56 protein-coding genes (1 of these 56 running past the window's edge) are annotated in these 57671 nt (G+C 56.3%); 19 read left to right on the top strand and 37 right to left on the bottom strand.

Translation table 11 applies throughout. From position 1 onward, the window contains the following. Both HQL44_15470 and HQL44_15465 read right to left on the bottom strand, forming a co-directional pair. Positions 1–374, bottom strand: partial view of a penicillin-binding protein 1A gene (locus HQL44_15470; GenBank protein ID MBF0269984.1) — the start only. It extends 2077 nt beyond the left edge of the window; the window shows 374 of its 2451 coding nt (coding positions 1–374); its start codon is at positions 372–374; the stop codon falls past the left edge of the window. Further along, positions 371–1627, bottom strand: a complete 1257-nt coding sequence (locus tag HQL44_15465; protein ID MBF0269983.1) for an N-acetylmuramoyl-L-alanine amidase — start codon at positions 1625–1627, stop codon at positions 371–373. Before HQL44_15465 ends, HQL44_15470 begins: the two co-directional genes overlap by 4 nt. A 419-nt stretch (positions 1628–2046) precedes the next feature. Here HQL44_15465 and HQL44_15460 point away from each other — a divergent pair, with 419 nt between their 5' ends. Then, positions 2047–4281: a ribonuclease E/G gene (locus tag HQL44_15460; protein ID MBF0269982.1), complete on the top strand. Its 2235-nt coding sequence runs from the start codon at positions 2047–2049 to the stop codon at positions 4279–4281. 48 nt (positions 4282–4329) lie between these two features. Here HQL44_15460 and HQL44_15455 read toward each other — a convergent pair whose 3' ends face one another. The 3 genes from HQL44_15455 to HQL44_15445 all read right to left on the bottom strand — a co-directional run bounded on the left by HQL44_15455 (position 4330) and on the right by HQL44_15445 (position 6762). Then, positions 4330–4917, bottom strand: a complete 588-nt coding sequence (locus HQL44_15455; GenBank protein MBF0269981.1) for a DUF3501 family protein — start codon at positions 4915–4917, stop codon at positions 4330–4332. A 1-nt stretch (position 4918) separates the two neighbouring features. Then, complete coding sequence (locus HQL44_15450) at positions 4919–6271, bottom strand: glycerol-3-phosphate dehydrogenase (GenBank protein ID MBF0269980.1); 1353 nt, start codon at positions 6269–6271, stop codon at positions 4919–4921. Between the two features lie 71 nt (positions 6272–6342). Further along, complete coding sequence (locus tag HQL44_15445; protein ID MBF0269979.1) at positions 6343–6762, bottom strand: rubrerythrin; 420 nt, start codon at positions 6760–6762, stop codon at positions 6343–6345. A gap of 128 nt (positions 6763–6890) precedes the next feature. Here HQL44_15445 and HQL44_15440 point away from each other — a divergent pair, with 128 nt between their 5' ends. Then, positions 6891–7799 (top strand): hydrogen peroxide-inducible genes activator, encoded by a 909-nt coding sequence (locus HQL44_15440; protein MBF0269978.1) that lies wholly within the window; start codon positions 6891–6893, stop codon positions 7797–7799. Here the strand turns inward: HQL44_15440 and HQL44_15435 are convergent. After that, positions 7796–10414: a bacteriohemerythrin gene (locus tag HQL44_15435; GenBank protein MBF0269977.1), complete on the bottom strand. Its 2619-nt coding sequence runs from the start codon at positions 10412–10414 to the stop codon at positions 7796–7798. The genes HQL44_15440 and HQL44_15435 overlap by 4 nt on opposite strands. 298 nt (positions 10415–10712) lie before the next feature. Between HQL44_15435 and HQL44_15430 the strand changes: the two genes are divergently transcribed. Together HQL44_15430 and HQL44_15425 are read left to right on the top strand one after the other, a co-directional pair. After that, positions 10713–10994 carry a DUF1778 domain-containing protein gene (locus HQL44_15430; GenBank protein MBF0269976.1) on the top strand — a complete coding sequence of 94 codons (282 nt, stop codon included), beginning with the start codon at positions 10713–10715 and terminating at the stop codon, positions 10992–10994. A 17-nt stretch (positions 10995–11011) separates the two neighbouring features. After that, entirely contained in the window at positions 11012–11515 is a 504-nt protein-coding gene (locus HQL44_15425; protein ID MBF0269975.1) for a GNAT family N-acetyltransferase, read from the top strand. Positions 11516–11586: 71 nt separating this feature from the next. On the opposite strand, the gene HQL44_15420 is transcribed toward HQL44_15425, so the two are convergent. From HQL44_15420 to HQL44_15385, 8 genes are all read right to left on the bottom strand, one after another. After that, positions 11587–12426, bottom strand: a complete 840-nt coding sequence (locus tag HQL44_15420; GenBank protein ID MBF0269974.1) for a hypothetical protein — start codon at positions 12424–12426, stop codon at positions 11587–11589. A 439-nt stretch (positions 12427–12865) separates the two neighbouring features. After that, complete coding sequence (locus HQL44_15415) at positions 12866–14290, bottom strand: MmgE/PrpD family protein (protein MBF0269973.1); 1425 nt, start codon at positions 14288–14290, stop codon at positions 12866–12868. Then, positions 14280–15026: an amino acid ABC transporter ATP-binding protein gene (locus HQL44_15410; GenBank protein ID MBF0269972.1), complete on the bottom strand. Its 747-nt coding sequence runs from the start codon at positions 15024–15026 to the stop codon at positions 14280–14282. Before HQL44_15410 ends, HQL44_15415 begins: the two co-directional genes overlap by 11 nt. Before the next feature lie 10 nt (positions 15027–15036). Beyond that, a complete protein-coding gene (locus HQL44_15405) occupies positions 15037–15813 on the bottom strand; it encodes an amino acid ABC transporter permease (GenBank protein MBF0269971.1) in 777 nt (258 codons plus the stop codon). Further along, positions 15810–16556 (bottom strand): amino acid ABC transporter permease, encoded by a 747-nt coding sequence (locus HQL44_15400; GenBank protein MBF0269970.1) that lies wholly within the window; start codon positions 16554–16556, stop codon positions 15810–15812. Before HQL44_15400 ends, HQL44_15405 begins: the two co-directional genes overlap by 4 nt. 29 nt (positions 16557–16585) lie before the next feature. After that, on the bottom strand, positions 16586–17413 hold the full coding sequence (locus tag HQL44_15395; protein ID MBF0269969.1) for a transporter substrate-binding domain-containing protein: 828 nt from the start codon (positions 17411–17413) through the stop codon (positions 16586–16588). A gap of 36 nt (positions 17414–17449) precedes the next feature. Beyond that, positions 17450–18859 carry an aspartate ammonia-lyase gene (locus HQL44_15390; protein ID MBF0269968.1) on the bottom strand — a complete coding sequence of 470 codons (1410 nt, stop codon included), beginning with the start codon at positions 18857–18859 and terminating at the stop codon, positions 17450–17452. A 97-nt stretch (positions 18860–18956) separates the two neighbouring features. Continuing rightward, on the bottom strand, positions 18957–19910 hold the full coding sequence (locus HQL44_15385; GenBank protein ID MBF0269967.1) for a LysR family transcriptional regulator: 954 nt from the start codon (positions 19908–19910) through the stop codon (positions 18957–18959). Positions 19911–20126: 216 nt separating this feature from the next. On the opposite strand from HQL44_15385, the gene HQL44_15380 reads away from it, so the two are divergent. The 10 genes from HQL44_15380 (at position 20127) to HQL44_15335 (ending at position 31516) form a co-directional block, all read left to right on the top strand. Next, positions 20127–21761, top strand: a complete 1635-nt coding sequence (locus HQL44_15380; GenBank protein MBF0269966.1) for an acyl-CoA synthetase — start codon at positions 20127–20129, stop codon at positions 21759–21761. Positions 21762–21765: 4 nt separating this feature from the next. Beyond that, positions 21766–22533 (top strand): ABC transporter ATP-binding protein, encoded by a 768-nt coding sequence (locus HQL44_15375; protein ID MBF0269965.1) that lies wholly within the window; start codon positions 21766–21768, stop codon positions 22531–22533. Beyond that, positions 22526–23236 (top strand): ABC transporter ATP-binding protein, encoded by a 711-nt coding sequence (locus HQL44_15370; protein ID MBF0269964.1) that lies wholly within the window; start codon positions 22526–22528, stop codon positions 23234–23236. The genes HQL44_15375 and HQL44_15370 overlap by 8 nt, the downstream gene beginning before the upstream one ends. 32 nt (positions 23237–23268) lie before the next feature. Then, the gene (locus HQL44_15365) at positions 23269–24477 is read left to right on the top strand and encodes an ABC transporter substrate-binding protein (GenBank protein MBF0269963.1); all 1209 of its coding nucleotides are present in this window, start codon (positions 23269–23271) and stop codon (positions 24475–24477) included. A 74-nt stretch (positions 24478–24551) separates the two neighbouring features. Then, positions 24552–25439 (top strand): branched-chain amino acid ABC transporter permease, encoded by an 888-nt coding sequence (locus HQL44_15360; GenBank protein ID MBF0269962.1) that lies wholly within the window; start codon positions 24552–24554, stop codon positions 25437–25439. Between the two features lie 4 nt (positions 25440–25443). Then, positions 25444–26409, top strand: coding sequence for a branched-chain amino acid ABC transporter permease (locus HQL44_15355; GenBank protein ID MBF0269961.1), 966 nt, complete (start codon positions 25444–25446; stop codon positions 26407–26409). A gap of 15 nt (positions 26410–26424) precedes the next feature. Beyond that, complete coding sequence (locus tag HQL44_15350) at positions 26425–27222, top strand: universal stress protein (protein MBF0269960.1); 798 nt, start codon at positions 26425–26427, stop codon at positions 27220–27222. 70 nt (positions 27223–27292) lie between these two features. Further along, positions 27293–28963: a PAS-domain containing protein gene (locus tag HQL44_15345; protein ID MBF0269959.1), complete on the top strand. Its 1671-nt coding sequence runs from the start codon at positions 27293–27295 to the stop codon at positions 28961–28963. 11 nt (positions 28964–28974) lie between these two features. Further along, the gene (locus tag HQL44_15340) at positions 28975–29691 is read left to right on the top strand and encodes a response regulator transcription factor (GenBank protein MBF0269958.1); all 717 of its coding nucleotides are present in this window, start codon (positions 28975–28977) and stop codon (positions 29689–29691) included. 640 nt (positions 29692–30331) lie between these two features. Beyond that, positions 30332–31516, top strand: coding sequence for a MobA/MobL family protein (locus tag HQL44_15335; protein ID MBF0269957.1), 1185 nt, complete (start codon positions 30332–30334; stop codon positions 31514–31516). A gap of 13 nt (positions 31517–31529) precedes the next feature. Here the strand turns inward: HQL44_15335 and HQL44_15330 are convergent, their stop codons facing one another. The 18 genes from HQL44_15330 to HQL44_15245 form a co-directional block, all read right to left on the bottom strand. Beyond that, a complete protein-coding gene (locus tag HQL44_15330) occupies positions 31530–34541 on the bottom strand; it encodes a DEAD/DEAH box helicase family protein (GenBank protein MBF0269956.1) in 3012 nt (1003 codons plus the stop codon). Then, positions 34538–35611 carry a virulence RhuM family protein gene (locus HQL44_15325; GenBank protein ID MBF0269955.1) on the bottom strand — a complete coding sequence of 358 codons (1074 nt, stop codon included), beginning with the start codon at positions 35609–35611 and terminating at the stop codon, positions 34538–34540. The genes HQL44_15330 and HQL44_15325 overlap by 4 nt, the downstream gene beginning before the upstream one ends. Beyond that, positions 35601–36401 carry a hypothetical protein gene (locus HQL44_15320; protein ID MBF0269954.1) on the bottom strand — a complete coding sequence of 267 codons (801 nt, stop codon included), beginning with the start codon at positions 36399–36401 and terminating at the stop codon, positions 35601–35603. Before HQL44_15320 ends, HQL44_15325 begins: the two co-directional genes overlap by 11 nt. Continuing rightward, entirely contained in the window at positions 36402–37151 is a 750-nt protein-coding gene (locus HQL44_15315; protein ID MBF0269953.1) for a hypothetical protein, read from the bottom strand. 222 nt (positions 37152–37373) lie between these two features. Further along, positions 37374–37799 (bottom strand): hypothetical protein, encoded by a 426-nt coding sequence (locus HQL44_15310; GenBank protein ID MBF0269952.1) that lies wholly within the window; start codon positions 37797–37799, stop codon positions 37374–37376. A gap of 10 nt (positions 37800–37809) precedes the next feature. After that, positions 37810–37989 (bottom strand): hypothetical protein, encoded by a 180-nt coding sequence (locus HQL44_15305; protein ID MBF0269951.1) that lies wholly within the window; start codon positions 37987–37989, stop codon positions 37810–37812. Next, positions 37986–38606, bottom strand: coding sequence for a hypothetical protein (locus tag HQL44_15300; GenBank protein ID MBF0269950.1), 621 nt, complete (start codon positions 38604–38606; stop codon positions 37986–37988). The genes HQL44_15305 and HQL44_15300 overlap by 4 nt, the downstream gene beginning before the upstream one ends. Before the next feature lie 14 nt (positions 38607–38620). Next, a complete protein-coding gene (locus tag HQL44_15295) occupies positions 38621–40516 on the bottom strand; it encodes a site-specific DNA-methyltransferase (protein ID MBF0269949.1) in 1896 nt (631 codons plus the stop codon). A gap of 10 nt (positions 40517–40526) precedes the next feature. Beyond that, a complete protein-coding gene (locus HQL44_15290) occupies positions 40527–43406 on the bottom strand; it encodes a DEAD/DEAH box helicase family protein (GenBank protein ID MBF0269948.1) in 2880 nt (959 codons plus the stop codon). Positions 43407–43670: 264 nt separating this feature from the next. Next, on the bottom strand, positions 43671–44081 hold the full coding sequence (locus tag HQL44_15285; protein MBF0269947.1) for a hypothetical protein: 411 nt from the start codon (positions 44079–44081) through the stop codon (positions 43671–43673). A 190-nt stretch (positions 44082–44271) separates the two neighbouring features. After that, positions 44272–45750: a DUF2779 domain-containing protein gene (locus HQL44_15280; protein ID MBF0269946.1), complete on the bottom strand. Its 1479-nt coding sequence runs from the start codon at positions 45748–45750 to the stop codon at positions 44272–44274. Positions 45751–45796: 46 nt separating this feature from the next. Then, on the bottom strand, positions 45797–46402 hold the full coding sequence (locus HQL44_15275; protein MBF0269945.1) for a hypothetical protein: 606 nt from the start codon (positions 46400–46402) through the stop codon (positions 45797–45799). Positions 46403–46506: 104 nt separating this feature from the next. Continuing rightward, complete coding sequence (locus HQL44_15270) at positions 46507–46872, bottom strand: hypothetical protein (GenBank protein MBF0269944.1); 366 nt, start codon at positions 46870–46872, stop codon at positions 46507–46509. Positions 46873–46932: 60 nt separating this feature from the next. Continuing rightward, complete coding sequence (locus tag HQL44_15265) at positions 46933–47877, bottom strand: hypothetical protein (GenBank protein ID MBF0269943.1); 945 nt, start codon at positions 47875–47877, stop codon at positions 46933–46935. Position 47878: 1 nt separating this feature from the next. Further along, positions 47879–48175 (bottom strand): hypothetical protein, encoded by a 297-nt coding sequence (locus HQL44_15260; GenBank protein ID MBF0269942.1) that lies wholly within the window; start codon positions 48173–48175, stop codon positions 47879–47881. A gap of 509 nt (positions 48176–48684) precedes the next feature. Beyond that, a complete protein-coding gene (locus tag HQL44_15255) occupies positions 48685–49059 on the bottom strand; it encodes a hypothetical protein (GenBank protein MBF0269941.1) in 375 nt (124 codons plus the stop codon). 282 nt (positions 49060–49341) lie between these two features. After that, positions 49342–49584, bottom strand: coding sequence for a hypothetical protein (locus tag HQL44_15250; protein ID MBF0269940.1), 243 nt, complete (start codon positions 49582–49584; stop codon positions 49342–49344). A gap of 55 nt (positions 49585–49639) precedes the next feature. Continuing rightward, positions 49640–50590, bottom strand: a complete 951-nt coding sequence (locus tag HQL44_15245) for a WYL domain-containing protein (GenBank protein MBF0269939.1) — start codon at positions 50588–50590, stop codon at positions 49640–49642. Positions 50591–50698: 108 nt separating this feature from the next. On the opposite strand from HQL44_15245, the gene HQL44_15240 reads away from it, so the two are divergent. From HQL44_15240 to HQL44_15225, 4 genes are read left to right on the top strand one after another with little or no spacing between them, the layout of a single operon-like run. Continuing rightward, positions 50699–51193 (top strand): thermonuclease family protein, encoded by a 495-nt coding sequence (locus tag HQL44_15240; protein ID MBF0269938.1) that lies wholly within the window; start codon positions 50699–50701, stop codon positions 51191–51193. Positions 51194–51253: 60 nt separating this feature from the next. Next, entirely contained in the window at positions 51254–52723 is a 1470-nt protein-coding gene (locus tag HQL44_15235; GenBank protein ID MBF0269937.1) for a hypothetical protein, read from the top strand. A 57-nt stretch (positions 52724–52780) separates the two neighbouring features. After that, positions 52781–53176: a hypothetical protein gene (locus HQL44_15230; protein ID MBF0269936.1), complete on the top strand. Its 396-nt coding sequence runs from the start codon at positions 52781–52783 to the stop codon at positions 53174–53176. Continuing rightward, on the top strand, positions 53176–53481 hold the full coding sequence (locus HQL44_15225; protein ID MBF0269935.1) for a superinfection immunity protein: 306 nt from the start codon (positions 53176–53178) through the stop codon (positions 53479–53481). Before HQL44_15230 ends, HQL44_15225 begins: the two co-directional genes overlap by 1 nt. Before the next feature lie 119 nt (positions 53482–53600). Here the strand turns inward: HQL44_15225 and HQL44_15220 are convergent, their stop codons facing one another. From HQL44_15220 to HQL44_15200, 5 genes are all read right to left on the bottom strand, one after another. Next, a complete protein-coding gene (locus HQL44_15220; protein MBF0269934.1) occupies positions 53601–54515 on the bottom strand; it encodes a hypothetical protein in 915 nt (304 codons plus the stop codon). A gap of 136 nt (positions 54516–54651) precedes the next feature. After that, positions 54652–55194, bottom strand: coding sequence for a hypothetical protein (locus tag HQL44_15215; protein ID MBF0269933.1), 543 nt, complete (start codon positions 55192–55194; stop codon positions 54652–54654). 8 nt (positions 55195–55202) lie between these two features. Further along, positions 55203–55853, bottom strand: a complete 651-nt coding sequence (locus tag HQL44_15210) for a sel1 repeat family protein (protein ID MBF0269932.1) — start codon at positions 55851–55853, stop codon at positions 55203–55205. Positions 55854–55914: 61 nt separating this feature from the next. Next, entirely contained in the window at positions 55915–56184 is a 270-nt protein-coding gene (locus HQL44_15205) for a hypothetical protein (GenBank protein ID MBF0269931.1), read from the bottom strand. A 119-nt stretch (positions 56185–56303) separates the two neighbouring features. Beyond that, on the bottom strand, positions 56304–56951 hold the full coding sequence (locus tag HQL44_15200; GenBank protein ID MBF0269930.1) for a hypothetical protein: 648 nt from the start codon (positions 56949–56951) through the stop codon (positions 56304–56306). 174 nt (positions 56952–57125) lie between these two features. Between HQL44_15200 and HQL44_15195 the strand changes: the two genes are divergently transcribed. Continuing rightward, positions 57126–57470: a helix-turn-helix transcriptional regulator gene (locus HQL44_15195; protein ID MBF0269929.1), complete on the top strand. Its 345-nt coding sequence runs from the start codon at positions 57126–57128 to the stop codon at positions 57468–57470. The last annotated feature ends 201 nt before the right edge of the window (positions 57471–57671 follow it).

The following is a 57671-nucleotide window of genomic DNA, read 5'->3' as shown; positions in this document are numbered from 1 at the left end:
GCGCCCACGGGCCTGCGCGAGCCGCCCATATTTTTCAGATTCGTCACCACGGCGCGCAGGATGCCCAAGGGATCGACGCCCGTGTGGGTGTAAAAGGATTTATCCTCGGCGGACAGAAAAGCGTCGATCACCCGCTTGGGAATGGCGTTGATGGGCACGAAGGCCCGCTTCTCGATGGCGAATTCGGTCAGCAGCCGCCCATCACCCGCATGGATGCGCGTCGAGATCGGAGGTTGGTAATTGGCCAACTGCGAGAAGTCGGGCAGTCCCCGGCCATAATGGTAGAACAGGGCCAAGCCGCCCGCCGCCGCCGCCAGTCCGCCCAGCAGCGCCAACAAAAGAAGAATGCCGAAAAAGCGCAACAATCTGGTCACGGGCTGGCCGCCTTGCGCAGATTGTCAAAATATTCCGTGGCGGCATGCGCCAAGGCCTTGGCCAGCTTGCCGCGATAGGCTTCGGTCTTCAAAAGCTGTTCTTCCTTCGGATTGGACAGATAGCCAAGTTCGACCAGCACCGAAGGCACGTCGGGCGCCTTCAAGACCGCGAAACCCGCGAAGCGATGCGTGTTCGACAGCAGCTTGACCTCGCGCCCCAGCCCGCCCACCGCCTTGCCCGCGAAATTGGCCGACAGGTTCATGGTTTCGCGCTGGGCCAGATCGATCAGGATGTTGGCGACTTCCGGCGCTTCGTTCGACAGATCGATGCCAGCGATCAAGTCGGCCTTGTTTTCGCTTTCGGCCAATTGCTCGGCCTCGGCGTCAGACGCCTTTTCGGAAAGCGTGTAGACCGACAGGCCAGACAGTTGAAGATTGGGATGCGAGTCGGCATGCAGCGAAAGAAACAGGTCCCCACCCGCCGCCCTGGCCTTGGCCACGCGGTCGCGCAGCTTCAAGAAAACGTCGCGGTCGCGGGTCAGCACCACCTTGAAGCGGCCCGTGGCGTCAAGCTGCTCTTTCAATTCGCGCGCCATCGCCAGCACGATGTTCTTTTCATAGACGCCGGATGCGCCGACCGCGCCGGGATCGACGCCGCCATGACCGGGATCGATCACGATCACCGGCTTGGGCTTGACCGGAGCGGGCGCAGGCTCGGCCGCCGGAGGGGGCGCTTTGGCGGTGGCGGGTTGCTTGCCCGGACGCGCAGGCGCAGGCGGCTTGGCGGCGGCGGGCGGCTGGGCCGCCGGCTTGGCCAGGGCGGTTTTCTCGCGCTCGCCCGGCTTGGCGGGGACCAAGTCCATCACGAAACGCCAGGAATTGCCGCCCCCGGGGGCCAGATAGAATACTTTTGCAGGCTTGGCAGGGCGCGCCAGCTCGATGACCAAGGTGCTCACGCCCTCGGCTCGCACCATCTTGGCCAATCCAACGCCCCTGCTGGGCAGGGCCGACTTCATCCGCCATTCCAGTCCAGGGAAGTCGATGGCGATGCGGTCGGGACCCGTCAGTTGGCGGACCTGATAGGGCGCCTCCTCGCTCAGATCGAGAACGATCCTGGTCGTATCCCCATGTTCGCCCGCCCGGAATCCCAAGGCCGCCGGACCCGCCAGGGCGGCGCCGACCTTTAGCGTCAGAACCAACCCGGCCAGAAAGCCCGTCAGAAAGGACTGAAAACGGAAACGCTTACGACTCATGCCTGCCAAACCTACCTTGGGCGCAGATATACCCCCGCCCAACCCCTTCCCACAACCCCGATCCCCGCTCAAATAAAAGAAAGTTGCCGTTTGCGGGCAAGAACGATATGTTACCTCCCGTTACTGCCCGAAAGTGGGGCTGCCCCCGCTTTGGATACGTCCAAAGCCGCAGGCGTGCCGCCCCGGCCCAGGCCCGGATCTGCAACGTGAATTCCGGTCTTGCGCAAAACTTAAGGGTAGAGCGTGTGACATCATTGATTTTTCGAGGCCTCAATTGCCGCCCTTCCCAACAAACTTGCCATCCAGCGACATGACGCGGATCGGCGGAGCTTTGGGCGCGCGCCGGGGCCAAACCAGAACAACCGCCGTGCGCGCGGGCGTCAACGCCTGCCTGCCGGACTATTGGAGATTCCCTTTTAATGGCAAAACGCATGCTGATCGATGCCACGCATCCCGAGGAGACCCGGGTGGTGGTGGTGAATGGAACCAGACTTGAAGAGTTCGACGTCGAGACGTCAACCAAGAAGCAGATCAAGGGCAATATCTATCTCGCCAAGGTGGTTCGCGTAGAGCCGTCGCTGCAGGCGGCCTTTGTCGAATATGGCGGCAACCGCCATGGCTTCCTGGCCTTCGGGGAAATCCATCCCGACTATTACCAAATCCCGGTCGCCGACCGCGAGAAGCTGATAGCGCTTCAGCAGGCCGAGGCGCACGAGTCCAACCATGACGGCGAGAGCGAGGAATCGCTCGATACCTTGAGCGGCGAGGACGGCGTGGAAGAGGCCGAGCGCCGACGCCGCCAGCGCCTGACCCGCCAATACAAGATTCAAGAAGTGATCAAGCGCCGCCAGATCATGCTGATCCAGGTGGTCAAGGAAGAGCGCGGCGGCAAGGGTGCGGCGCTGACCACCTATCTGTCGCTGGCGGGCCGCTATTGCGTGCTGATGCCCAACTCGCCTAGGGGCGGCGGCGTTTCGCGCAAGATCACCAACATGGCCGACAGGAAGCGATTGAAGAAGATCGTGACCGACATGGAAATCCCGGAAGGCATGGCGGTCATCGTGCGCACGGCTGGGTCCGAGCGTTCGAAGGCCGAGCTGAAGCGCGATTACGAGTATTTGTTGCGCACCTGGGATTCGATCCGGGAGCTGACCCTGAAATCGACGGCGCCCGCGCTGATCTATGAAGAAGCCAACCTGATCAAGCGCTCGATCCGCGACTTGTACGCCAGGGACATCGACGAAGTTCTGGTCGATGGCGACGAAGGCTACCGCATGGCCAAGGATTTCATGCGCATGCTGACGCCCAGCCATGCCAAGAAGGTCCAGCCCTACAAAGACCCGGCGATGCCCTTGTTCCAGCGTTTCCAGGTGGAAAACCAGTTGGACGCCATGCACAGCGCCACCGCGCAGCTGCGCAGCGGCGGCTATATCGTCATCAATCCCACCGAAGCCCTGGTCTCGATCGACGTCAATTCTGGCCGCGCCACCCGCGAACGCCATATCGAAGAGACCGCCTACAAGACCAATCTGGAAGCCGCCGACGAGATCGCCCGCCAATTGCGCCTGCGCGATCTGGCCGGCCTGATCGTCATCGACTTCATCGACATGGAAGAGCGGCGCAACAACCAGAATGTCGAACGGCGTTTGAAAGATGCGCTGCGCGGCGATCGGGCGCGCATTCAGATCGGGCGCATCAGCCCCTTCGGTCTGCTGGAAATGTCGCGCCAGCGCCTGCGTCCCAGCCTGATGGAGACCAGCTTCCTGCCCTGTCCGCAATGTGGAGGCGCCGGTCATGTGCGTTCGACGGAATCGACCGCCGTGCATGTGCTGCGCGCCATCGAGGAGGAGGGCGCCAAGCGCCGTTCGGCCGAGATCACGGTATTTGTGCCGGTCTTGGTGGCGCTGTACATCCTGAACCAGAAGCGCCAGGCGCTGACAGATATCGAGGCCAGACACGGTTTTAGGGTGATGGTAACGGGCGATGAAAGCCTGATCTCGCCGCAATACCGCATCGAGCGCACCAAGGAAAAGCCCAAGGAAGAAGAGGGCGTCGCCCGTCCCGTTTCCTCGGAAACCCATGCTCCCATCGTGATCGAGGACGATCCCGAGATCGAGGAAGAGGACGAGCCCGACGTCGAAGAGGAAGCCGAAGAGACGCCCGAGCGTCAGGCTTCTGAGGGCGAGGGATCGGACAAGCGGGGACGCAAGCGGCGCAGGCGCAAGCCGCGCCATGGCGAGCGCACCGGCGAAAATCGCCCGGCTGCCGACGCCCAGGCCCAGGAAGGGGCCGACGGCGAGGAAGAGGGCGGCGAGGGCGAAGAGACCGAAGCCTCGTCTGACCCGGCAGGCGACGACGATGGCGCCCGCAAGAAGCGCAGGCGCGGCCGCAGAGGCGGTCGACGCAGGCGCGGCCGTGAAGGCGGCGAGAATGGCGAAGCGATGGCCGCCGAGCCGAATGCTCAGCCAACCGAAGGCGCTGCGTTCGAACCAGCCGCCCTGCCGGTTGTGCGCGACGAGCCGATCATGCCGGTGGTTCGCCAGACCCCGCCGCCGCCAGCGGTGATCGAGGAGGCTCTGCCGCCCGTGACGATCGAGCCTGAAGGCGACGCCAAACCCAAGCGCAAGGGTTGGTGGAACCAACTTTTGGGCTGATTGAAGGCTTCAAGAATTGAGGAAGGGCCGGGTTTTCCCGGCCCTTTTTCATTCAAGATCGCCCGCCAGCGCCGCCCGCACATGTTCGGGAATCACCGCCATATGGGCGTAGTTCGGGTGCTCGACCGCCAGAACCGCCTTGGCGCCCGGCGTCTTGAACAGGCGACGGGCTTCCGGCGACATGGAAAAATGCAGAAAATGGATGGACGACGTTTTGCCATCCGGCGTCGTGCGCTCCACCTCTTGTTCCCAACTGGCCGCGATGCGCTGCTCGGCGATTTGCAGCGAGATCGTCTCTTCGATGCCGCCCAGCCCCAACAGGGCCTGCGCCCGCCTGTCCGGATCCTCGTATTCCAGCATGAAGGTCGCCACCAGTTCGGCGCCATTGGGCACCAGAGGATTATAGGCTGCAAGCTCGTCCTTCAACTGTTCCGCCCCGCCCTTCTCGGTCCACAGCATTTCATGGACCTGATAGAGCATGGTGTCGAAATTCTCGAAATGGAAGGTAGCGTGCGGACCTACGGCTAGGCGGCGGCTCTTCTTCATGTCGACCATGCTCGCTCTGTGCTGCTTGCGCTGGCTTCCATAGGCCTCGAGCGGCAAGATGTCGGCGGCTGTGATCTGCTTTTTCGCCATCTTACTTTCCTCCCTGCATTCCATAAGCATGCGCCAGAATTTGAATCGGATGCGTGAAGTTCAAGATCGCCCCCGTTTCGCCGCCTTCTTGCTCGATCCCCTGAAGAATGTGCGATCTGGCCAGGGGACATTCCGAAACGACGATGCCGTTGCCCTTTTCCTTGGCCTGCTTGGCCACCGGCTTGCCGACCTTGAGCGCCACGTCGAAATTGCCTTTCATGATGCCCCAGGCACCGCCATGGCCCGAGCAACGCTCGATGACCGACACGTCGGTTTCGGGGATCAGCTTCAACATCTCTTCGGCCTTGCGGCCCATATTCTGCGCCCTGGCGTGACAGGCGATATGCACCGTAACGCCGCCAACAACCGGCTTCAGCCCGGGCGCCATGCCTTCCTTGCGGGCAATCGCCATCACATATTGCGGAATGTCGAAGGTGGAGGCCGCCAGTTTCTCGACCGCAGGGTCGCCAGGCACGATGAGGGGCCATTCGAATTTCAGCATCAGCGCGCATGACGGCACCAACGCCACGATATCCCAGCCCTGGTCGATATATTGGCCCATCTCTGCGGCGACGCGCTTGGCCTTTTCAGCCACGCGCTCGATCTGTCCGGTTTCCAGTTGCGGCATGCCGCAGCATTCAGGGTAGACGACCTTGGTCTCGACGCCGTTGACGGCCAGCACCTGCCTGGCCGCCAGACCGATCTCGGGCTGATTGTAATTGGCGAAACAGGTGGCGTAGATCACCGCCTTGCGGCCAAAGGCCGGGGCGTCGCGATTGACCTGAAGCGGCTCCTCGGCGGCTTGCCTGACCAGCGTTCTGTTGGTGAATTTCGGCAGATCCGCCTTTTTGTCGACGCCAAGCGCTGCTTGCATCGCAGGACGCGTCACATGGTTCTTGCATGACGAGGCCCAGTTCACCACGCCCGACAAGGCGCCGCTGTTCAGCTTGCCGTTGCGGTCGGTCTCGGTCAGCTGGCGATGCGCAAATCCGATCTCGCCCGCCTTGGCCTGAGCCACCCGATAGCGCAACATCAAATGCGGTATGTCGATGTCGAATTCGTGCGGCGGCACATAGGGGCATTTGGTCATGAAGCACATGTCGCACAGGGTGCAGGCATCGACGACTGGCTTGAAATCTTGGCTGTCCACACTGTCCAGCTCGCCGGTTTTCGCGGCATCTATCAGGTCGAACAGCTTGGGGAAGCTCTCGCACAGATTGAAGCAACGCCTGCAACCGTGGCAGATGTCGAACTGGCGGCGCAATTCAAGGTCCAGTTTCACGGGATCGGTGAAATCGGCGTCCCGCCAGGGAATCGGCTTTCGAAACGGCCGTTGCAAGCTGCCTTCGGACATGTGGCTTCCTCTTTCCGTATGCGTTGAAGGAGAGGCCGGGAAGACTTGCTTCCCGGCCTTTCAAGGTCCTCTCAGCCCAGTTCGGTCAGCGAACGCTGGAAACGTCCGGCATGCGATTTTTCCGCCTTGGCCAGCGTTTCGAACCAGTCGGCGATTTCGTCGAACCCTTCCTCGCGGGCCTGTTTGGCCATGCCCGGATACATGTCGGTATATTCGTGGGTTTCACCGGCAATCGCCGCCTTCAGATTGTCCGACGTCGGCCCGATGGGCAGGCCGGTGGCCGGATCGCCCACCGCTTCCATGAATTCGAGATGGCCGTGCGCATGCCCGGTCTCGCCCTCCGCCGTCGAACGGAACACCGCCGCCGCATCATTGTAGCCTTCGATGTCGGCTTTCTGCGCGAAATAGAGATATCGACGATTGGCCTGCGATTCGCCCGCAAAGGCCGCCTTGAGATTGGCTTCCGTCTTTGAGCCTTTGAGCTGTGCCATGGTTCTCTCCTCGATTTAAGGACGTTGCTTAGGCCATGCCGGTTGCGGCTGGTCTGACAGCATCAAGATACGCCCTTGACTAAAATCGTTCCAATTGGTTTATATGAATTTATTAATCGAGGTGTTCGATGATAAACCTGCCTACCCTGCGCCAATTGCGTTATCTGGTCGAACTGGTGGAATGTCGCCATTTCGGTCGCGCCGCCCAGGCCTGCAACGTCACGCAATCAACCCTGTCTTCGGGCATCCAGGAACTTGAAGAGGGACTGGGCGTGCGCCTGCTGGAACGAACCAAGCGGCGCGTGGTCACAACGCCGGTCGGACTCGAGATCGCCAAACGGGCCAGGCGCACCCTGGAAGAGGCCGAGGGGCTGGTCGAGGCGGCCAAGGCCGGAGCCAAACCGCTGTGCAGCGATCTGCGCTTGGGGATCATTCCCACCATCGGCCCCTATTTGTTGCCCCGCGTTCTTCCCCAAATTCGCGACCGCTTTCCCGATTTGAAGCTGTTCTTGCGCGAAGACCAGACGGCGCATCTGCTGGATCAACTGGCGTCCGGCGAGTTGGACGTGCTGATTTTGGCCTTTCCCATGGACACGCCGGGGGCTGAAACCATGATGATCGGGCGTGATCCCTTCTGGCTGGTCTGCCCAGCCAGCCACCCGCTGGCGGCCAAGAAATCCGTGTCGCCTGAAGACATCCCCGCCGACGAGCTGCTGCTGCTGGAAGACGGCCATTGCCTGCGCGAGCACGCCCTGGCCGCCTGCAAATTGCCGGGACGCATGCGCGCCAACCGCTTTCAGGGAACCAGCCTGCACACGCTGGTCGAGATGACCGCCAGCGGTTTGGGCCTGACCTTGGTTCCCGACATGGCCAAGGAATCGCACCTGATCGGATCGTCGCAATTGGCCATCCGCCCCTTAAGCGGCAAGGAGACGGCCAGGGAGATCGGTCTGGCTTGGCGGCGCACCTCGGGCAGACGCGCCGAATTCAAGCTGTTGGGAAAAACCCTGACCGATATTCTGGCGGGCAAGAGCTAGTAAATGCCCTTGGAATTCAGGAAGGCGCCATAGGCTTTGTCCTCGCCCAGGACATGATGGATGATCCAAGATTCAAACAGGTGTTTGAAATCCTTTTCGCTGGGCCGCGCGCCTGACTGAATTTCCTTGGTCAGGCGCGACACTTGCTGGCGTAGATCTTGATGGCGGATCTTGTGCTCGGCAATGCCCGGATAATCATACAGCGCCATCAGATCTTCTTCTGCCTGAAAGTGGTAATCGACGTAATCGGCCAGCGCCTCGGCGGCTTTGATGAGGGCGGCGCCCCGCCCGTCGGTGCGCAGATTCTCAAGCACTGCGTTGCCAATCGAGATCAGGCGTTTGTGATGCATGTCCATGTGGGCGATGCGCACCGAGAAAGTGTCGCGCCAATTGATGAAGCTGCCCTTGTGGCTTAACTGGTGCGCCGCCTGCTTGGCCCGCCTTTGCCAACCCTCGAACAGTTTCCAGCGCACGATCGGCACATCGGCCAGCAAATCGCCGGGGAACTGCACGACTTGCGTTTCCTCGACCGCCTTCAAGCGGAATTGCCCTGGGGCCTTGAAGATGGCCTCTTCCTCGCCAAAGTGCGAGCGCCGCTCCAGCATCTCGATGACCTCGCCGCCCGCCGAACGTTCGACGCGTCCCTTGCGGATCAGGTTCAAGACATCCATGTCCTCGCTGGGAATGATCTCGCCAGACTTGAAATGGTGGATCTTCGACTCTTCGATCATGCGGTTCATGACGACGGCGGGAATGCCCTCGCCGAACAGGCTTGTCGATTCCAGAAAGCTGCGCAGGTCGAACGTGCCCTGCATCTTGTCCAGCAGCTTGTTGTGGCGCACCACGCTGACGTAAAGACCCAAGGGAAAGCGCAGCGCCTGCACGAAGGAAACCGCGCGGTAAGTGTGCTGCGACGGCCGCTTGGTCAGGGCCGCCATGCCGCCGATCAGCGCACCCGCCGATAGCAAGGCGTACACATCGTCCTTGGTGCGGATTTTTTCGACCGTTCCAGAAAGCACCAGGATGATGTCGTCGGGCATGTCACCTTCCTTGAGGAAGATGGCGCCGGGATTGAAATCGGTTACAGGGTGGTTCAGCAGCGTTCTCAGATGATGGACGGGAACGCCTTCCAAATGCTTTTCCATCAGCGAATAGGCGAAGCGGCGCAACCCTTCCGACTGACCTTCGATCAGCACGTCCGACGTGCCGAAAGCGGCGCTGGAGCCGATCTCCTTTTCTTCGGGCGTCAGATCGCCCGAGCGGTGCGCCAGCAGAATGCGCCCCGACCGGTCGGCCTTGAAATCCTTGGCGGCGCCATGGATAAGACCGCCGCCGATGTCGATTTTCTTGACGTCTGCGGGCGTCAGATAGGCCTGCTTGACGGCTTCGAAATCCGCGGGACTTAGGCCGGGCGCCGTCTCGTCGTCGGCAACCATTCCCGCAAGCACGTCGAAGGAGACGATGTCGGCGAAATGCGCGTAGCTGCGATAGCTATCGCCCCACAGGGAGCGGAAAATGAAGATGTTGGTTTCCACCGGATGCGGCGAGAAGATCGGCTTGACCTCAAGCCCATCGATGTCGTTCCACTGGTCGAAGACCAGATCATGCACCTTGAAATAATCGTGCAGGATGCGGTCTTCTTCCGTGTCCAGCAGGGCGGCCAGTTTCTTGGCCACCGTGCTGCGCACCAGGGGCGTCGAGAAATAGCGGATGCGGTGCCCCGAGCGCATCAAGGTGGTCAGGCCCGCGAAGTGGTCGTCATGGGCGTGCGTGTGGAAGATGCCGTCAATCTGATCGATGCCGATGCCCAGGGCGGCCAGAATGTGCGACAGGTTGGGACCGGCATCGATCAAGTACAGCCGCCCTTGATAGGTGATGATGCTCGACATGCTGGGGCGGCTGACGTCCCAGCCGTCGCCTTCGCCGGAATGGATGACGGCGAAATATTCCGGCGAGTAGCGTCTAAACCCCAATGGATACGCCGACTCGTAGCTTTCCTCGGGCGAGAGATTCAAGTCGATGACGACCTTCTCGTCTGCGAAGGAAAATTCGAACAGGTTGGAACGCAGGCGCTTTAAGACAACGCCTTCGGCCAATTCGACCGGGTCGTCGTCCAGCATGCGCCATTCCAGGAATTCCTCGGTCGGGCGGATGCGCCCGAAGGCGAATTTCAGCTTAAGGCGCATCATCGCTTCGGCTTGCTGGGCGCCGAAGCCGGCCTGCATGATCTCTTCCTTCGAGATCAGACCGTAATTGCCGCGGTAAATGTAGCGCATCTGCGCCGACACCTGCTCGGGCAGACCGATCAGCATCGGGCGTTTGCCGGTATTGTTGGGATGATTGGGCAAAATCATGCCCTGCTTGTAAAGCATCTGCAGAACGGGAAACTCGGCCAAATTGGCGAATTCGCCATTCTGCAAGGGCAGGTCGGACAATAGGATCGTATTGGGGCCGGTCTCGCAATCGACGCCCTTGACCGCCTGGGGAACGATCAGGCCCCGCTTGATCAGATGTTTGACCGAATCTGCAGGACAGCCGCATAGAATCCTGAGATCGCGGTCTTGAACCTCGACCCAGTGAACGCCCTTGGAAACCTGAATATGCCGAATTTTCATGCCTAATGTCCTGATCCTGCCAGGGCCGCAAAGCCTCAGCGGAGATAAGGTTATTACCTTTTAATTAGCGGCACGTCATCCCAAATCCCACCATGACGCATGTCGATTTTGATCACATTTGTCAGTCTTGGCAGGGCGGAATCAGACCCCTTAGGGCACCACCCTATTCACTCGCCAGTGCGGCTAAACAATGCGCCGGTGGAAGACAGGAAGGGCGAGGCCGCCTGCTTGGTGACCAGTGTATTGACAATGTCGTTACATTTGCTAGGCTTGGCTCGATAAAGTTCAGGAGACTTTCATGTCAGCAACCGCCCGCGCCAAGGACGATGTCATTCAAATTCGCGCTTCGGCTGACGCCAAGGCGCTGTTCGTTCGCGCAGCCGCCATGCGGGGACAAAAGCTGTCCGAGTTCATGTTGGAAAGCGCTCGCCAACAGGCCGAAGAGACCCTTCTCGACCAGCGCACCTTCTTCCAGGATGCCGAGTCGCATGCGCGCTTTCTTAAACTGCTTGATGCACCGCCGCCACCTTCTGCCAAGGCCAAAGCACTCTTGAGCCGGAAGGCCCCTTGGGAAAAGTAGGCGCCGCAGCGCCTTTGTTGCTGGCGCCCGAACCCCTGGGGCCAAGGCATGACGTTGAGCACTTCTCGAATGGCGCACACCCTTCCCTAGATAACTGGCTGCGCGAACGCGCACGGGCAAGCAAGGGATTGTCTGCTCGCACCTACGTTGTCTGTCCGATGAACAATCCTGCCCACGTTGTTGGATATTTCTCGATTTCCACGGCGCTTGAGCAGCGCCAGCTTCTTCCCTCAGCGAAATTGCGCAAAGGCGGCCCCGATCAGGTGCAGCTGCTGTTGATCGGCAGGCTTGCCGCGGATGAGGCATGGCGCGGCAAAGGCCTGGGCACGGCGTTGCTGGCGGACGCTCTCAAACGGTGCCTTGCCGCCTCCCAAATCGCGGGCGTGCGCGCCGTCGTCGCCCACGCCATCGACGATGCCGCCGTCACTTTCTACTTGGATCGCGGGTTCATTTTGTCGCCGCTCGGCGAGCGCGTCATGCTTATGCCGATTGAGACTGTGCGGGCGTTGGTGGGTGGGTGAGGGGATGGGTGAGAGCGAGAATTCTAAAAAGACACTGCCCCCAATTTTTACGCCTCGTCCTGAGACCGGATCTAGATATCCGGCTCAGTGCTCGCTGAAGCAAATCTCGGAGGGGGAACCTGCGCGGTTGCGGCTAGGCGAGAAATGAGGCTCTCGGCCGTGTCGGCAAGACGTGGAGCAACACTCACTATCTCGGTGTAGTCATCAGATGGTTTGATCTGATCCACCGCTCTCCGAAATAAGGCTACTCTTGAGAAAAACTCTGACAGATCAACGGCGAGTTGGCTGTCAAATAGCCCAACGCGATGGGCATTGGCCTCCCAAGTGACAGACCTATCAGGCGCTAGAGTTTGCATTATGACAGCATTCGCCAACGGATCTCGGCGACCAGGACCAAAATGATTCTGCAAGCTATCGGTTTGCTTCCAGATGGTCGCTGTTTCAGCCAACAAGGCCCCTGCCAGTCCCTTGCGTTCTTCATCGCGCAGTCGGTCATCGCGGACTCGGTTGAGTTCTGCGTTGTAGAAGGCGCCCGCAAGTAGCGCCAATAAACCGAGGAACGAACCGAGCAAGCTGCCGAGATAACTCCAAACTCCGTCGTTCCATCCCCTGACGCCGATTATGACAAGAGGGAATCCGATAGCAAGCACCCCAATCAGGAGAGCTAAGACTCCCAAGAAGATAGGCGTCAATGTACGGTCAGTCATTAATTTGTGATGACTGAATTGCAAGCAACTGCCAAGGGAAAAATCACTGGTCACCATAGAAAACTTCGCCGGAATAGCCGTTTGGGCGCGCGATTCGTAGATTCTGGTGGCAGCGTATAAATTTTCCGCCTCACAATGCTTCTCTATGCCAAAACTCGTACCTTCATCTGGTTCAAGGTCAACAGCGTTCAGAGAATATCGCAAAGGAGAGAAAAGGGATTGGCGGCGAAATCGATCTCCGTCGGCCTACAAGGTCAACAGCTTTGACGCCATAACGGCCCGGAAAGCCTAAGTTTCAGGCGCTCATCCGAAGACAGAGAATTGATTTCGTGAAGAAATTGGCGCTGAGAGAGGGATTGGGTCGGGGCTTTGCCCCTCCCCGCCCCTCGCGCGAGTCAAGTCGCGCGCTCGGGGTCGAACAAGGGTCCGCTCACCGCTCCCTCAGGCCATTAAAAAAGCCCCCGAATGGGGGCTTTTTTAATGGCGGAGAGAGAGGGAATCTCCAATCCGCTCCAAATAACTCTTGAATCACAGTACGTTACGGCACATATCGAACGGCCTCTCTCCGACACTTTGTCCCAGTTTGGTGGCCTCGGCAAGGGTCTTGAATTAGAGGGTCACGCCATGCTGTCAAAGCAGCTTCTTATCGGCCAGACCGGTGTAGCTGACCGATAGCCTGCGAAGGGGGGCTTAGATGACGTTCGGCGCGCAAGTTCCACAAATTCGAGGCGATTGGCTGCCGCTCGATTTCAAGAATCTGCCACAGCAAAGTTTCACTATGGTCCCCCAACAACGGCTGGGTGCAGGATTTGAATTTGGCCACGAGCTTGTCTTGCGACATGGGCCTTGTCGGCATTCCGGTCGCGGCGCCCAGGAATTTCTTGAGCAGCGACCCGTTTGCAAAGGTCAAGGCAACTTCGGCCGCCTCCGGATAGTTTGAATTACCCCCCGAAAGAGACACATCTGCTGTCATCGTGACCTTCTGCATCGCAGCTTGCAGCCCGGTATCCATAAGCCAATGCTCGTTCAAGCACGAGACGTCGAACTGACCCTTGGCCAGCGCCGTGCCGACGGCGAAAGGTAGGCTGAACTGGGCTTCCTCAATGCAAGATGGACGGTTGTAGGTCAGGCAGGCGGCGACTAACGGCGTTACGGTGCAGGCCGCTGCAACGACACTGGCGCCGTCACAGGCGGCCTCGTTCAGCAATAACAGGGTTGCCTCGACGGCGGCCTGGTTTGCCGAGCAGGCCGGATAGGATTTGAAGGCGATTCCCGGACTGACTAGCGAGAAGTGTCTTCCAATCTTCAAAATCTCTTCCTGTTTCCAGTTCCCGCCATTCAGGGTGGCGGCAAACCCGCCATTGGGTGACTCGAACAAGCCGTACGAACTGACAAAGCCACCCTGAGCAAGAAGCGCCGCCTCGACCCCGGCCCTTGAAGCTCGGCCCAAGCCAACGGGTTTGGATGACGCACCGAAGACGGACCTGATGCCGCCCGACATGCCGGCTGCTAGGCGTAGCGCATGGGCAGATGTTGGCGCATCCAACCCAAGGACGCGGGCGACACCAGCCGCCGCGCCGATCGTGCCCAGCAATCCCGAATTCCACCAGCCGCGATAATATAGGTCCTCGGTCAGGGCCCTACCGATGGCATATTCCACTTCGACGCCCGCTATGAAAGCCGCCAGCAATTCAGCACCCGAGCTGTTCGTCATGTCCGCCACCGCCTGAACGGCGGGCCAGACCGCCGCCGAGGCATGGACGATGCCGTCAAAGCAGGTATCGTCGAAATCCAGCACATGAGCCGCCGTGGCATTGACCAGGGCTGCTCCAGGTGCTGACAACGGCAAGCCTCCCAGCACGGTTTGCGCCTTGCCTGAGGCAAAGACATTCCCGGCATGGCGGCCTGCCATGGACACGGTGGGATGGTTGCTGGCCGCCAGGGCGACGCCGATCACATCCATCAGACAGTGCCTGGCAGCCAGCCGAACCTCGCCCGGCAGATCGTCCAGCCTTAGGCTGGACGCCCAAGAACCCAAATGGTAGGCGGCATCACTCTTAAAGGACATGGCTTAGAAACTCGCGCGTTCTGGGGTCTCTCGCTTCTGAAAAGAAAGTCTCCGGCGGCCCATGCTCGACGATCACGCCATGATCGGTGAAATAGACATGGTCGGCAACCTCGCGGGCAAAGCCCATCTCGTGTGTTACCAGAAGGCAGGTCATGCCCTCCAGGGCCAGGTCGCGGATTGTGACCAGCACTTCCTTGACCGTCTCGGGATCCAAGGCCGCCGTCACCTCGTCGAACAGCATGATATCGGGTCGCATGGCCAGCGAGCGGGCAATGGCGACGCGTTGCTGCTGGCCGCCCGACAACTCGCCCGGATAATGGTTTTCCTTGCCCGCCAGGCGAACCTTGCGCATCAGCTCGCGCGCCAGCGCTTCAACGTCATCGCGTTTCTCGCCCAGCACATGAATGGGCGCCATCATCACATTTTGCAAAGCAGTCTTGTGCGGGAACAGATTATATTGCTGAAACACCATTCCGACCTTTCGGCGCAGGGCCAGTTGGTCGAGGTCAGGGTCGTGAACCTCTTGTCCTTCAACCTGCACCGACCCCTGGTCGATGACCGCAAGGGCGTTGATGCAACGAAGCAGCGTCGACTTGCCGGAACCGGACGGGCCGATGATGCACACCACCTCACCCGCGGCGACATTCATCGATACCCCTTTCAATACTTCCGTCTTGCCGAACGACTTATGAACGTCGGTGATTTTCACAATCGGTTGCTCGGGCGTCCAGGTCATGCGCAATCTCCTAGGCTTTGACGCCAAAACGCTTTTCCAGACGCTTGGTCCAGGCGGCGATGGGGGCGCAATACAGATAAAACCAAACCAGCAACATGCCGTACATTGGCACCAGAAGCTCGCTGCGGTTCTCGGCGGCCAGGGCGGCGCGGGTCATGGTCATGGCCTCCTCGACGCCGACAATGGAAATCAAGGGTGTTGCCATGGTCAGAACGGCATAGAGATTCATCCAAGGCGGCAGCATGCGTTTCAAACATTGCGGCAGGATAATCATCCATAGCGTTTGGCGGCGCGTGAAGGCCAGCGCCTGCGCCGACTCCCACTGGCCCGATGGAACCGACTGCACGGCGCCGCGCACGATTTCCGACACATTTCCCATGACCGGAAGGGCCAAACCCAAAATGGCCTTTGCCGTATCGGGCAAGGGAATCGAGCCGCCACTTATTCTGATCTCGAAGGGAATCAGCAGAACGGTGTAGAACAGCAGAACCAGCCAGGGCGCATTGCGAAAAAACTGCGTGACCGCCCAGGCCGACTTGGCGACGAAGCGATTCGGCGATATTTGGGCCAAGCCTAGGAAAGCGCCTAGCAAGGAGCCAAGTGCCATCGACAGCACACTGGCCAACAGGTTCAGCAAGAACCCTTTGAAAATCAGTGGTGTCCATTTGAGCAAGCTGGCAAGAATTCCCGGCTGGCCGGGTGCCGCCAGCGCCTCGTGTGGCAAGGACAAAGCAAACGATGCTAGCAGCAAGAATAGAAGCCAACGGCGGGAAGGTGACAGAATCATTGGCCGTATCCCGGCATGCGCAAGGCCCGTTCCAAACGATGCATGCCCCACACCATTGCTCCGACCAGTCCAACATAGCTGAACAACAGCAGGGTCATCATTTCGCGGGTATTCAACTGATCCGACCAGATTTGCGCTGAAACGTAAAGAAGCTCGGGCACACCTATGGCATAGGCCAGCGATGTGGTCTTGACCAGATTGACCATGTTGTTGTTCAGCGCCCGCAGGCTGAAGCGCAGAGCCAGGGGAAAGGCGACCAGCCGAAAGATCTGGCCCTTGCTGAAGCCCAGGGATTCGGCGGCCTCGATGGTGGCGCGGGGAACGGCCTCGATGCCCGCCCTGAAAATTTCGATGTTGAAGGCGCCCCCGAACAGCGATAGCGAAACCGCCGCCCAAAAGAAACTGCCAAACATTGGGCTGGCCATGCCGGAAGCATCGGCCAATTTCGGCAGCATTCCGCCAATGGCAAAATAGAAGAAATATAGCTGCACCAAAGGCGGCGTATTGCGGAAGAATTGAATGAAAGCGCCAACGGCAAGACGCGCCGGCCGGAAGCGCGACTGCTGCGCCCAGGCGCCGATAAAGCCGATGGCCAGGCTGGAAACCAGACAGGTCATGGAAAGCAGGATGGTCGTCAGAAAGCCCATCAGGAAACGGTGCCGGTCACCGGCGTCGTAAAACACCGACAGGTCGATTCCGTGCGCCTTGTCAAGCCAGCGGAACCATTCCCACACCGTTTCCATCGATCAGGGGCCCTTTAAAGGGGTTCAAGTCAACGATACATCTTATTCATGGTTTGCAGGAAGGGGCTGGGCTTGATGCCCCATTTGCGTTCGATGTCGATCAGTTTGCCCGATCGGTGCCAATCCGTCACCATCTTGCGCATGAAATCACCGTAGGGACCATTCAGTTCGGCCAGCGGCACAGCGATGCCCCAACCCTGCTCGTCTTCCGTCGGCAGCGTCATTTCATAGTCGGCCCATTTGGCGTCGCCGCTGGCCAAGGTCGAGCCGATGAAAGTGCTGTCTTGCACAAAGCCGATACAATTGCCGCCAAGCAATGCATTCATGGCTTCGGGATTCCCTGCGAAGGCGATGATCTCGGCGCCGTACAATTCCGCCACACGCTTATTGTAATAGGCGCCTTGGGTGCCGCACAGCTTCTTGCCGCGCACATCCTGCCAGCTTGAAATACCCGCACCCTTGCGCAGCAAGGCATTGGTGCCGCCCGCATAGTACAGGGGCTCGATGATGCCCACAGTTTCGCGCCGTTTGGGATTGTCGGACATGGTGGCGATGATGAGGTCGATCTTGCCCTGCTGCAGGAACTCGATGCGGTTGGCAGTCTGAACGGGGATCAACTCTAGCTTAACGCCCAGCCGCTGGGCAACGTCATGGGCCATGTCGATTTCCATGCCAGCCAGATTGCCAGCGGCATCGATGAAGCCCCAGGGCTTGTAATCTGACTTGACGCCAACCACCAATTTGCCGCGTTCCTTGATTCTGTCCAAGGTGTCGGCCAGGGTTGGAACCACCGCTCCAGCCACCAATCCCCACGCCAGCGACAATAGCGCCACACCCTTTATCAATTGTCTTTTCATGTTGTTTCTCCCTTGTTGTCGGGTCTTGCCCGTATTTTAGATTTCCATTCGTCCTTCGCTACAATTTCTCAACAGATCCAGCGTCTGCTGACGGTCGATATGTCCCTCGGCCTCTGCCAGTTCCAGGAAAGGCCGTCCGGCGACCGATGCCCGCCTCACCAAATCGCTGACGCGGGCATAGCCCAGGCGCGGCACCAAGGCCGTCGCCGGAGCGCTGGATGCCAGCAGATGCGCAAGGCTTCGCTCGGCATTGGCTTCGATCCCGTCGATGCAGCGACTTGCGAACAGACTGCTGGTCGCCTGAAGCAGCCGCAGTGATTCCAGTAATTTGACGCCAACCACAGGCTCGAAATGATTGATTTCCAACTGTCCCTGCTGAGTGGCCTGGGCGATGGCGGCATCGTTGCCGGCGATGACGAAGGCCACCTGGCAAACCATCATCGGCAGCACGGGATTGACCTTTCCCGGCATGATCGAAGAGCCAGCCTGCAAGGCGGGCAGGACGATTTCTCCAATGCCGCCATCGGGTCCAGAGGACAGAAGGATCAGGTCATTGGCAATTTTCCACAAAATGTTGGCTGCTGTTCGCAGCTCTGCCGACAGGCGCGCCGCTTCATCCAGATTCTGCATGGCGTCGAAGAAATCTCGCGGCGCCTTGACTTCCGCTCCCACCAGCTCCGACAAGTGTTTCAACACACAATGGCGATAGCCAGGCCGCGCCCCCAGACCGGTCCCGATGGCGGTGCCGCCTATAGGGACCTCCAGCAATTCCTCGCGCAAGTCCGTCAGATGGGCATGGCTGCGCCTGACCGCCGCCGCATAACCGCCAAAGGCCTGACCCAGCATCATCGGTTGCGCATCCTGAAGACAGGTGCGCCCCAGGCGCAGCACCTCAGCAAACTGGTGGCGCTTGTTATCCAGGCTGTCGGCCAGGGCCATGAGGGAATCCAGGGTCGGTCCGCTGGCGGCGTAGGCCGCCAACTTCAGTGCCGTTGGCAACACATCGTTGGTCGATTGCCCAAGATTTACGTGGTCGTTCGGATGGACCAGATCGTAATTGCCCGGCTTCTGGCCCAACAGCTCCAAGGCGCGATTGGCCAGGACCTCATTGACGTTCATGTTGAGCGAGGTGCCACCCGAGCCCTCGAAGAGGTCAACGATAAAGTTTTTTGAGTGTTTTCCCGCCAGTATCTCGTCGCAGGCGCCGACCAGCGCGTTCATTTCCCGCTGACCCAGGGCGCCAAGTTTGCCATTGGCCAGCGCCGCCGCCTTCTTGACTTGCACCAGTGCGGACAGCAGGGCGGGTTCGTCCGCCAGCAGGCGACCCGACACAGCGAAATTCGCTGCTCCCCGAAAGGCATGAATACCATAAAGCGCGTCGTCAGGCAGTTCGCAGGAGCCCAGCGCGTCCTTCTCGATGCGTGAATGTGAGAGAGTTTGATCCAAGGCCCAGCTCCAGAAGTAACCTGTGGCGATGGTCGGGCAAGCCTGATGGGGGGGCAATGTTATTATGAAACATAATGTATATAATAAGTGTCGCTTATTATTCTACCTTTCCTTCTCCGACCCGGATGTGCTTCGACAGCCATGGAGCAAGAGGTAGTAGTTCCTTCTTTGTTAGGTTTTTTAAAGTCTTGCAGGAAATGTCGGCAATCCTTTCGGCCAAGACCGTCAACTCGCCGCCGCGCAGGACAAGGTAAAGACTGCGCGCCACCGCCGGACCGGGCAGGGGCATGATAGATAGTTCCGGAATAATGCTGCGTCCCTGGAGAAGGCAAAGAGGTGTGGTGATTGCCCAGCCGATTCCGGCGCCAACCATGGCGAAGACAGCTTCCGTGGCGTCGAACTCCAGGGCAGGAGGCACCTCGATCTTCATGCGACGCAGATGGCGGTCAATCTGCGAGCCGAGACCCGAGCGGATGGAATAGCGAACCATGGGAACACTGGCCGCCAATTCAGCAAGTGGCAGACGGCTCCAACTCTTGGCCTGGCTCTTGGGCATGATCAAAACTAGGGGCTCAACGAATAGGCGATGCCGCTCAAGCCCGACCAGGTCTTCCATCGGATCGCTGCCAATCACCAGATCGAGCGAACGGTTCAAGAGATCGCGGCTGAGGTTGGGGGCGATGCCCGACCAGATGCGCAGTTGATCGGCATGGCCGCGCAACCCCTTGACCAGATGCGGCCCGACCGTGGTCGCGAAGGAATCAACGAGTCCGGCACGGATGATGGGAATGACCGAGAAATCCGCCTCCCTGACCAGGGCGACGGTCCGTTCGGCCTCGCCCATCAAGATTCGGGCCCGCTGCTGGAGAATCTCACCCGCCCGGGTTGGACGCAGGGGCCGCGATACCCGATCGAACAGATTGCTGCCCAGACCCGCTTCCAGGCGGGAAAGGATCTGCGATGCCGCGGACTGAGTCATGCCCAGGCTTTGGGCGGCGCGGGTGATCGAGCCGGACTCCATGATCGCCAGAAAAACCTCAAGGCTTTTCAAGTCAAGTGTCGGACCTCTTTGTCCTGTTCTGTCCGGCATTGTTTCTTATCCCCGCCCCGATTCTCCAAGCCACGATGCAACGTTAGCGGCAAGCTCAATGGAATGATACAATTCGTTACAATCCAAGAATAGTTCTGCAAAACTTTGCAGGCAGATTCTTGCCCAGAACAATGCCGCCGGCCTCATAAAGGCGGCCAGTTCCAGGGAGAGAGAACAATGTCCGCAAAGGCCGATAGCCCCTATTTGCAGGGTCTTGATCGCAACGACGCCAATTATGTGCCGCTGTCGCCTCTTAGCCTCATGCGCCGGGCGGCGCGCATTTATCCCGACTATCTTTCGGTCATACACGGCGATTTGCGCTTCACCTGGGCAGAAAGCTATATCCGCTGCCGGAGATTGGCTTCGGCGCTTTCCAAGCGCGGCATCGGTCTTAACGATTCGGTGTCGGTCATCAGTTCCAATATTCCTGCGATGTTCGAGGCGCATTTCGGTGTTCCCATGGCCGGGGCGGTGCTCAATACCATCAACACCCGCCTCGATGCCGTCGCCATCGGCTTCATTCTCGACCATGCCGAGGCCAAGTTTCTGCTTGTCTCGGCCGATTTTCTGGAATTGGCACGCCAGGCTCTGGCCTTGGCCACGGTCAGGCCGCCGCTGGTGGTGATCGATGAGGAAGGTGCCGACCCGGCATCGGAATACGAACGATTCCTGTCTGGCGGCGATCCTGATTTTGACTGGCAACTGCCTGCCGACGAGTGGCAGGCCATCGCCCTCAGCTACACATCGGGCACTACCGGCAATCCCAAGGGGGTGGTGACGCATCACCGCGGTGCCTATCTCAATGCGCTGTGCAATGGGCTCGACTGGCAGATGGGACTGCATCCCCGTTATCTGTGGACGCTTCCGATGTTCCACTGCAACGGCTGGTGTTTCCCCTGGACGATGGCGGCGACGGCGGGCGTCAATATCTGCCTGCGCAAGGTATCGGCCAAGGGCATCTATGACGCCATCGCCGAGCACGGGGCCAACCATCTATGCGCCGCCCCCACCGTGCTTACCTTCATCATCCATGCCAAACCTGACGAAATACGACCGGCCCCACAGCCGGTCAAGGTGATGACGGCGGGGGCTGCTCCACCTGCCGCCGTCATCGCCGCCATGACTGAGCGCGGCTTCCTGATTGAGCATGTCTACGGCCTAACCGAGGTTTATGGCCCTGCCGCCGTCTGCGCCTGGAAGAGCGAATGGGACGATCTGCCGCTACCCGAGAGAGCACGGCTCAAGGCCCGCCAAGGCGTACCCTACACGGTCGAAGAGGATCTTCAGGTTCTCGATCCCCAGACCATGCGGCCGGTGCCCTGGGACGGCGAGACCATGGGAGAGATCATGTTTCGCGGCAATTTGGTGATGAAGGGCTACTTCAAAAACCCCAAGGCCACGGAAGAATCCTTTGTCGGCGGCTGGTTCCATTCCGGCGATCTGGGGGTGATGCATGCCGACGGTTACATTCAGCTCAAGGACCGCTCAAAGGACATCATCATTTCGGGGGGCGAGAATATTTCTTCGGTCGAAGTCGAGGAGATCCTCTACCGACATCCCGACATCCTGGAAGCCGCCGTGGTGGCCAAGCCCGACGACACCTGGGGCGAGACGCCTTGCGCCTTCGTCACCCTTCGTGAAGGCGCAACGACCAGCGAGCAGGAAGTGATCGCTTTCTGCCGCGAACATCTGGCCAAGTTCAAATGCCCGCGCACAGTAATCTTCTCTGCGCTGCCCAAGACCTCGACCGGCAAGATCCAGAAATTCGAGCTTAGGAAGCGGGTCATGAATCTGCTGCCGGAACGCGTGTAACGTCATGGCGAACCAGGCGAACGGTGATTACATCATCGAAACCAGGGACCTGAGCAAGGAGTTCCGTGGTTTTGTCGCCGTTGCCGACGTCAATCTCAAAGTGCGCCGCCACACGATCCACGCCTTGATCGGTCCCAATGGGGCCGGAAAAACCACCTGCTTCAATCTTCTGACCAAGTTTCTGGCCCCATCGAGCGGCCAGATATTCTACAACAAGCGCGATATTACCCATGAAAAGTCAGCTGCCATTGCCCGCCGGGGCATGGTGCGCTCGTTCCAGATTTCCGCCGTGTTCGGCCATCTGTCCGTGCTGGAGAATGTCCGCGTCGCTCTACAGCGCGTGCAAGGAACGTCTTTCCATTTCTGGCGCTCGGGCCGTTCGCTGGAAACGCTGAATGATCGCGCCATGGATCTGATCGAGGCGGTCGGCATCGTTGAATACCGGGATACACCGGCGGGTGAACTCTCCTATGGCCGTAAGCGGGCGTTGGAAATCGCCACCACCCTGGCTCTCGAGCCCGAAATGCTGCTGCTCGACGAACCGATGGCCGGGATGGGGGTCGAGGACGTCGTGCGCACTTCCGATCTGATTAGGCGCGTCGCCACAAACCGCACCGTGCTGATGGTCGAACATAATCTTTCCGTTGTGGCGGATCTGTCCGACACCATCACCGTTCTGAAACTGGGACGTGTGCTGGCTGAAGGACCCTATCGGGAAATTTCCGCAAATCCAGAGGTCATCGACGCCTATATGGGGGCCGGCCATGGATAGCCATCCCGCCCTCCTGACGGTTTCGGATCTCCACGCCCACTATGGCGAATCGCACGTCCTCCACGGCATGAGCTTCGAGATTCCGGAGGGCGAGGTCGTGACCTTGCTGGGACGCAACGGGGTGGGCAAGACAACAACCCTGCGCTCAATCATGGGCATCGTGGCCAAGCGTTCAGGATCGATCCGCTACGAAGGACACGAACTGATTGATTGGCCTTCCAACCGCATCGCCCGCCTGGGCCTCGCCTTTTGTCCGGAGGAGCGTGGCATTTTCGCCTCCTTGACCGTCGCCGAGAATCTGTTGCTGCCACCGGTGGTCAGGGCGGGCGGCTTGTCGCTTGCCGAGGTGCAAGAGCTGTTCCCACGCCTGCAGGAAAGGGCTTCCAGCCAGGGCACGAAATTGTCGGGCGGCGAGCAGCAAATGCTGGCCATAGCCAGGATCCTGCGCACGGGGGCCAGGCTACTGCTGCTCGACGAACCCACCGAGGGATTGGCCCCGGTCATCGTCCAGCATATCGGCGCCATCATCCGCAACCTGAAGCAGAAGGGTTTCACCATTCTGCTGGTCGAACAGAACTTCCATTTCGCCGCCACCGTCGCCGATCGTCATTACGTGGTCGAACACGGTAGGGTCATCGACATGATGCGCAACGACGAACTGGCTGCTAGCAAGGACAAGCTCAAGGCCTACCTGGGGGTCTGATCGGCCAGGATAACGAAAGGGAGGACGTCACCATGATTATCAAAAGGCTTCTTATGAGCGTTGCCGCATTGGCCCTATCGACAGGCCTGGCACACGCCCAGTACAGCGATGGCAAGATCAAGATCGGCGTGCTGACCGATCTGTCGGGTACCTATTCCGATCTTGCAGGTCAAGGCAATGTCGTTGCCGCCCAGATGGCGGCTGAGGACGCCGGGGGGAAAATCAACGGCATGCCCATCGAGATCGTCTCTGCCGATCACCAGAATAAGGCCGATATCGCCTCGTCCATCGCCCGCAAATGGTATGAGAACGAAGGTGTCGATGCCATTGCCGATCTGGTTACCACCGCAGCGGCGCGTGCCGTGCGCGAAATCTCCAAGGAAAAGGGCAAAATCGACCTCATTTCAGGGGCGGCCTCGCTGCCGCTGACCAATGATTGGTGCTCGCCTACCGGCTTCCATTGGACCTATGACAACTTCGCGACAGGAGCCGGCACCGCCGCCAGCGTCACTAAGCAGGGTGGAAGCAGTTGGTTTTTTCTGACCGCCGATTACGCTTTCGGTCACGATTTGCAAGCGCAATCCGAGAGGGCCATCAAGGCCAACGGCGGCGAGATCAAGGGCAGCGTCCGCCACCCCTTCCCCAACGCCGATTTTTCTTCGTTCCTGTTGCAGGCACAGGCGTCGGGGGCAAAGATCATCGGCCTGGCCAATGCCGGCGCCGACACCATCAATGCCATCAAGCAGGCCAAGGAGTTTGGCATTACAAAAAACCAGAATCTGGTCGGCCTCTTGATCTTTATCTCCGACATTCACTCTCTGGGTCTGGAAACCGCCCAGGGAATGATGCTGACCACGGGCTTTTACTGGGACATCGATGACCAGACCCGCGCCTTCGCCAAGCGGTTCGCCGCCAAGATGAACGGTCGCATGCCCAGCATGGTTCAGGCCGGCGTCTATTCGGCGGTTAGCCATTATCTCAAGAGCATTCAGGCCGCCAAGACCGACGAGGGCGTCAAGGTTGCCGACAAGATGCGCGAACTGCCGATCAAGGATTTCTTCGCCAAGAACGGCAAGCTGCGCCCCAATGGTCGCATGGTGCATGACATGTATCTGGCCCAGGTCAAGACACCTGCGGAATCGAAGGGTCCGTGGGACTATTACAAGATTCTGCGCACCATTCCCGGCGACGAGGCTTTCCAGCCTATGAGCGAAAGCACCTGTCCTTTGACTAAGAAATAACCGCAAGGGGGCGCCGACGCCATGCCGGCGCCCCGGCACCGCCAACCGATGGCGGCAAGGAATGAAGGCGCACCATGACCCTATTGTTCGGCATCCCGATCCAGGCCTTGTTCGGCCAGCTACTGCTGGGCCTGATCAACGGCGCCTTCTATGCCATGCTTAGCCTGGGTCTGGCCCTGATCTTCGGCCTTCTCAACATTATCAATTTCACCCATGGCGCCCAATACATGATGGGGGCTTTCGTCGCCTGGCTGGTCCTCAGTCATGCTGGCCTTGGATACTGGGCCGCTCTTTTGCTGGCGCCGTTGCTGGTTGGTGCGCTCGGCATTCTGATCGAACGAACCATGCTCTCAAGGCTCTACAAGCTTGACCATCTTTACGGCCTCTTGCTCACATTCGGCCTCGCCCTGGTGATAGAAGGGGGATTCCGCCAGCTTTACGGCATTTCCGGAGCGCCCTACGCGGTGCCCGAAGAACTGCAGGGCGGCTGGAATCTTGGCTTTATGTATCTGCCCATCTATCGCGGTTGGGTTGTCTTGGCCTCGTTGTTCCTGTGTCTGGGCACCTGGCTTTTGATTGAGAAAACCAAGTTGGGAAGCTATCTGCGCGCCGCCACCGAGAATCCGCAATTGGTACAGGCTTTCGGGGTCAACGTGCCGGTGCTGGTAACCTTGACCTATGGGTTTGGCGTGGCCTTGGCCGCCATTGCCGGCGTGATGGCGGCCCCGATCTATTCCGTCAATCCGCTGATGGGTTCCAATATCATCATCGTCGTCTTCGCCGTCGTCGTGATTGGCGGCATGGGGTCGATCCTAGGCGCCATCGTTACCGGTTTCATGCTGGGCCTCTTGGAAGGTCTGACCAAGGTCTTCTATCCCGAGGCGGCCAGCACGGTGATCTTCGTGGTCATGGCCATCGTCTTGATGATCAAGCCCCAAGGCCTGTTCGGAAAGGGGAGCTGACGCCATGAACCAGGAAGCCATTTCCGTCAGGAGCCGAGCCATAACCCCTCAACGCCTGCTGGTGCTGGCGCTTTTGCTGCTGGCCCTGGCGGCACCCTTCGGCATCTATCCCATCTTCCTGATGAAGGGCCTGTGCTTCGCCCTCTTTGCCGCCGCATTCAACCTGTTGCTGGGCTATGTCGGCCTGCTGTCCTTCGGCCATGCGATGTTCTTTGGCTTTGCCGCCTATGTCACCGCGCATGCCGCCAAGGAATGGGGTTTTTCCCCCGAGCTGGCGATCCTGGCGGGAGTCGCCACCGCCGCCGTTCTTGGGCTGGTCACCGGATGGCTGGCCATCCGCCGCTCGGGCATCTATTTTGCCATGGTAACGCTGGCCTTCTCGCAAATGATGTTCTTTGTCGCCATCCAAGCGCCTTTCACCCATGGCGAGGACGGCATCCAGGGCGTGCCGCGAGGCAGTCTGTTGGGCTTTATCGATCTCAACGACTCGCTTTCCATGTATTATTTTGTTTTGGCGGTGTTTGTCGCCTCGCTCCTGTTCATCCAGCGCATCGTCACTTCGCCTTTCGGCCAAGTGCTGAAAGCCATCCGCGACAACGAGCCCAGGGCAATATCCCTCGGTTACGAGGTGGAAAAATATAAGCTGCTGGCCTTCGTGCTGTCGGCCTCGCTGGCCGGTCTCGCAGGATCGATGAAGAGCATAGTCTTCCAATTGGCTTCCCTGGCCGACGTGCACTGGCATGCCTCCGGTGAAGTCGTGTTGATGACACTGTTGGGCGGCGTGGGCACGGTGTTCGGACCCATGGTCGGCGCCTTCCTGGTGGCGGCGATTCAGAACTATCTTTCGGAAACCGGCTCTTGGGTCACCATTATTCAGGGTGTCATCTTCATTCTCTGCGTGCTGATGTTCCGTAGCGGCATGGTCGGCATGTTGGCTCCGATGATGAAAAAGCGCGGCATAGATGTCTGAGCGAAAGGAGGGGCGATGAAGCCCAAGGATATTCTGGTTCACCAAGATGGTGGCGAGCGTGACGTCATGCTGCTCCATCTGACGCTTGGACTCGCCAGGCGCTTCGAGGCCAGGCTGACCGCCCTGTTTTCCTGTCCGACGGGACGCTTTCCTCTACGCCATAAAGAGCGCGAATTTGGCGATCCGGCCGAACAGGCGGAACGCGTTTTCATTGCCGCCGTCGGACAGGAAAAGGTGGAAGGCCGCTTTTGGAGGTTAAAATGCAGCGACCCCAGCGCCACGCTGGCCGAAACCGTTTTTGCAGCGCGCTTCTTCGATCTGGTCGTGTTGGGGCAATTTGTCCAGGGGGCGCCCCAGCAAGACGAGTTCGTCGAACAGGTCATTTTACAATCCGGGCGGCCCTGCCTGGTCGTGCCGGCGGTAGGCGCCTATCCGGTCGTGGGCACCAATGTTCTTATCGCCTGGAATGGCGGACGCGAGGCGACGCGGGCCTTGCATGACTCGCTTGCCTTGATCAAGGGAGCCGAATGCGTAGAAATATTAATGATTCAAGCCCAAGCCGGCTGTACGGCCTCGCCACTGCCCGCGAGCCTTCGCGATCACCTTGGCTCTCACGGCATCGCGGCGATCAACGAACGCCTGGCTGGGGAGGATATCGGGGTCATGGACCTGATTCTGTCCCGCAGCTTCGATCTTGGCGCCAATCTGCTGGTCATGGGGGCGCACGGGGGATATCACCTGCCATTTCTAAGAGGAGCAGGAACACGCCATATCTTGCGCCACATGACCCTGCCGGTCCTGATGGCCTGCTGATCCCCTTTCCTTGTTTGCAATATCGTTTAGAATTACAAGAAGAGAGCCTGGAGCCGGAACGCCGTCGATCATGAGCAAGGCCAGCGCCAAGAAAAAGGAATCCATCTCCGCCGATCCGGGACACCGGTTCGCTTTGCTCCAAGCCGGCCTCGATCACATCGGACAGGGTTTCACGATCATCGATGCCGATCTCAAGCTGGTGGGCTGGAACCGTCGGTTTTTCACATTGCTCGATTTCCCGATGAGCATGGCCCGCTACGGAACTCCTTTCGCCGATTTCATGCGCTTCAACGCTTTGCGAGGAGAATACGGCCCGGGGGATGTCGAGGAACTGGTAGCCGAGAGAGTTCAGATGGCGGCAAGTTTTCAGCCCCATTATTTTGAAAGGTCGCGTCCCGACGGCACGGTTATCGCGGTGCGGGGAGAGCCCTTGCCCGATCTTGGTTTCGTGACCACCTATGCCGACATCACCGAGCAACGCTATTACGAACGTCTGATTCGCGAGCAGAACGAGGAGTTGGATCGTCGTGTTCGCGAGCGGACTTCGGAACTGGAGTCCGCCAATGCAGATTTGGTGCGCGCCAACGCCGCGCGCGAGCGCATGGCCCAGGCCCTGCTTCATGCCCAGAAGATGGAGGCGGTCGGCCAACTCACGGGCGGCCTTGCCCATGATTTCAATAATTTGTTAACCATCATCGTCGGCAATCTGGCCGCCCTCCAGGAACGCTGCGCCAATATTGGCGAAGTGATGGAATTCGCCGAGCCGGCCTATCAGGCTTCGCGGCGCGGCGTCGATCTGGTTCGCCGCCTGTTGGCCTTCGCGCGCCAGCAGCCGCTGGAGCCCAGGCCCGTTGATGTCGGCAAGTTGGTGAGAGATTTCATTCGATTGCTCCTGCGTTCCTTACCCGAAATCATCGGCATCACGCTGGACGAGCCCGAGCAACCTCTTTTCGCCCTTGCCGACGCCAATCAGTTGGAAGGGGCGCTGCTGAATCTGGCCCTCAACGCCAGGGACGCCATGCCCAGGGGCGGCCAGTTGCGATTCGTCCTCACCGCCATGACGCCCACCGAGGAGCAGGCGCTTGCCTATCAGGTGCCGCCGGGCAAATATGTGGCCTTCCGTGTTGCCGATAGCGGCATGGGCATGGATGCTGAAACCCAGTCCCGGGTTTTCGAGCCCTTCTTCACCGGCAAGGAATTCGGTAAGGGCAGCGGGCTGGGGCTCAGCATGGTTTATGGTTTCGTGCGCCAGTCGGGCGGCGGCATTCGCATTGACAGCCAGCCGGATTGTGGAACGACGGTCACTCTTCTATTGCCGGCTTGCGACGCGCCCGTTGTCGCGGTCGAGCCGCAAATCATTGATGCACCTGCCAAGTCGTCTTCGGGTCGGCTGATTCTGTTGGTCGAGGACGAGGACGAGGTAAGAAAGATTATCTGCCGCCAGTTGGTCGAGTTGGGTTATCAGGTAGTCGAGGCCAGCACCGGTGACGAAGCGTCTGGAATGTTAGACGCGATCTCCGGCATTTCCGTTTTGGTCAGCGATGTGGTCATGCCGGGGGGGATGGGAGGATTGGCTTTGGCCAAACATGTCAAAGCCCATCATCCCGGCATTGGCATCATTCTGATTAGCGGCTATGCAGCAGGGTTGGAGGGAGCAGAGGTCGAATCCCTCGACGTGCCAATGTTGCGCAAGCCCTTCAGCAAAGAAGAAATCGCTGCGGCGATCGAGGCGGCACCATGAATGTTAGGGCGATGAATTTCCCGATCAAACAGGCGGTGTTCGTCGTCGAGGATGATTCCGACGTGGGCCGCCTGATTTGCAGATCGTTGGACGAGTTCGAATTTACAACCAGGCATTTTCGCACCGGAGGCGAGCTGTTAAAGCAGCTCAAGCGCGAGGAGCCAGCCTTGTGCATTGTCGATCTCGGCCTTCCGGATATTGATGGCATCCAGGTAGTGCGCGAGATAGAAGAACGTCATGATTGCGCCATTCTTATCCTGACCGGACGCCAGGGCGTCAGCGACCGCGTACTGGGACTGGAGCTTGGTGCCGATGACTATATGATCAAACCCTTCGAGCCGCGCGAACTCGTGGCAAGGGTGCGCAGCATTCTGCGCCGTTGGCACCGGGTTCCTGCCAGGGAATTGCAACAGAACCTCGGAAGGGCGCGGTTTGCCGACTGGATTTTCGATGCCGACATGAACCGTCTTTGCTCTCTCAAGGGCGAACAAGTCGATCTGAGCGCATCTGAGGCGGCTCTGCTGGTAGGCCTTCTTCGTTCGCCCAATCGCATCTTGTCGCGCGACCAACTGTTGGGTGAGCGCAGCGATGCCCCTTTCGACCGCAGCATCGATGTTCGCATCTCGCGTTTGCGCCGCAAGCTGGGGGACGATCCCCACCATCCACGCCTGATAAAAACCGTTTATGGAGCGGGATATATCCTGGCGGCGACGGTTGTTTGGGATTAGTCGTATTGACCGCATAGCGCCCCGTCAATGCGTTTCAGGTGTGCCGGATTCTTCCAGGCCAGCCTGGTCCAAGGTTGGGGGCAAGCTCAAGTGCCATTGGGACTCTACCGGGGGCCGGATGAAACTTGGGTCTCAGGTCAATGGGAACAACGCGGAAAGGGCCCATCTCCAAAGAACCTCCAAAAGACATTACTGGTTCTTGGATCAGCAGCGCGCAACACAGCATCATGATCAACAAGTCCAGCATCTGGAGCGCATCGCCAACCAATCGCGCCTGGCAGTAACCCCCAACAAAATGGCGGACGCCCAGGCCGTGACCACACATCGCAGATAGTCAACAGACGATACGACTATCAGATGGTCACAGATTGATGCCCTTGGGGAACCGATTTATCACCTATCTGGCTGAAAAGCGCGCGGATACATCGTTCCACGCACGGGCAAAAACGCTTCTTATGCTTCGCTAGCGTGCCTTATCCTATTTTTTTGTTTTTTTGAAGCCGGTCACAGAATCTCAGCCGTTGACATCGCAATCTAACAGGTTCTTGGTTCCATAGTGAATTTGGAAATACCCGTCAGCCCGCTTAGGCATTGCAGGGCAATGCCGCGGGCCAAGGGCAAAGCCCCTGGACCCCGTTCTATGAATTCATCTTCCAACTCCGCTTCGCTGTTTTATCGCCTCTCGGCCAGAACCCTTTCTAAGGGGAAGAACGACAACGTCGTTGCATTTATGTCCTATATAACGCGCGGGCGCATTTTTGACCAAGAAAACGATTGCTACTTTGATTATTCGTATAAGAATGACAGCGTCGAGAATCTTGCGATTGGCCCAGCCTGGATGCCTGATTATTTAAGAAATCCGTCTCACCTCTGTCGATCTGTGCAGATAAATGAAAGACGGTGCGATGCCACGCTCATGAAGGAAATCCAGCTTTCATTCCCCAACGAGATTCCCCAACAGCTTCATGCTAGAATTGTTGAGGAATGGGTTTCGAGCGAGTTTGTGGATCGTTGGAATCTTCCGGCTCAAATTTCTGTTCACTCTGATTGGCATGCTCATGTTGCAGTGCCCTTTCGGTCAATCACAACTTCAAAATCCTGGTCTTCAAGGAAGATTCGTGAGCTTGACAAAAAGCGGGAACTGTTCCACTGGAGAAAATCCTGGGCCGACAAGATAAACTCCGTTCTCAGTTTGCTGGGCATAGAAGGTCGCGTTGATCATCGTTCAAACTTTGAGCGACGGAAGGACGCCATTTCGATTATAGAGGACGAGAAAGCCTCACACGCACGTCGCGTCCGCGCAGTGGCAGCCCTTGAATCGCTCAACTACAGAGTTTCGGGAAAGGTGCGGCGTTCGAAAAAATATCGTAATGACATGGGTTCCGACCCAAGAGTTGAAGCATCCCGTCATGAAAGGCATTTGGCAAGCTTGCGGGCTCAGGCGATTTTGGATGAATACCTTGCAGATGCAGAATTGCTGGACCGTGATATTGAAGAGCGCGAAGCAAAGGCTTCTAAGGCAGCGAAGTCCGTACTTGCCAGAAGCGCAACGCTCAACAGGATGCACAAGACGTCGGGAATCCGCTTCGCTGATGAGTTGAAGCAGTTTCGCCAGAAGGCGGCGGCTGTCGGGAGTGCGAAGGACGCTTATGCTGCATTTAGCAATGCGAATTCCAAGGAGGCAACTAAGGAAAACAGTGCTTCTGGAAATCCCAATCCCGTGTCGGCCCCGGCTGATTCTGCACCGGTTGGAAAGGCCCCTGCAAAACCATCCGTTGACATCCACTGCTTAGCTCGCGCGAACAAAGGATTTGATAGCCGATAGCTATGGCATTTAGTTAGAATTTCACTTCGGACAACGATGTTACGACGTCGTAGTCGACACCCAGTACATCGAAATGTCGGCGGCCACAAACGATCTTCTGGTTTTCTTTCGTACGGCGCTCTTCAGAATCAAGTGTGCTCTTCGTCTCGCGTACGAAGTATAGTCGCTCTTCCCGTTCCGTGACAAATGCCCAATCTGGATTGTATGGGCCAATTGGCGTCGATATCTCAAACCAGCGAGGCAGCTTTACGAAAAGCCTTACATCTTCGTTGTTGTCTAAATCGCGGGCAAATTGTCGCTCGACTTCAGACTCATATTCAATAGCGTCAAAAAGTGACTTGTCCTTGTTCTGAACGTGATAAAGATTGCTTAGAAAGCGTACGATCTCTTTGTCACCCTCCTCATCAATACGGCTCATTTCCCAATAGCGACCCGCCACCTTTTCATACTGAATGCCGCCCAGCATAAGATCGTGAAGGGCTCGTGAAATCTCTTTCGCCAAAGCGGACATAAACGCTTGCGGGTTTAGCTTGAACTCACCAAGACGACCAGATCGCTTGAGAATTTCAGCCAGGGTATGACGTGTAAGCTCCGTTTCTTTCTGAAGAAAGCTCAAGATATCAGGCAAGACATTTATCGCTCCTACGTCGCGAGCATGCGAGGCCAGCAGTTTGTCTGCCGCCACTCCTGCCTCAGACAGCTCCACCTCGACAAGATTGGTCGATATATGTGGCGCTTTTATCGGCTCGATCTTCCTGATGCGATCAACAGCTATTTGGATGAGATCTGGCGTACCAAATTCAACACGATATCGGGTCTTCTGACTGATTTGATCCCAAAGAAACCTGAATTCCTCGCTCAGTTGAACATTCTTGTTGAAGACCAGTGTGTGCTCATCACGCTTATTCTTAATCCTATTGGCAAATATCTTGCGATTGATCTCGTCAACAATCTCTGGCCTCAGGTCTGAATATTCATCTGAGATTTTCAGCTCGAAATGAGGGTTCTTGGGGTCGAACTTGCCAAGAATGGCACCACTGTCGTCAATATAACCGTTCCGTACCAGCTCTTGCCAGATAGCCTGTGAAGCGTTCTGGCCAAGCGGAACCTCCGAGCCATCCGCCGCACGTCTTAACAACTTTGCAAAGGCAATCTTCTCGACACATCCGAACTTGATTCCGAAGTCCTCCTCGAATTCGGTTTGAAGGGCCTTGGCAAAATCCTCGTAGGACTCGTTGGCAATAATGGTTAACCGATTGACCGTTTCATCATGGACTCGCTCACCCTGGGCATTTACGGGTAAGCGAAGACCGCGGCCGATTTCCTGGCGTTTCTTCTCGACGGACTGTGATTCGTTCAGTGTACAAATCTGGAAGACATTGGGGTTATCCCAGCCTTCGCGTAGTGCTGAGTGGGAGAAGATAAAGCGCAGCGGAACTTCCGGATCCAGCAAGCGCTCCTTATCCTTCATGATTAGGCTATAGGTGTCCTCGTCATCTGCCGTGTTGCCACGCGTATCCTTGAGCTTCTTGTCTTTGTCCTGGCTGAAATATCCGCCATGGACCTGGGACGCATCGTAAGGCATAACATCCTTAAAAATCGGCTTGGCAGTCAGCTGGGTGAAGGCTTCCTCGAACCACCGACCGATTTTGCCGAGTGAATATGAACCGTCATCGTTATAGATGCGATAATTGGAGACGCGATCAATAAAGAAAAGGGAGAGTACCTTGATGCCCCGACCTTTCAGCATGCGCTCCTTCTTAAGGTGCTGCTCGACCGTCTCAAAAACTTGGGCCTTCATCAGGTCTTCACCTAAACCGCCTATTTCCTGGCCCAGCGTCAGAAAACGCCCTTGGTTGAATTCGACATATTCGGCGCTAGGCGTGCAGTCGATATTCTGGACGATATAGCCGTTCTGATAGGTGTCACGCTGGCCAGACTTGATATACAAGTCATCTCCTTGTTTGACCCACAACTTGGTCGGCTTTGGGCCATCCCGGCCTTCCTTATGAATTTCCACCAGGGCCTTGATGCCATTCTTGTTGTCTGTCTTCAGGAGTTTCACATAGGCATCATTAAAACTGTCTCCGGATCGAACAGAGGCAACCTCGATTCGCTTCACAAGCCGCAGGTCATAAGCCTTTATTGGGTCAAGCTTATAGAGCAAATTGTACGGATTGCGATGTGTTGCGCTATAGCGGAGCGTCGCCATAGGACTTAGGTTTGCGATGGCGCGGCGGGACTTCTCGGTGTTGTCCACGCTCTGTGGTTCATCGATAATGACTATTGGCTTCGCAGCTTGAATGAACTCGATCGGACGGCGGCCCGACATGCGGTCGTTTTCACGGTTAATAACGTTCAGCTTTTTAAGCTCGTCATCCGTCATTTCTGACAAGTCTTTGTCGGCAACATCCTTCTGGAAGGACTGGATGTTGATAATCATGATCTGTATCTGGTTGCTGGTGGCAAACTGGCGCACCTTTCCCAGCCGCTTTGAGTCATAGACGAAGAAATCAAAGGGAGTTCGCTCATATAGAGCCTCAAAGTGCTCCTTCATCAAATCGATGCTTTTCAGAACACCCTCGCGAATGGCCACGCTGGGCACAACGATGATGAACTTCCTGAAGCCATAGACCTTGTTCAGCTCGAAGAGCGTACGCAAATAGACATAGGTCTTGCCGGTTCCGGTTTCCATCTCGATCGAGAATTCCTTGCCGTGCTGAAGAGCTGGCCAACCAAGCGGCCTGCCAGCGGACGTTGCTCCAGCCCTGAAATGCTCCGTTATCACTGGGGCCCGTTCAATGCCATTGGCCTCCTGCACCGCATGAACGTTTTTGACCAAATCCTCGTCTTCCAGCATAAGACGGTTGCCCAGCCCCAATTCTGCCTGGAACAGCCCGCCGATTTGCAGCGACTGGAAAGCCATGGCCCCCGTCTGCACGAAGGGTTGGCCTTCGAATGCCTTAACGACGGCATCGATGGCATCCTGCTGGTATTGAAGGGAGGGATCGAATTTCAGCTTCATTTCGGCTTCCCTGGCTTGGCAGGCGGTATTTTCTTTATATGCGCGATGGTGCGGGCAGCGTCTTCCAGGGCCTGTTCTGCGTCCCTCGCCCCTTCGGCCTCAAGAAGTGTGCGCCGCTCGGCGGCGTAGTACTCGTATTCACCCTCAGCGTGACGAACAGCACGCTCATGACTGACTTGGCCGGCGTTCTTCAGCACATCACGCTCGTTGAAGGCAAGGAAGCCATCCAGCTTCTCTTCCCAGTCCTTCATGTGGATTTGCTGGCGACGCCTAGCCTGGTCATCGGCATAGTCGAGCCACATACTGACGATACGGTTCAGTTCCGAGATTTCGCCTTCGGACAGATAGTTCTTGGCAATGCCGACGTCTGCCTTGCGCACTTCGCCGCCCTTGAAATTTGTCAGTCCCATATAGGGTAAACTGTGGTTGGCGCGGGCCTTGATCAGTTCAGCTGCCGTCATGCCGGTAGCTGCGAAATGCAGCTTGTTCTGCATGACCTTGAAGAATTTCACCGTGTCGGCATCGTTTGCGCGGTAATCCGCTGCCAGGGCGAAAATTTCTCGCACCCGCAGATACATTCTAGCCTCGCTGGCCCGAATGTCGCGGATGCGCTCAAGCAGTTCTTCAAAATAGTCGGGGGTACCACTTCCTGCGACGGGCGGGTTCTTCAGCCGCACATCGTCCATGGTGAAGCCCTTGACGAGATATTCCTGCAAACGCTCGGTTGCCCAGCGGCGGAACTGGACGCCTCGGGGCGATCTTACCCGGTAACCGACGGCCAGAATGGCCTCAAGGTTATAATGGTCGATGTTTCGGGCAACCTGCCGCTCCCCTTCCTGGCGAACTATCCGGAATTTCCGGATAGTTGCCTCGGGCACTAACTCTTTATCTTCGTAGATATTAACCAAGTGCTCGTTGGCGGTCTTGACCGAAATGCCAAACAACTCGGCAATCAGGGCCTGGGAGAGCCACAGGGTCTCATCGGCAAATCGGCACTCGACACGGGTCCTGCCATCCTCTGTTTCGTAGAGGATCAACTCGCCAATGGGGGAGGCGGGCTTATCGGTCATTCGTCACCAAAGCGCTTGCACTGTAAACTTGCATCTGCGAGTCATGAATGCCCGTAAAGCCATACTTGCCAATTAGAAACTCACGCACTCTTTCTGGCTGTGGGCACAATGCTAAGTCGCCATCGTATAGAAGAAAGCCTGCTTTTGAGGACAGTGTTGATATCGAGTTGACAGGCCCCCGCTTCTCAAAACCTTTGTATAGTTTCGACTGCCTGAAAAGATCAATGTCTGGCGCTTCGTCGTTTACAAACAGCCCCCATTCATCACCCGCAACCACAGCGCCAACAATTTCCTTGTGCTTCGTAAAGACGGACTCGCAAGCATTTAAACAAGGTAAACAAGGTAGTTCCGTAGTGGTACCTCCTTCTGAAACGTAAAAATATTGCACCCCAAATAGGCTATCCATGATCGAAATAGTGGCTGGCCCCCTCAAGCTCAAACGGCGCGTCGTAAGCCAAAGCACCCAAAAACGATTATGTTGCGGGTCATAGGTCTTAAGCTGATCGAGTGCATCTTCGGCCAGGACAAAAGCTTTCCTGCCGATTCCGACGGGGACTTGTGCTGAAGCCGGTTTCGCGTTGGCGATATCCGCCTTCCACTGGTTGCTATCGTCGGCGGCCTTGATTTCAACAAGGTATTCGCGGAAATCGCCTGTTACAATAAGATCAGGCCTTTTTTGCTTTCTTTTCTCTGGAATTTCATCGGCAACCAAGCCAAGGGTGGCAATGAAGTCGATTGCCTCCCGCTTCTCTTGTGCATCGCTCTTAATGTTCGGCGTTTGGTGCTGCACTCAAATCTCCTCGATCATTCTTTCAATGACATCATAACCGCAGAACCCATCAGCATAATTCCAGCCGCCAAACATTTCCCAAATGAGAAGCGAAAGCTCCTTCTCTTCCAATGCGCCAGGCCCCTTTCTCTCAATTCTAATCAGGTACATTTCCAAGCGCTTGAAGAAATCGAAAAGTTTTTGGTCAGCAATCGGGTAGTTGTGTAGAACAAAGTCGATTTGCTTTGCCAACAGGTGCAAGTTCAGGATGATTTCACGGTATTCGAAAACGTCGCCACTCATGTAATTGCGAAATGCATAGAAGCCTTCCGTCGATTCTCTTCCCCCTTCAAAAACGGCTCGGAATCCTTCAGGACTCATCAAGCCTTTGATAAAATCGACATCGGTTGACAGATCTGACCGCCCACCTTTCTGACTGGCAAAGACAACCATATACAAGATGGCCTCTTTGATTTCGGCATAGACCTTTCGTAAGTTCTGTTTGATAAAGGTCTTCTTTCTCTTCTCCGGCAGAAACACCACCAGGAAATAGAAGAGGAAGGAGATCACTCCACCCGATAACAGCGACAAGGCAACATTGTAAACGTCGCCCCACCACGCGTATCCCCTAACTACTGCACATCCAAAATGCGCCAAAAGAAGAAGCGCTAGAAGGGATGCATTAACGACAAACCAGAACAAAACACTGGAAAACAGCAGGCGCAACCCATCCCATAAGTGCCTTAATCCGCTATTGGATTTCGGGGCCATTCTCGCACCGCTTCAATATGCTTTCGGCCAAGCCGCTAACCTTTCTCACTTGTTTTAGACTGGCCGGTCCCACTTGAGCCGCCATTTGAAGTCGGGGTCTGAGGTTTGAGACCGCCGGCACCGGCAAGCCCATTGTTAACTTGCCCAGGCAGGGGCCTGAGCATATCCGCACCACCTAGACCCTCTCGTAATGGGACAGACTGATTCTTTTGATCCGACATATCAGACTCCTTTGACGATTTTGAATCCGGCGCCATAGACGGCCAGCAGCATTGTCAATGTCACACCAACCACGAACAACCAGAATGCCCACACGGTTCTTCGCTGTAGCGATCTCTCGATGGCGTATTTCTCGGCGGGAAGGTCTTCGCGGATCAACCGCTCGATATATTCGCTGTTCTGGGTAAAGATCATGAGAATGATGACGATGGCAGCAACAAATGAACTGCTCGCCCCAAGCCATACGCAGAAGGAAACGACATCATTCAAGCCATCTTTGAAGGTAACTAGCAGACCAATGGCCAAAGCTGAGAGCGTGAGTATCTGCTTATCTTTCTCCATCCGGCTATCCACCCAGGCGGACAGGAACGTCTCATAGTAAGCAACGTTTTTTTCCATATGCTCCTGTTGGGCCAGATCGTCGGACATGGTTCGTGCCTCACACCGTTCTGAACACGATTTTGGTTTCTTTGGGCTGGGCGCGAGATTTGAAGGTTTGCACGCCGTTGGTTTTTAGCTGGTCGTTACTCAACAGAGGCTGTTCAAACTTGGCCATCCCTACTTGCTCACGGCAACAGCACAAACCATCTTCAGCAAGAAGCTCATATTGCTTGTTCATTCTGCAGCCTCCTGAAATTCAAATTTTGTTTCGGCGGGGAATGAGGCAATCCACTTAATCCAGCCTTTCAAAAACTCAAGAAAGCCCTCTCCATCAAAAATGGCAACTCGATAGTTCCCTTGTTTGCTTTCATGTTTGCTTATGAAGCCTAGGTAAGTTAATTTCTCACCGGGAGTTTCATGTCCCCATTTGTCAAGATAAACGACATTACCGTGTGCGAGTGCGTTGCGAATGGCTCGTAAAATTGTGTTCCCGTCCTTTTCCTCTGTTGAGTCGATAGGATGAACTCCAGAGCTATTTCGCCAGCTTTGAGTACATTCTGGATTCGTTGCGATAAGTGCATAGCGGAAAAAGATTTGCGATTTCTCATGAAAGAATGGCGCCCTTTGAAAGGGGACCTTCTTTAGTTTTTTAATTGCTTTACTCAACCTGTCTTCGTGATGCCCTAATGGATGCTTTGGCTCAACGATTCTAGAAAATGGGATTGTAAATGCAGCTGATGCAACAAGCACAGAGAAGGAACCAAGCAGGTCCGCCTTTCTGGCGTCAGCCTCAAGCATGCACAACAGATCACTGCATCTTTGCGGATATTCAACAACGAAGCGGGAGGGGATCATTGTATCTATCTCCCTCACACCGTTCGGAACACAATTTCGGTTTCTTTGGACTGGGCGCGGGATTTGAAGGTTTGCACGGCGTTGGTCTTGAGCTGGTCGTTGCCCTTAAAGCCCTCGTCCAGGCAAATGACCTGCGAGGGGTTGGCTTCTGCCAAGGCGTCGATCAGTTCCGACGTCAGTTCCTTTTCAAGGCAGATCAGCAGATTTCCATCCTGAACGGAGAAGACCTGCTTGCCGGCCATCTCGACCGTGGTCACCTTGGTCGTGAGCGGAAAGCCCGCTTTCAGAAGCAATTCGTAGAGAATGTCTTCGGCGCTGCTGGCGGGCGACAGGTGGTCGACATGCAACTCTAGCTGCTTGCCGCTTTCATCGAACGTCTCGGCATTGCCATCCCAAACCTTAAAATTCGAGCGGTCGAGCTTGAAGGCTTTGAAGCCAAGATCAAGGTTATATATTTCTCTAAGGTTTAATTCCACCGAACAGTCGCTCTCAATCTGCTTCGCTGCCTTGCGTATTCTTGCCATTCCGATGTCGGCGATTGTCTTAAAATCTGGTCGCAATGTTGGCTCAGGGAGTTGAACCATAATGAATTTACGGTTCCCGTTATCTTGTAGATTTTCTTTTAAGACGGAATGAGCTGTAGTGCATGACCCACTAAAGAAATCCAATACTAAATCGCCGCCATCATTTGACGTCGCAATTTTTAGCATTCGTGAAATTAGCCGTGTTGGTTTTGGCGTTGAGAACGGCTCGCCTTCTCCAAAAAGCTCTATGATTTCTTTTTTTGCCTCTTGGTTGTTTCCTGTTTCGTCATGCGACCACCATGTGTCAGGGACAATTCCTTCTTGCACTTCTGACAAAAAAACTTTTACCCGTGGGGGGCTATCACCGTCCGTTCCGAACCAGATTCGGTTGTCGGAGGTTAACTCATTAAACTTGTCTGGCAGGCCATTCCAATGTCGCCCGACTGGCGGAAGAACCTCCCTTCCCGATGGAAGAGTAATCTTATACCTGTACGGGGCTCTTTTTTCCGCATCCTCACTCTGGACGGAAAACGATACGCTCTGCCACTTACCTCTGGGATCATTGTCCATATTCTTGAAAGCTGCTAACTGTTCATCCGTTCTTGGCAGCAAATTTCTAACCCAAAATTCAATGTTCTTTACGTAGACGAGAACGTGATCATGGCTCCCCGAAATAAGGGCCTTATTTTTCTTCGCAAAGACCTTTTGCCATGCAATGTTTGCTACGAAATTTTCTTCCCCGAAAATGTCATCCATCATGTGCTTTAGCGAATATGCCTCTGTATCATCAATCGAAATAAAGACACATCCAAACTCACTTAACAATGAATGGGCAAGGTATAGCCTTGGATACATCATGCTAAGCCATCGGGAATGGTATCTTCCTGAGGTATCAACATTAGATGACATTGGGTTGCCGTATTCGTCAATTTGGCTTGTATACCTTAGGTAAGTTTCCAAAGTCTCTGAGAAGTTATCTGGATAAATAAAGTCGCCGCCCGTGTTGTAGGGCGGGTCGATATAGATCATTTTGATCTTGCCGAAATAGGCCTTCTGGAGAAGCTTAAGCACCTCCAGGTTATCGCCCTCGATAAACAGGTTTTCGGTTTCATCGAAATTGACCGACTCTTCGCGCACCGGCTTCAGCGTCGCCACGCTGGGCTGCTGGATGATCTTCATACACTCAGCCTTGCCGGGCCAGTTCAGGCCGAAACGCTCCTTGCCAGGTTCGACCCATTCGCCAAGAACGCGCTTTAGCTGGTCAAAATCGATCTTGCCCTCGGCGAACACTTCCGGAAAGACCTGGCCCAGGCAGTGTTTCAGCTCATCCCGCTTCTCAGCCGCCACATCCATCGACCGAAGGTCCATCTTTTCCGGCTCTGTCATTCTGCTTCCCTTACTCGACCCTGAATTTAATTGCGAACAATGGCTCGTCGGACAATTGCTGGCCAAGCCTGGCTTCCACCTGATCGAGGAGACCATCCTTCTCGGTCTCGACGCTTTTGGCCGCCGCGTCGTAGTTGCGCCAGGCCTCGTCGCGCTTGGCCTCCAGCCCCTTGGCTTCGCGCTGCAAAGCCAACTTGTCCGGCAGGTTGCCGGTTTGCCGAATTCTCTTCTTCAAGTCCTTGATCTGCTCGTCAAGATCCTTGAGGTCCGCCTTCAGCCCCGCCCGCTTATCCTCGGCCCAATTGTCGAGTTTTTCCATCTCCTCGTCAAACCAGACCGATTGCTTTACGGAAATGGCCTCCAATATCTCCTGGCGGCGCGACTCGACCATTTTTCCCAGCGACTCGGGCACGGCAACGCTATCCGCCCCGTTTTTCCTTACCGGCAGGTCGAACAGGCGCAGGGCGACCCCGGGATCCAGTTGTTGCCCTTCGTCAGTCACGCCAGCCAGGATAATATGGTCCTGGTCGTCGGCACCCCGCACTGAAAGCTTGTGGGCCAGAAGCGAGCCTGTTTTGCCAAGCAGCGTTTCAACCGCCACCGCCTTTTTTTGCCAGCTGGAATAATCGAACACCAATTCCGCCCCATTCAGGGGGCGGCCGGCTGCCTCGGCCAGAACATGCTGGGCCAGCGGATGGCCCAGACGGTAGCGGTGGCCATCGATCCCCTGCTTGCCCAGATAATAATGCCCAGCAGGCGTCTGCACACCCTTGGGCGGTGTTTTCAGCGCGAAGGTCAGATAGCTTTCGTCGAACTTGGCTTGCTTGCCTAACTCGTGCTTAGTCACCGCCCACAGCATGTGGGTGTACTTGTCCAGATATTCCTGGCTTTGCTCCATATTGATCTTCAAGCGGTCGTGAACCTCGGCGTCGAAATTCTCCAGCAGCTTGCGCCTTGTGTCCTCCATCGTGGTGCTGATCGTCTCGTCCATTTCCTTGCGAAGGTTCTCGAATTCGGCCTCGATGTCCTCGGTCGAGCGGCAGTTCTGATAGATGGAGACAATGCGCTTTTCAAATTCAACGCCCGATTCGATGGCGCCCAGCACCTCGTCAGAAGCGCCAAAGACGCCCGAGAAAAGCTGGAACTTCTCGGAAAGCAGCTCGTACACTCGCTGATCGGCGGCGTTGTTCTTGTTCAGAAAGTTGACCACCACGACGTCAAAGCGCTGGCCATAGCGGTGGCAGCGACCGATGCGCTGTTCGATGCGTTGCGGATTCCAGGGCAGGTCGTAATTCACCACCATCGAGCAGAATTGCAGGTTGATGCCCTCGGCCGCCGCCTCGGTGGCGATCATGATCGAGGCGCGTTCCTTGAAGTGTTCGACCAGGGCGGCCCGCATGTCGGCGCTGCGCGATCCTGTGACCTTATCACTGTTCTTATGGCGATAGGCCCAATCGTTATAGATGGCCTTGGATTGCGGGTCGGCGTTGGAGCCGTTGAACAGGACTAGTTGGCCCTCGTAGCCGTTACGGGAGAGCAACTTCAGAAGATAGTCCTGCGTACGGCGGGATTCGGTGAAGATGATGGCCTTCTCCGGCCCGCCCAATTCGCGCGCTTTGTCAAACCCTGCCCGAAGGGCGCTGAGCAACGACTGACCTTTGGCGTTCTCGGAAATAGAGACGGCCAGATCGCGGAAGGACCGCAGGTCAGAAATTTCATGTTCTATGGCGGCAATGTCTTCGCCGGACAAAAGGCCATCGCTATCTTCGTCGTCCACCCATTCCTCGGCCTCTTCGGAGAAGCCGTCGAAGTCACGGGTTATCTCTTCCATTGGCGAGCCGTTTTCCCCGCCATCCTCTTCCAGGTTGGTGCGCAGCGCGGTGTCATCTTTTAACTGCCGCTCCAGCTTGTTAGCCAATGAATCAAGCGCGCCGGCAATGGCGAAGGTGGATGAGGCCAGCAGCTTTCGCATGATCAGCGTCATCAGTGTCCGCTGGCTGGTGGGTAGGGCTTGAAGGGACGGGCGGCGCAGATAGTCCGACACCATGTCGTAGAGCGACTGTTCGTCTGGTGTGGGGACGAACTCCTGCGTAATCGGAATACGATTGGTATAGCGGATATATTCCAGCACCTGGCGGCGCAGGGTACGGTGGCAGACATCCTTGAGTCGGGTCTTCAACTCGTCGAACTGGCCGTCGCCGCTTAGTCGGGCATATTGGGCGCGAAAGCTCTTGGCATCGCCGAACGCGAAGTCGTCGATCAGGCTGACCAGGCCGTACAGCTCCATCAGCGAGTTCTGTAGGGGCGTAGCGGTCAGCAGGACCTTGGGCGCGTTTGCCAACGCCAGTTTAAGCGCGCGCCCGATGCGGTTGTCGGGCCGATAGACGTTGCGCAGCCGATGCGCCTCGTCAACGACCACCAAGTCCCAGGGGGTGATCATCAACTCATCGGCATGGCGCGCCGCAAACTGGAAAGAACATATGACGAGAGACTTTTGCTCGAAAGGATGGCGTTGTCCTTCCTTTCGCATTTTGGCGTAGTTCTTGGCCTCCAGAATCAATGTAGGGAGAAAGAACTTCTCCTCGACTTCTTGCGACCATTGTTTGCGCAGGTTGGCGGGCGAGATGATCAGGATGCGCCGTTTGCCCTCGGTCCATTTCTGGGCCAGAACCAGTCCAGCCTCGATCGTCTTGCCAAGGCCCACTTCATCGGCCAGCACCGCTCCTTTGGAAAGGGGGGATTTGAAGGCGAATAGCGCCGCTTCGACCTGGTGGGGATTCAGATCGACCTGAGCATCGAGCAGCGCGCTGGCCAGCTTCTCGGCATCCGAAACCGAATGCCGCTTGCACAGCTCGTGCGCAAAGAGCTTGGCATGATATTCCGTGATCATGACCTGAAATTGCCCCTCTTTTCTGCTCTGGCCGCCCCACGACCAAGCGTTGAATTCCACAAGAATACGACAAGCCGGGGGAGCTACACAAGCTTGGACCGTCGGGAATATTCTCAATATTGGTTGCTGATTGTTGTCGCCGATTTTATCCCCGATATCCACTATCGATCAATTATGTGCCCGTTTTGGTCATATGTGCGCGCTTTGATCACGCAAGGAAAAACCCCCGCCTTTGGGGCGGGGGCTTTGCGGTGTTGCGGAATTTTAGACCTTAACCGCTACTCCACCGCTGACGCCGCTCGGACCCGTCGGTTCAGGGGCTGGCGATGGCAGGGGCGTTGGGTCGTCATTGTCGTTGCTGGGCGGGGGATTAATCTCCAGCGTTGCAGGATCCCCATAGCAGGCCTTCATCAGCTCTACCGCAGGGTCGCGATCGAACCAAGCGAACTGTTCAGCTAGTAAAATGTCTCGCACACAATTTCGCAATTTTGGATCTAAGCGCATCGATCTGATCACCAGATGCCCACAGATGAATTTCATCCGCTGTAGTAGCTTTCTTTCGGCGGTCTTATTAACGCTCTTCAGCAGTTTTGCGCGATCTAACAGTTTGCGGATTCGGGCTTCACGCAGCTTGATGCTGGTTTCGTTTGGCGCAAGTTTGCTTTTTGGTTTCACGTTGAGCTCCTTCGATGGTTTAGCGGCCTCCTGCCGCTAAACCATCTCAGCCGAATTATCTTGTCTTTTCAAGGAGAACGTTCGATTCCCTATCTTACGCTAGAATGCCTTATCCTAAAATATCGTGCATATTTTTCTGAATTGGAAACGCGGCTATTTCGTTGTTTGGCTGTCGCATTTCAAAACGAGATTATATAAGTCGTCGAATTGACTTATGCACCTCGACCATCGCCAGGGTATCCATTTCGCAATAGCGAAGCAGGGCAGCGCGGATTGAGGCGGCATGTTCGCCCGGCCTTAGGTTCCCGGATGCGATGCGCTCGAAGGCCGATTGAGCGGCCTGGCCATCGGCGATGATGTCGAGTGCCCCATAATCGATATTCTTTGTGAGCGCGGGGCCAACTTTCTTGATCGAAAACGACCCTTCGAATTTTGGAAAATAGACATAGCTGCGTACGACCGGCAGCAGGTCGGCCAGACGTTTGGCAATCCGATCAAGAGCCTTAGCATGTTCCGGGAAAAGGGACGCCATCTCGCGGATGATGCGATGCTCGAAGGAGGAATAGACAACGATCGGATCGTTGGAACCGTCCAAGGCCGCGATTAGTGCTTCGGTGAATGCGCGCCTGGGATCAACATCGCCGAGGGCCAGAAATTCAGCGTGGGTCAGATTGCCGTCAGCCCCAAGCCTGTGCAGTGACCATTGAAAAGGAAGTGGCTGGAATGGGCGCGTTCCTTCATACAGTGGAATCGCTGGACCCACGGTTTCAAAATCGAGATAGTCAGCCGGAGGGCCGAAACTGCGCAAGGCCTTGGCCAAGTCAGGCGACAGCCAGGGCTTGCCAGATTTCAGAACGTTCCGGACCCTGGCCTGCGTTTCGTTCAAGCCGAAGTCGTCGGGAATATTGCGAATGCTTTCGATGCCAAGTGCTGCCAACTTCTCAAGCTGACCCTCGGTAATACGCGGCAGAGTAAGAACCCAGTCTTCCGGTTTACCCTCGGTGCAGCGGTCCCAGAAGGGGCAGTAATCCGGGCAGTGTTTGCCGGACGGAATATCAGGATGGGTCTGGCTTGCCAGAATGCCAAACAACTTTGCCGTCTGCCCCGGAATGTCCGGCAACAATTCCTTCACGGCCTTGGACAGATCTTTGCGGGCAAAAAACGATGCCCAATCGATACCGCCAGACCCGCGAACATATGACGTGTCGATATGGATCAGTTCGATCGAGCGCAGGTCAAGCCCGCAGCCCGATAGCACATAGACCTGAACGGCCAGATCGTGGATGTAATCATCCTTGACGCCGCTGCTTGATTTGACTTCCCGGATACCCCACCCCCCTTTGGGCAGGCGCTCCAAAATATCGACTCGAATGCGAACGCCTTGATGCTCAAGTGCCGCTTCAAAAATGGCAGGAACAGCGGGATCGGCCATCAGCGCCCGGGTTCGCTGAACAGCCTCGGCATGCTGCCAGGGCGCGCTATTGACCAACACGCCGCCGGGAAAAAGCAGATGCGCCTTCTTGCCCACTTCAATGCCGACATAAGCCGGCGTTCCCGGCTCGGGGTCCGCATAGGGCGCCGGATCATGCCAGCCAAGCCACAGCCATTTCGGACATGTCAGCCCCTGAACGTAGCGCGATTTGGTCAGATATGGCGTCTTGGATGTCATGGGTCGATCTTAGCTTTCTGCGGCATGAATTGACAGAGCGCTTGCCCTATCCCCCGATTTTCGCCTTGGCCCGCATGTCTTCGATCTGGGCCATTTCCTTGTCGCGTTCGATTTTGGCTTGGTCCACGCGCTGCGAGCAGTCGGGACGTCCGGCATCGGCTCCGGAACCGCATTGGGTTTGCAGATCGGACTGGATGCGCGCCCATTTGTCTTCGGTCGCCTTGCGCCTGCCATCGTAATATTGGTCACGTTCGCCAAGGCTTGAGAACCTCTCGGGCTCCAGCACCAGCGAGAAGCGTGGCGGGAATTTCTGCCCGGCGCCGCGTGCGGCATCGACGGCGACACCGATGATTCCGCCAAACAGAAGATTGCCGAAAATCCAGCCATCCAGCTTGGTGTCCAGAACCGCCGTCGTGTTCTTGTAGCCATTGGCTTTGCAGGCGATGGTGACAGGGGCCGCCGACGACGGCAGCATGACGCTGTTGGGCGTTTCGACCACGCGTGTGAAATCCTGGCCATGCAGTTCGCAACGCGCCTTTTCGGGATCGGTCTCGATATAGGTGCCGGAATTATTGTCGCTGACGATGCTGGCGCAGCCGGGCAGAGCCAGGCCAAGAGCGAGTGTGGGCAGAAGACGATGTTTGCGAACCATGATGGCCCCCCTTGCTGAAAGAACATCATCATTTAGGCAGGGCTATGTGTCAGATTCGGGCATCCATCGTTGATGCCATTCTTATGCATCGTTTTGCAGCTCAGTTAAAAGCCATCTGATGTGACCAGGCTAACATAGAGAGCTCGAACAGCCAGCGGATCATCTGTTTTGGAAACTGGGAGAACCCTATATAAACGTGAAAATTGTTTGAACCTGCGTGGCTTTTCGCAGGGATCAATGGCTTGAGCTACTGCAATAATCGTTTCACCCATTTTAAGCCACTCTTCGGCTTTCTTAGCTGTCGTTAGCCAGACCAAAAATTCACCAGGAGCTTTAGCTGCTCGGTCCCATGTCATTTGATCCGCCCAAGCCACGGGAACCTCGGCAAGCTCCTGGCCATTTTTGTGAACACGCGCCATCCAACTGGTGCGCGCAGTGAATTCGAGATCATATCCATCAACTCGATGCATGTCGTTTCCCTGCCAAGCAATGTCACCAGCGCATTTCTGTTACTAATGCTTTCTTGTGTGTTATGAAACACGGTTTATCAGCCAGCTCGTTAGACCTGCATCAAGCACCATTTGTGCAAACTTCTCAGGGCCAATTATCGTTACGCTGGGATCGGCACAAGAAATTGCTCCTGTGTGATATACGAAGAACATGCGCCCAAACTGCCCCATGTTCTGAAATGCTTCCAGGTATTCCTCATTGAAGTTTTTCTGGTTGGCGCTGCTTTTTACCTGAACAAAAGCGCGTTCCCCAGTAGTTGGAAGCTGAAGCACCATGTCGACAGTTTTCTGTGTTTCTCCGACAACACTTTGCCTGCGCCAGCCACTGCCCGAGAAAACAAGGTCAACCAGCAGCTCAAAATCCTTAGGGGTCAGCTTTTGCAACATCAAAACAATATTGCCGCACAAATCGTGGGATAATCGCTCTGCCTCCTCAGCTGCCTTTAGTCGCAAGCCGTTAATCCGGCGGATAATGTATTCTATATCCTCTTTATCTCTAATTTCTGCACAGGCCCCTCGAAAACCTGCTAGCCGCGTAATTCGACCAGAGATGTCATCCATGTTTAATGTCTGGCGATTTATGTAGCAATCGCTCCAACGTTCCTCGCAATCGCTCCAGCGTTCCCTTACCTTGCGAAAGGTGCCGTCTCCATCAGGGTGGCGGCAAATTTGTTCTTCTATATCTGCAAACGCCCACCAAAGTTTATTGTCATAAAATGTTATCCAAAGAATCCCATCATCTTCAAAAAAGGCCTTCACTTGATTGCTGAAATTCGTAGCTACGCCTTTTGTCTTCCCTGAGGCATGGAATTTCTCAGTAAGGGCTTTCCAATCGCCATTCATGCAAATATCAAAATGCGTTTCGGTGCTGAATCCCAAACGAATAACGCCCTTTTCAAAGCACTCTTTCTCCCACATACCACCTGAGCCCAGCTTGATGTAGCGAACGCGAGATGCCGTGACCATGTTAGTCCCCCCTGTGATGCCAATCAGATTCTTGCATCTCCTTTATGAAAGCTTCAACGTTACCGAGCCCCCCATGCTTTTCAGCCCAGTGAATATGAGAGATGAGTCGTTCCTGCTTTTGCTCGTCGGTTGTTTCCCACCAAGCGGCCAAAATAAGCGGTAAAGAAGGCTCCCATCCACCAGATGAAAGCTGCTGTCGATTTGGAAGTAGCTTGTATAGCCTGTTCCAGAAATCGGGTTGCGGGCAAACCCTTTCGTTGGATCGAACGAATTCGATTATTGAAGCAAGATTATTCATTGCCCTTCCCCTTGTTGCTATCCGCCTTATATGGCGAGTATGAAAATCCGCAGCTCTCCATCTCAATCAAAATGACTTGTCTCATGGATTCAAGAGCCGCCTTGCCCGTTCCATTACAGCTACATATTCCACGGTCCAGGTGCCTCAGGCATTTATTCAGAAAAATCGATGGGCTAAACGACGACGCTCTATCCCTCTGAACCTCGGCATTGCTCTTCATGTATAGCGGAACATTATGAAGTGCATCACCGATCTCCAACACTACAACAGGAAGATCAGCAGCGCAAAGATGGCTCGCTTGGCACCTCATAATTACAAAGGCATGGTGAAGAATTCTCGCCAAGGCGTTTTGAATCTCTGGACGAGATTGAATGTCGATATAGTCGTCTTCCATACGCCATCAACAATATTGTTTTGTCATCCGCTATCAACATAACTGTCATTGAAAGCACTTCACGCTATCAAATAGTTTGTCATTGTTTGCAGACTTTGATGAGTTATTGAACATATTACCGTCCCTCCATGCACTGCCGATAGGACGCGTTGTAATCGGCAACAGATTTGCCGAGACCAATAAACAGCCCCAGACCTGCGCCTGCGGCCGCACCAATCCAAGCACCGTCACCTGCCGCGCCTTGATGCGCTCCTGCCACGGCACCTTCGCCTGCCCCAAGGATGGAGCCGACAAACAAGCCCGCAAGGGCATTGTTGCCTGCCGAGCCATTCAGTCTGTCGGCCAACTCGCGGCAGTCGCGTTTATCTATTTCGAATTTTTCCACAGCCGAGGCAGTATCATCCTTTGGCTCAAACGAGGCGCAGCCGCCCAGCAATCCGCCTATCAGGGCGGCAACAAGTATCTGCCTTGGCACCAGGTTATACGCCATGGACGACACCCTCTGTTTGCGTCGGATTACATGCCTTTTCCGAAGGATGATGACGCGTGCACATGCCAGAACTGGTCACATTCAAATTCATGAGCCACTTTGCCAAGTGACCAAATTTGACATGTTGCTGCCATATGCATTGCATATGACCCAAAGCCTCTACCTCCAAGCTGTTCAAACGGACGGCTTTGCAGACATCTCCAAACCGTTCGAGCGCAAGCGGATGCTGCGCCAAGCAGCCCAGGAGGCTGCCGATGCGGCTATGTCGCTGCTGTCGATCTATCAGGTGCGCATGCTGGCGAAGTATCTGCTGCCTGTCTCGGCACGCCAAAGCGAGGGGATGGACCAGCTTGTCAAAAGCGCCATCATTCTTTGGGTTGAGGCCAGATGGGATAATGCGGCGCCCAGATATTCGAACCCGGCGGTCATGGCGATTCTGGAAAACATCGCCATCGGACGCATTGGCGAGAAGATAGTGAGTCCAGCCATCGAGGATGAGTCAGACAGGTGGCTGTGGCTACTCATCTTTATTTGCCTTATTGCCCTCATAAACATGCTCAGCTTCTGCGCCGCCGACAGTTCACGGCAACGCAGGCCAGCTTACGCGCCTGGGATGAACGAGATCAGCCAGCCGCTTGGGCGCCAGCACATCGACCTTGTCGCCCCAGGCATACAGATGCCAAGCCATTTCAAGGTCGCTGCCGGCGGTAAAGCGGACGACAAGGCTGCCGTCCTTTTTACGCTCGACGGTTTGGTTGGGGTGGAAAACAAAATCTTCAGCGAAAGGGGCGGCTTCGGGCTTGAATCGCCAGACCACCTCGAACGGTTCGTCGCCTTGGAAGAGACCGAAAGAGCGCGCCGCGAAGTCCTTCAAGTTGAACGCAGGATCGCGGGTGAACGGCTCGGCCTCGATCGTCACTTCTTCGATATGGGCTAGGCTGAACAGGGCGACCTTGTTGGCCTTGGGGTTTTCGTGCCACGCCACCAGATAATGCCGATGCCCATGCAAGAATCCATAGGGATGCACGAGCCGCTTGTTGACGCGGCCCGTCGTCCGGTTGCGGTAGGCGAGCGTTACCTTCCGGCAGGCCTTGATGGCTTGGCGCAAATCCTCGATGACCATGGGCGCGATATTGGGGCGCGGCCCTGGCCGCATGGCGAGTCCCTCGGCCTCCAACAGGGCTTCGAGGTCGGGCTCAACCCGTCTCGCAACCTCGGGCTTCAATAGCGCCTTCAGCTTGGCGGCCAGGGTCGCCAATTCCGCCGCTTCGTCCTCGCGGTTGTCGCGCTCCATCAATTGAACCGCCGCCTCAAGTGCTGCCAATTCCTCGGCCGTGCAGGTGGCCAGCCGATCCAGCGTGCCCGGCGGAATGCGCCAGCGCTTGGTGCGCTCGTCGCTGTCGACTTCCTCGGCCTGGGGGAAGGTGCGCAAAACCGCATCGCGCATTCGCATGGCGGTGCGCCGCCCCACGCCAAAGCGGCTTTCGATATCTCCCAGCGTCAGCCCGGTGCGCGCCGCCTGCATCTCCATGGCCAGTTGCAGTAGATTGTCGGCCTTTTCGTAACGCACCCCATGCCCCCTTGTCGCCGTAATGTGTGACCAATTCTGACACAGTTCCGTGGTTGGATAAAGCCTGGAATGCAACCGAGGGCTGTTGTGAGAAATTCCATCTTATTCGCTTGTTTCTGCCTTGCCCTTTCCCAGCCTGCCCAGGCGGGAACGGTTGAGGGCACACCCACCGTGATCGACGGCGATACGATCGAGGTCGCCCATACACGCATCCGCTTGTTTGGCATCGACGCACCTGAGAAGCGCCAAAACTGCCAGTCGGACAATGGCGATTGGCCTTGCGGGCAGGTGGCGTTGCTGGAGCTGTCCAACCGCCTTGAAGGAAAGTCTGTCACCTGCACCGAACATGGGCGCGACCGCTACAAGCGCGTGATCGCGACATGCGAGATCGGCGCAGAAGATATAGGTGCCTGGATGGTCGGCCAGGGTTGGGCCTTGGCCTATCGGCATTACAGCAACGCCTATCTGCCCCAGGAAGAATGGGCCAAGGCCAACGGTAATGGCGTCTGGAAGGGCGCTTTCACGAATCCCTGGGATTGGCGCAAGGCCAGCAAGCGCCCATAGCGGCCAACATGACCAAAATGGTCACCTTTCAGGTTTTCAATAGAGCCTGAAGGAGAAGACATGGCCCGATACGAGCGCCTGGACCTTGAAGTGGTCATTTACGATGAAGCCCAGACCATCCATCAATGCGATTGGGAGGTGGGGTTTCATTGCTGGATTCTGTCCAAGGGCGATTACGCCATAGCCCACAGCCATGTTCCCGACGAGGACTATTTTGATGAATATGGAGAACTGCTCACAAGCCTGGACTGGGCTTTGCAGGATTTGTTCGTCCGCATTCCGGAAAAGGTCTGCAAATTGGCGGCGAGATGCATCGGTCATCAGTGGCTGGCATTAGATGCCATGCGCCACGTACCGGGCTTCGACAAATTCCTGGCGCAGGAGTTCACAGGCCCGGGAATCAATTTCATTCTTGCTGTTTGGGAGCTTGGGGAAGCGAGCCGATTGTCCGATGCCGCCCGCACGCGACTTAACAATCGTATGATGCGTGAGGATCGGGTTTCACTGCTGCGCGATCTTATGGCAAGCGAGGATTTTGATCGGGCGGCGCTGAAACTGATTATGAAGGCGGATGCCGTAGATATTGATGCCGAGTTCATTCAAAATATGGTTGGCTTGGCCGCAAATCCAATGGCGCGCAAGGCGGTCCTGCCTTTGCCTTGGATTTCCGCATGGCATTTATATGGTCTGGTTAGCATTCCGCCTTGGCTGCTGCATCCCGCTCTGGCGCGAATCATGGTCAATGACAATATCGGTGGAATTGAGGGCGAGGAAATCATCTCGCCGGAGATTCGCGACTGTCACGAAGTGATGCGGGAAAGGATTGTGCGTTCACTTTCGACGGCCAAGAATTGGGATGACGTCGAAGAGCGCTTGTTCCGATGGCAGGAAAAGCTGGAGCCCGACAGCCGATTCCGCAAGCCGCCAATTCTCGGCACCGCCCTGCTGCGCCCCATCAGAAGCATCCATGAGCTTCAAAAGGAAGGTCAGCAGATGTGCCATTGCGTGGGGAACGACACCTATGTGTCACAGGCGATGGATGGCCGAAGCTATTTCTACAGATGGCTGGGCGAGGAACGGGCGACCGTCGAGCTGTTCCCGCACTTCCCGACAAGGCGCTGGAAGCTGTGCAACGCGCTGGGCCATCACAATCAGGCGCTCAAGCCTGAGACACTGGCGGCGATCAATGCCGTGCTGGCCGAGCAACTGTTGCCGCCGCCCATCGACACCTATGTGGCTGGGGCCGGTTTCTGGTTGTCGCTTGAAGAACGGTCGAACATTCGCTGGAACACGCAGCTTGAATATCGGCGCGAACCATGCCCGCAGGGCAAGTCGCAAACTATTGCGCTTTACCTGCCGGGTGGGGCGAAGTTGGGATATTTGCCAAAGGTTGAGGCGGCCATGCTGATCGAACAGCTCGACCAGGGAAAAGCCTCCTCCATCGTCATCAAGAACGACGAGCGGAATGGCGACAACCTGTCGGTCTCGATTGTCGAGGAAGAGGCATCGGCAACTTGCCGGGCGGCATAAGCCTGACAGGAACAAACGGTGACCGGAATTGTCATGCAGGGCGTCTAGCCTTTCAGCATGAACGCTCTGCCACGATTTGCCCCATTTGTCATACGCCAGGCCGAACCTTGCTGGCGCATGACGGCGGCGGCCCTGGTGGGACAAGAAACGTTCGGACAGGTTGCCTATGGGCGATGGGATCAACAATTCGGTGCCTGGATCGAGCAAGACGGCGATTGGCATCCCTTCTGCCCGATCACGCCGTTCCTAGGGAAACTTGGCGTGTGGCTTGAGCCGGACGGTGAACACACCGACCGCTGGTATGAAGAGCGCGCCATGAAGGCCGCCTATTTCAGCCTGATCCCAACCTATGTGCGCCGCCTGGCAGCCGGGCGCGGACAAACTCAGTGGCAGAAGTTGCTGACCCACTGGAACTCGAACTCACCTCATCATAAACACGACAGGAGAAGATAATGGACGCCATAGCCTTGCTGATTTTCGTTGCCGTTGTATCTGTAGTTTCATTGCCGATTTGGATTGCCTATGCCAGAAAGCACCCGGCACGCGGTTGGATCGGCCTGCTTTGCGTTCTGACATTCTGGACGGGCTATACTTGGCTGATCGCCTTTGTCTGGTCGCTGTTGCCGTTTCAGAAGCAGCCGGAAATCACCGTCACCGAGGTGGACATTTGCCATGGCTGCAATCCGCGCTGGCCCGCCGCCATCCCCGAGTACGGACAGAAACTCGCTCGATTGGAGTTACTGTACAGTGACCGCTGATTTTAACGACGACATTCGCAATCGCGTTTTGGCGCTGCTGGACGAGATCGAGCAAACGGAGAATGTGCGCATTCTCTTTGCCGTTAAATCGGGCGCCGGTGTGCAGGTCCAAAAGCTGGTTACCAACCCCGTTCAATTTCTGCTTCTTTTTCCCGTCGCCCCTTGTGATATGCCTGCCATTCTATATCTTGTGCTGATGGTTTTGGGTCAATCAAGCTACCAACAGAAGCAGCGACCGAAGACGTTCTGCCCGCCAGAAATGCCTTGAGAACGAAGGAGACTGCTAGCAGGACGGCTGAAATTATCAACAGCGCGATGGAGATGTAGAAAAGCACAATTACTGCAAACGCCAGAATTGACGCAATCAAGGCGGAAACTGTGCCAACCGACAGCATGATGATTGCCGAGGGAATAACAATCGAGAGAGCAAATAGACCGCCCCAATGGCGTGCGCATTTGCCGATATAGATAATGTATGTGGCAGCAACGGCGATGCCGCCAAGGCCATAGACATATCCTTCATAGCGATCGAAGTTGATAAACAAATTTCCATAATCGGCCATCTCTTTCTCGGTGTTCGCAGAGAAAATCAGCAGAAATTCAAGACTCATTGCGAAAACAAATATGAACGTAATTATTGATGTGATTGCTATTATCCTACTGCGAAGCAACTTCTCAAGTTGGATAAAATGCTTCGTCTCGTTGTCAGGAATGTACAGTCCTGTTGCGGCTTTCTTGGCCAAATGGGAAAGGAAGGTTAGCAACGCAAGAAAGCTTGCTGCGGTGATAAGCAGCCTGACATTCAGCCTTTTCCCTTTGAATTGATTGAGAACGAGCCTTGATACAGAAGTTACATAAGATGAACCACCATAGGCAGCAAGCCCCGTGTCAAGCTTGTCTATCGCTTCTTTGCCTGTAGAATGGTCGCTTTGGCTTTCTAATGTTTGGGCTTGAAGGTTTCCTGCCAGGAGCGAAAGCGAAATGAATAGGAACATTACAAGCAGATAGCGGAGCGGTTTGATCTGGACCCACATTGCAGACACCCCCATGCGTTAACCCGCATCTCCCATATGACTTCACTTAATTGTCGGCAGGATTGCCTGCCCACAGTTCATGCTGAATTGCGTACCGATAGCCTCAACCTCATAGAGCCGCCGGAATCCAACTGCATCACTTCTGACCAAAATATTCATTGTACCAAACCAGCATCGTGTATTCGCACAACTCGCCGCGCAGGCTCCCTGTGTTCCTGAAGGCCTCTTCTTTCCTAAGATCGAGACCACAATTTCCAATGGCTTCCTTCGCATCTTCGCCCGTTACCGGCCTTGATTCCGATAGCTTGAACAGCCGGTTCATATATTCAACGACGCGCCGGTTTACCAGAATCTGGGGTTGGACGGCATATCGGTAGAAATAGTCGCAAGCACCCGGGATCTTGTCTTTTTCGATCTTGCGGCTCTTCACTATGATGCCGATGCACCTGTCTTTGAACTTGGCTATGTCCTCATCGGAAATCTGAACCAGATCGAGATATTCGTCCAACTCGCCGTTCAGGATTTGAATGATGGGACGAAGGTTGTATTTCTCGACGATGACAAGCTGCGACGGCGGCATTCTTTCTTTCGAGCTTCTTTTGGGCGCCGCCGTTGCCGTTTGCGCGTCTGACAGCAGGGCGCCGACAGCAAGAGAGGCGATAAGGAAGACATGGCGCATTCTAGCCATCACTGCTGGCTCATCCCCGACATCGGCCGCCACAGCCTTGCCATGTTTTCCGCCGAGGCAATTTCCGATGATGTCAATTCCGCCTTCAGGCTTGCTTTGTTTTTGACAGCGGCGAGAGTCGTGGCGGAATCGGCTGACGTGTAGCCTCTTTGCGCTGCGATCGCGTACCATTTGAGGGCAAGAACCTTGTTCTTCTTCACCCCCTTTCCCGCTTCATAGAGAATTCCCAGGTTGTTCTGGGACGCCGTGTGGTCCTGGTCCGCGGCTTTCAGATACCAACTGGCGGCCTCGGCATGATCCTGGCCAACGCCCTGGCCATATTCGTAAGCCACTCCAAGATGGTATTGAGACTGCCGATCACCCTGTACGGCGGCCTTCTTACACCAATTGACGTATTCGCTCAGATTCTTGGGAACCCCCTGGCCATAAAAATAGAGTGTGCCAAGATTCGCCTGGGCTAGGACATTTCCCTGCTCGGCCAGGGGCAGCCATAGCTGGCGCGCAGTCAGGAAATCTCCTTTCTCATAGGCAGCAGTTCCGTCTTCAAACGGCCCGGCATTGGCGCCGGAGAGGGGCATCAGGCATAGCAACAGGGTAACAGCCAAACGCTTTGCCCACGCATGTAGGTGCATCTGTGTTGGCGCGATCATGCCGACCCGTCCTTCATATCCATGCCATGCCCATAAAGCTTGACCGCGAATGGACACCGGATCAGTGCAGAGCCGAGGCCCCCACCATCCCCAGGAAGATCGGCGAGGTCATAAGACCTATGAAGGCGCATACGATCCCGATGCCGCCCCAGACGAATTGCCTTTTGATGACGGCGATGGTTCCCAACAGCAGGGAAAGCGGCGAGAACAGGATCGACAGGAAGAAAATGCTGATAAGCCCGAACACGAAAGACGCAATGCCAAGGGCGTTGCTGGGAGCGTTCTGAATGATGACGGTGGTTCCTGCCTGCGGTTTGGGTGCTGTGGCCATTTATGCCTCCTTGCTGGTTGGGCTGTTCGAGACGGAAAAAGACTGATGATCGAGGGTGCGGAAGATGGCCGCAACGCATGCTGATCCACCATCCTGACCAGAAAGGCGCCAGGTCATCTTCATTCGCAGCTAATTTCCTGGCGCGGGCCCAATATGCTGCCGACATTGATGACGGCGCGAACTTTCGGGCCGGACGGACTATATTGCCGGTATTTCGCGACATAGTCGTGCCGAGCGAGGATTTTGCAGATAGTTTGCAGATCGCCCAGCATGTCGTCTGATTTTGTGGCCACAAGCCAGAAAGCGCTGTAGTTCGCCTGCAACTGGACCTGGCCCCGGGCCGAAAACTTGTCGACGACGGCCTGAACGGCAGGGCCGATCTGACGCTCCAATTCGTTTTTCCTGGCCGTGTCTTCGGCCTTTTTTTGCTCGAATTCCCGTTGCCTTGCTTCGGCATTCTGCTTTTTCGTTGCGTCATTGGCTGCGATGCACTTGGCGAAAGCGGCGCTCTTGTCCTGGAATATTGCCGTGTCGGCTTGATACTCGTCCATTTTTTCCCGGTATCTATCCTGGGTTTTCTGCAGTCTCGCTTGGCATCTGGCGTTACGGTCGCCCGAACCCGCATCTGTACAAGACGTGAATTCAGGCTTGTGCGGTGGGCTTGGTGGATATGGTGCAGTTCCGCAATCGACGTACTGCGAAAAGGCCGTTTTCTGCGAACAGGCAAGAACGGCCAGCATGACGGCGGTAGCCAAGAGAAAGCGCATTTTACCCCCTCAAGAAAGCAGGAAAGCCCCTGTTCACCCAATCGCCCAAATTCAGGCCCCACCCTGATAAAACCACGGGTTCCGGCCAGTATCGCCGCATACTATCAGTGTAATGACGATTATCACTGAGTGCGCTCGGTGGTCAAGGGTGTTTGCCCGGCTGAAACTCCGGGTATGGACAAGAAAATCCGATTCGGCACCCAGTTGAGGGCCATCCGCAAACAACGAGGCCTCACCCAGGAGGAACTGGCCGAGATGATCGACCGTTCAGTTGATGCGGTTTCCAACATGGAGCGTGGCATCAGCCTGCCCAGTTACGAAACCCTGGGCCGCCTGGCTGACAAGCTGGGGATTCCGGCCAAGGAACTGACCGAGAGCTTGGGAGATGACGGGACCACGGATCCCGAGCGGATCGAGTTGGAAGCACGCCTGAACGACATCGCCCGCTCGCTCGACAAACAAAGCCTGCGCATAGCGCTCGAGCAAATCGCCGTTCTGGCCAAGGGCAATCAACGCTAAAGGCGCTGATACGGCCATCAAGGGCCGCCTACAGATTCCTAAAAAGTCGATGCATGTCTCCATCGCGCCATAAAGCGCGTGCAGGGTCATTATTGAATTTATTCAGTGTAAATAATTTTAAGAGAGGTCTCTTTGATGTATTTCAGTGATCCCCTGTCGCAGATTTTTGACGATGCCCGCGCGAAGCAGGGCGAGCCGGAC

This window comes from Alphaproteobacteria bacterium (genome assembly GCA_015231795.1).
Lineage (GTDB): Bacteria > Pseudomonadota > Alphaproteobacteria > Rhodospirillales > WMHbin7 > WMHbin7.
This window is presented reverse-complemented; position numbering and strand designations above follow the sequence as displayed.

Bases quoted from the DNA above. Each gene is read 5' to 3' on its own strand.
- HQL44_15465 (MBF0269983.1), bottom strand. From the start codon at position 1,627: ATGAGTCGTAAGCGTTTCCGTTTTCAGTCCTTTCTGACGGGCTTTCTG.
- HQL44_15460 (MBF0269982.1), top strand. From the start codon at position 2,047: ATGGCAAAACGCATGCTGATCGATGCCACGCATCCCGAGGAGACCCGG.
- HQL44_15455 (MBF0269981.1), bottom strand. From the start codon at position 4,917: ATGGCGAAAAAGCAGATCACAGCCGCCGACATCTTGCCGCTCGAGGCC.
- HQL44_15450 (MBF0269980.1), bottom strand. From the start codon at position 6,271: ATGTCCGAAGGCAGCTTGCAACGGCCGTTTCGAAAGCCGATTCCCTGG.
- HQL44_15445 (MBF0269979.1), bottom strand. From the start codon at position 6,762: ATGGCACAGCTCAAAGGCTCAAAGACGGAAGCCAATCTCAAGGCGGCC.
- HQL44_15440 (MBF0269978.1), top strand. From the start codon at position 6,891: ATGATAAACCTGCCTACCCTGCGCCAATTGCGTTATCTGGTCGAACTG.
- HQL44_15435 (MBF0269977.1), bottom strand. From the start codon at position 10,414: ATGAAAATTCGGCATATTCAGGTTTCCAAGGGCGTTCACTGGGTCGAG.
- HQL44_15430 (MBF0269976.1), top strand. From the start codon at position 10,713: ATGTCAGCAACCGCCCGCGCCAAGGACGATGTCATTCAAATTCGCGCT.
- HQL44_15415 (MBF0269973.1), bottom strand. From the start codon at position 14,290: ATGTCCTTTAAGAGTGATGCCGCCTACCATTTGGGTTCTTGGGCGTCC.
- HQL44_15410 (MBF0269972.1), bottom strand. From the start codon at position 15,026: ATGACCTGGACGCCCGAGCAACCGATTGTGAAAATCACCGACGTTCAT.
- HQL44_15405 (MBF0269971.1), bottom strand. From the start codon at position 15,813: ATGATTCTGTCACCTTCCCGCCGTTGGCTTCTATTCTTGCTGCTAGCA.
- HQL44_15400 (MBF0269970.1), bottom strand. From the start codon at position 16,556: ATGGAAACGGTGTGGGAATGGTTCCGCTGGCTTGACAAGGCGCACGGA.
- HQL44_15395 (MBF0269969.1), bottom strand. From the start codon at position 17,413: ATGAAAAGACAATTGATAAAGGGTGTGGCGCTATTGTCGCTGGCGTGG.
- HQL44_15380 (MBF0269966.1), top strand. From the start codon at position 20,127: ATGTCCGCAAAGGCCGATAGCCCCTATTTGCAGGGTCTTGATCGCAAC.
- HQL44_15375 (MBF0269965.1), top strand. From the start codon at position 21,766: ATGGCGAACCAGGCGAACGGTGATTACATCATCGAAACCAGGGACCTG.
- HQL44_15370 (MBF0269964.1), top strand. From the start codon at position 22,526: ATGGATAGCCATCCCGCCCTCCTGACGGTTTCGGATCTCCACGCCCAC.
- HQL44_15365 (MBF0269963.1), top strand. From the start codon at position 23,269: ATGATTATCAAAAGGCTTCTTATGAGCGTTGCCGCATTGGCCCTATCG.
- HQL44_15360 (MBF0269962.1), top strand. From the start codon at position 24,552: ATGACCCTATTGTTCGGCATCCCGATCCAGGCCTTGTTCGGCCAGCTA.
- HQL44_15355 (MBF0269961.1), top strand. From the start codon at position 25,444: ATGAACCAGGAAGCCATTTCCGTCAGGAGCCGAGCCATAACCCCTCAA.
- HQL44_15350 (MBF0269960.1), top strand. From the start codon at position 26,425: ATGAAGCCCAAGGATATTCTGGTTCACCAAGATGGTGGCGAGCGTGAC.
- HQL44_15345 (MBF0269959.1), top strand. From the start codon at position 27,293: ATGAGCAAGGCCAGCGCCAAGAAAAAGGAATCCATCTCCGCCGATCCG.
- HQL44_15340 (MBF0269958.1), top strand. From the start codon at position 28,975: ATGAATTTCCCGATCAAACAGGCGGTGTTCGTCGTCGAGGATGATTCC.
- HQL44_15335 (MBF0269957.1), top strand. From the start codon at position 30,332: ATGAATTCATCTTCCAACTCCGCTTCGCTGTTTTATCGCCTCTCGGCC.
- HQL44_15330 (MBF0269956.1), bottom strand. From the start codon at position 34,541: ATGAAGCTGAAATTCGATCCCTCCCTTCAATACCAGCAGGATGCCATC.
- HQL44_15325 (MBF0269955.1), bottom strand. From the start codon at position 35,611: ATGACCGATAAGCCCGCCTCCCCCATTGGCGAGTTGATCCTCTACGAA.
- HQL44_15315 (MBF0269953.1), bottom strand. From the start codon at position 37,151: ATGGCCCCGAAATCCAATAGCGGATTAAGGCACTTATGGGATGGGTTG.
- HQL44_15310 (MBF0269952.1), bottom strand. From the start codon at position 37,799: ATGTCCGACGATCTGGCCCAACAGGAGCATATGGAAAAAAACGTTGCT.
- HQL44_15305 (MBF0269951.1), bottom strand. From the start codon at position 37,989: ATGAACAAGCAATATGAGCTTCTTGCTGAAGATGGTTTGTGCTGTTGC.
- HQL44_15300 (MBF0269950.1), bottom strand. From the start codon at position 38,606: ATGATCCCCTCCCGCTTCGTTGTTGAATATCCGCAAAGATGCAGTGAT.
- HQL44_15295 (MBF0269949.1), bottom strand. From the start codon at position 40,516: ATGACAGAGCCGGAAAAGATGGACCTTCGGTCGATGGATGTGGCGGCT.
- HQL44_15290 (MBF0269948.1), bottom strand. From the start codon at position 43,406: ATGATCACGGAATATCATGCCAAGCTCTTTGCGCACGAGCTGTGCAAG.
- HQL44_15280 (MBF0269946.1), bottom strand. From the start codon at position 45,750: ATGACATCCAAGACGCCATATCTGACCAAATCGCGCTACGTTCAGGGG.
- HQL44_15275 (MBF0269945.1), bottom strand. From the start codon at position 46,402: ATGGTTCGCAAACATCGTCTTCTGCCCACACTCGCTCTTGGCCTGGCT.
- HQL44_15270 (MBF0269944.1), bottom strand. From the start codon at position 46,872: ATGCATCGAGTTGATGGATATGATCTCGAATTCACTGCGCGCACCAGT.
- HQL44_15265 (MBF0269943.1), bottom strand. From the start codon at position 47,877: ATGGTCACGGCATCTCGCGTTCGCTACATCAAGCTGGGCTCAGGTGGT.
- HQL44_15260 (MBF0269942.1), bottom strand. From the start codon at position 48,175: ATGAATAATCTTGCTTCAATAATCGAATTCGTTCGATCCAACGAAAGG.
- HQL44_15255 (MBF0269941.1), bottom strand. From the start codon at position 49,059: ATGGCGTATAACCTGGTGCCAAGGCAGATACTTGTTGCCGCCCTGATA.
- HQL44_15250 (MBF0269940.1), bottom strand. From the start codon at position 49,584: ATGAGTAGCCACAGCCACCTGTCTGACTCATCCTCGATGGCTGGACTC.
- HQL44_15245 (MBF0269939.1), bottom strand. From the start codon at position 50,590: ATGGAGATGCAGGCGGCGCGCACCGGGCTGACGCTGGGAGATATCGAA.
- HQL44_15240 (MBF0269938.1), top strand. From the start codon at position 50,699: ATGCAACCGAGGGCTGTTGTGAGAAATTCCATCTTATTCGCTTGTTTC.
- HQL44_15235 (MBF0269937.1), top strand. From the start codon at position 51,254: ATGGCCCGATACGAGCGCCTGGACCTTGAAGTGGTCATTTACGATGAA.
- HQL44_15230 (MBF0269936.1), top strand. From the start codon at position 52,781: ATGAACGCTCTGCCACGATTTGCCCCATTTGTCATACGCCAGGCCGAA.
- HQL44_15225 (MBF0269935.1), top strand. From the start codon at position 53,176: ATGGACGCCATAGCCTTGCTGATTTTCGTTGCCGTTGTATCTGTAGTT.
- HQL44_15220 (MBF0269934.1), bottom strand. From the start codon at position 54,515: ATGTGGGTCCAGATCAAACCGCTCCGCTATCTGCTTGTAATGTTCCTA.
- HQL44_15215 (MBF0269933.1), bottom strand. From the start codon at position 55,194: ATGCGCCATGTCTTCCTTATCGCCTCTCTTGCTGTCGGCGCCCTGCTG.
- HQL44_15210 (MBF0269932.1), bottom strand. From the start codon at position 55,853: ATGATCGCGCCAACACAGATGCACCTACATGCGTGGGCAAAGCGTTTG.
- HQL44_15205 (MBF0269931.1), bottom strand. From the start codon at position 56,184: ATGGCCACAGCACCCAAACCGCAGGCAGGAACCACCGTCATCATTCAG.
- HQL44_15200 (MBF0269930.1), bottom strand. From the start codon at position 56,951: ATGCGCTTTCTCTTGGCTACCGCCGTCATGCTGGCCGTTCTTGCCTGT.
- HQL44_15195 (MBF0269929.1), top strand. From the start codon at position 57,126: ATGGACAAGAAAATCCGATTCGGCACCCAGTTGAGGGCCATCCGCAAA.